This window comes from Burkholderia sp. FW306-1C-G01B, from assembly GCF_058781685.1.
Window position 1 is genome coordinate 794,532 of sequence record NZ_JBYSWZ010000001.1, and the last position, 57,671, is coordinate 852,202.

Consider the following 57,671-nt stretch of genomic DNA (forward strand, 5'->3'; position numbering starts at 1 on the left):
GAGCAGCGCGATGCGCTTGCTGACATAGGCGGGCGACACCGCGAGCTGCTCGGCGGCCGCGCTGAAGCTCGTCAGACGGACGACCAGGCTGAACACGCGCAGATCGTCGAGGTTCGGTGATTTATTCACGATTCGTGGAAAGTCGATTAACCTTTCGTGCGATTTTAATCCGAATGGAAATAAATAAAATGGCGTGACGTGCCACTGCATCCCCGGCAGCAGGCCGACCAGCCAAGGAGCTTTGCATGACCGACAGGACTTACAGAATTGCCGTGATCCCCGGCGACGGCATCGGCCGTGAAGTGATGCCCGAGGGCCTGCGCGCGCTCGACGCCGTGACTGCGCGCTTCGGCATCCGCTTCGATTTCGTGCAGATCGACTGGGCGAGCTGCGACTACTATGCGCAGCACGGCCAGATGATGCCGGACGACTGGAAGGCGCAACTGTCGGGCATGGACGCGATCCTGTTCGGCGCGGTCGGCTGGCCCGCAACGGTGCCCGATCACATTTCGCTGTGGGGCTCGCTGCTGAAATTCCGCCGCGAGTTCGACCAGTACATCAACCTGCGGCCCGCGCGCCTGTTCGACGGCGTACCGTCGCCGCTCGCCGGCCGCCGCCCGGGCGACATCGATTTCATGATCGTGCGCGAGAACACCGAGGGCGAATATTCGTCGGTCGGCGGCACGATGTTCGAAGGCACCGACCGCGAAGTCGTGATGCAGCAGTCGATCTTCACGCGTCACGGCACCGAGCGCGTGCTGAAATTCGCGTTCGAGCTCGCGCAGCGGCGCGCGAAGCGTCTCACCGTCGCGACGAAGAGCAACGGCATCGCGATCAGCATGCCGTGGTGGGACGCGCGCGCGGCCGAGATGGCCGAACGCTATCCCGAAATCGCCGTCGACAAGCAGCACATCGACATCCTGTGCGCGCGCTTCGTGCTGCAGCCGGACCGCTTCGACGTCGTCGTCGCATCGAACCTGTTCGGCGACATCCTGTCGGATCTCGGGCCGGCCTGTACGGGCACGATCGGCATCGCGCCGTCGGCGAACCTCAACCCCGACCGCACGTTTCCGTCGCTGTTCGAACCCGTGCACGGTTCCGCGCCCGACATCGCGGGGCAGTACATCGCAAATCCGGTCGCGATGATCTGGTCCGCGGCGATGATGCTCGACTTCCTCGGCAACGGCGCCGGCCGCGAACGCGAAGCGCACGATGCGATCCTCGCCGCGATCGAGGACGTACTGCGCGCCGGGCCGCATACGCGCGATCTCGGCGGCAGCGCGGGGACGCAGGAAGTGGGCGAGGCGATCGCCGCACGGATCGCAGGCTGACGGTCAGGCCCGGCGCGAGCGATCGCGCCTGGAAACGACTGCATGAATCAACTTGCGGTGAGCAACATACGATGCCGCTGCGCACCCGTGCAGGTTCCGATGCGTGCGCGGTGAATTCGAGCGGTGAGCAACGACACACCGCAGCGCGCACTGCTTGCATTGACTGTCGTCGAAATCGGTTCGATCGGTGAGTGGCACATCATGTTCACGCACACCGATCGCCAACCACCGTCGAAACAGTTCGATCGGTGAGATGCATCCCGTCGTGATGCACACCGTTGCGCGTCGATACGCGCATCAGGCGACATCGCCGTGAGCGACATGTCCGTTTTGCGCGGGGGTGATGCCGCATCGTTCCGCGCGAAGCACACAGTTCGACGCGACATGTCACGTGGTCCCGAAAAATCTCACCTTCAGCGCATCGGCTCCCGAATTTCCTCACCATCGGACTCAGATGATGCGTTCGCCGATCCGCTGAACAGGCGCGTCGAGAACTTCACAGCCCGAGATCGGACAACCCCGGATGATCGTCCGGACGGCGGCCGAGCGGCCAGTGATAGAGACGGTCCGCCTCGCGAATCGGCAGGTCGTTGATGCTCGCGTGACGATGCGCCATCAAGCCGTTTTCGTCGAACTCCCAGTTTTCGTTGCCGTACGAGCGGAACCAGTTGCCAGCGTCGTCATGCCATTCGTACGCAAAGCGCACCGCGATGCGATTGCCGCCGAACGCCCACAGCTCCTTGATCAACCGGTAGTCGAGCTCGCGCGTCCATTTCCGCTGCAGCAGCCCGACGATCTCGTCGCGGCCGGTCACGAATTCCGCGCGATTGCGCCATCGGCTTTGCGGCGTGTAGGCGAGCGACACGCGCTGCGGATCGCGCGTGTTCCACGCATCCTCGGCGGCACGCACCTTCTGGCGTGCCGATTCGAGCGTAAAGGGCGGAACGGGCGGACGGACTTCGGGAGAAGCGGACATGGATTTGCTCCTGTTCAGGGTTCTGGCCGCGGACACCCGCGGCCGGTTCGGATTCGCTGCATCGACTACCGCGAAACGGTGTCGAGCAGCAGTTCGGCCGTCGCGCGCGCATCGCGCGCGGCGTTGGCATCGCCGCTGACGAGCGCCACGCCGATCGCGCCGTCGATCAGCACGAGCCACTGACGCGCAAGGCGCGCGAGCCCGCGGCGCTCGATTCCCGTTGCGTCGGCATACGCGTCGAACCGCTCGCGCACGAATGCCAGCAGGCGCGCCTTGTGCATACGCGCGACGACGCGCACGGGATCGTCGGCATCGGGAATCTCGCCCGACGCGTTCAGGAAAGCGCAGCCATGAAAGTCGGGCTGCCCGAACCAGTCGCGCAGCACGTCGAACATGCCGAGCAACTGCGCGCGCGGCGCGTTGCCGCGCGCATGGGTTGCATCGACGAACCAGCGCATCCAGCGCTCGTCGCGGCGTTCGAGCGCGGCGACCACCAGCGCCTCTTTCGATTCGAACTGCGAATAAAAGCTCTTTCGTGCCGCGCCGGACCGCTTCACGATCGCGTCGACACCCGTTGCGTGGATGCCGCCCGAATAGATCAGCGCTTCGGCCGCATCGAGCAGCCGGTCGCGAACGCCCGGTTCGCCGGAAGTGTCGTGTCGTGTGTTCATGCGTTTACGGTAGAACGATCGTTCTCCGTCGTCAACTCCTGTGTGAAATAGCCATATCGGCGAAAGGGCTGAATCGCGGCCTGGCCGCGCGGCCGCCGTGCGACGCGGCCCGCCGCGTTTACGACATTTTTTCTTGAAGCGGATGCGTGACGCTCACTACACTTCGGTCACCCTGTCTGGGCGAAAGGACATCATGCAGCGACCGGAATCCGCGCGCCCCGCGCGCGCTTATGCGGCTTATGCCAAGCGGCTCGACGGCCGCGTCGTCGTGCGGCGCTTCGATCCGCGCAGCGATTCGTACGACGCGCTGACCGCGCTGCTGCATCGCGCGTTCGCGCCGCTCGGCGCGCTGGGCTTCAACTGCCCGTGCGTCGATCAGCCGGCATCGGCGACACGCGAACGCGTGCTCACCGGCGAGTGTTTCGTCGCGCTCGGCAACGCGCATCTGGTCGCGACGATGACGATGCATTCGCACGATCCCGATTCGCGCTGCGATCCGTATCGCAGCCGGCACGTCGCAACGCTCGGCCAGCTGGCCGTCGATCCCGTCTGGCAGCAACGCGGCATCGGCCGCTCGCTGCTCGCGTTCGCGCAACGGCGGGCGGCCGCGCGCGGCGCGACGCACCTCGCGCTCGACGCGCCGTACGCAGCGGTCCGGCTCATCGATTTCTATCGTCGCGAAGGATTTCAACCGGTCGACGTGATGCGTTTTCCGGGACACAACTACGACAGCGCGATCCTGTGCAAATCCGTCGGCGTCGCGGACGACCGCATGCGTGCCTGCGACATAGCGCAGATCGACGTTGCGCGGCAAGCCGGTGCGGCGTCATGAAACACGAAGTGCAGAAGCATGATGGCGATGGCGATCGTGCACAGCTCGCTGTCCGGCAGGCACGCGTGCGTGCGGCGCTGCGACTGCGCGGCGTGATGAAGCTGACGATCGTCACGATCGCGGCCGCGCATGCGCTGACGTTCGCGTTCGAAGGCCTACTCGTCGCGGCCGGTTTCGCGCCCGAAATCGCGACGTTGCTGCTGTTCCGCTTCGTGACCTGTGCGCTCGTCAGCTTCTGGCTGCAAGCCGATGCGTCGCGCGCCTGTCGGTATGCAGCGCAGCACGGGTTCGTCACGGTTTCCGGCACGCACGGCGATCTGATCGACGTTGCGCAGCAGTGCCCGAAGCGCTGGCTCGTCGTGTTGAATCTCCAGCTCGAACCGCGATGGTTGACGGGTGAACAGCGCAAGTAGCGGTCCGCGCACCGCTCGATGCAGATTGCGTTGCGTATGAGTGAGTCGTAACGAGGTTCACCGACTCACGGTTGACGTCCCGGTTCGGCACGGCATTGCATGCGGTGCGTAGGGAACAATCGCTCAACAAGCGAAGCAGGGAGGCGTGCGGAAGAAGAACAGGCACCGAATGGCGTGATGGGGTGAAGCGAGGCGGGGGGCTGACAGGTGAAGCGAACGCGCGATTGCGATTCACCGATGTGCGATCGCGTCGGGATTCGACGCGCAAACACAGCTCCCGAATAACCTCACCTCAAGCCCGGATTCGCGCGTTCCGATCTCGACGACACACGTGCAAACGAAAGCGGGGCAGGCGGCGAACGAGCCGCGCTGCCCCTTCGGCACTCAGGCCGTCCAGTCGAGAATCACCTTGCCGCTTTCGCCGGACAGCATCGCGGCGAAGCCTTTCTCGTAATCGTCGGCCGCAAAGCGATGCGTGATGATCGGCGACAGGTCGAGGCCGCTCTGCAGCATCGCGACCATCTTGTACCAGGTCTCGAACATCTCGCGGCCATAGATGCCCTTGATCTCGAGCCCCTTGAAGATCACCTGGTTCCAGTCGATCGCCGTCTGCGCGGGCGGGATGCCGAGCAGCGCAACCTTGCCGCCGTGGTTCATCGCCTCGAGCATGCTCGTGAACGCGCTCGGCACGCCCGACATCTCGAGGCCGACGTCGAAGCCTTCGGTCATGTGCAGGTCGGCCATCACGTCGCGCAGCGACTCGCGTGCGACGTTGACCGCGCGCGTCGCGCCCATCTTGCGCGCGAGTTCCAGCCGGTAGTCGTTGATGTCGGTGATGACGACGTTGCGCGCGCCGACGTGCTTCGCGATCGCGACGGCCATGATGCCGATCGGGCCCGCGCCGGTGATCAGTACATCCTCGCCGACGAGGTTGAACGACAGCGCCGTGTGCGTCGCGTTGCCGAACGGATCGAAGATCGACGCGAGATCGTCGGAGATCTCGGGCGGAATCTTGAACGCGTTGAACGCCGGAATCGCCAGATACTCGGCGAACGCGCCTTCGCGGTTCACGCCGACGCCGACCGTGTTGCGGCACAGATGCCGGCGCCCCGCGCGACAGTTGCGGCAGAAGCCGCACGTGATGTGGCCTTCGCCGGACACGCGATCGCCGATCGCGAAGCCGCGCACTTCCTGCCCCATCTCGACGATCTCGCCGACATATTCGTGACCGACGTGCATCGGCACGGGAATCGTCTTCTGCGCCCAGTCGTCCCACTTCCAGATATGGATGTCGGTGCCGCAGATCGCCGTACGGCGGATCTTGATCAGCACGTCGTTGTGGCCGACTTCGGGACGCTTCACGCGCGTGAGCGTGAGGCCGGGGCCGCGTTCGAGCTTTGCCAGTGCTTTCATGGTGGCGCCTCCGTCAAACGATGCCGAGCGACTTGCCGACGCGCACGAACGCGGCGACCGCCTGGTCGATCTGCTCGGGCGTATGCGCGGCGCTCATCTGCGTGCGGATGCGCGCGCGGCCGCGCGGCACGACGGGAAACGAGAAGCCGATCACGTAGACGCCTTCGCCGAGCAGCTGGTCGGCCATGTTCGTCGCGAGCTGTGCGTCGCCAAGCATCACCGGGATGATCGGATGCGCGCCGGGCACGAGCGTGAAGCCCGCTTCGGTCATCTGCTCGCGGAACCGCACGCCGTTCTCGCGCACGCGCTCGCGCAGCTTCGCGCCTTCGTCGCTGCCGAGCAGCTCCAGCACCTTCAGCGATGCCGCGGCAATGCTCGGCGTGAGCGTGTTCGAGAACAGGTACGGACGCGAGCGCTGGCGCAGCAGTTCGACGACCTCGCGGCGCGCGGCGACGTAGCCGCCCGATGCGCCGCCGAGCGCCTTGCCGAGCGTGCCCGTGATGATGTCGACGCGGCCTTCGACGCCGCAGTGCTCGGGCGTGCCGCGGCCGTGCGCGCCGATGAAGCCGACCGCGTGGGAATCGTCGACCATCACGAGCGCGCCGTAACGATCGGCGAGATCGCAGATGCCTTTCAGGTCGGCGATGATGCCGTCCATCGAGAACACGCCGTCGGTCGCGATCAGCTTGTGGCGCGCGCCCGCCGCATCGGCTTCCTTGAGCTTCGCCTCGAGATCGGACAGGTCGTTGTTCCGGTAGCGGAAGCGCTTCGCCTTGCACAGGCGGATGCCGTCGATGATGCTCGCGTGGTTCAGCTCGTCGCTGATCACCGCGTCGTTCTCGTCGAGCAGCGTCTCGAACAGCCCGCCGTTCGCATCGAAACAGCTCGAATAGAGGATGCTGTCCTCGGTGCCGAGAAACGCGGCCAGCGCGCTTTCCAGTTGCTTGTGCACGGTTTGCGTGCCGCAGATGAAGCGCACCGATGCCATGCCGAAGCCGTCCTGGTCGAGGCCGGCTTTCGCCGCGTCGATCAGGCGCGGATCGTTCGCCAGACCCAGATAGTTGTTCGCGCAGAAATTGAGCACGCCGGCACCGCCGGCAAGCCGCACGGCCGCCGCCTGGGGACTCGCGATCTCGCGCTCGGTCTTGTAAAAACCGTCCGCGCGGATCTGGTCGAGCGTCCCGCGCACCTGGGCGAGAAAGGCATCACGCATCGCAAAGCTCCTGACAGGGATTCGCATTCCGCGGCGCGCCGCTCGTGGCGGCGGCGCAACGGCCTGCTACTGTTATAGTCGGTCGTTCGGTTGACCGCATTTATCCGATATTCCGAACTAGAATTCGAAATACCGAACAACTCTAAGCGAACGGAATCCAAATGGCAAGTTCCTCCGGATCGCGGCGCCCGCCTGCCGGCGCCGCATCGCAGCCGCCGGCCGCCACGCCGCCGCGTGTCGGCGAGCAGATCCAGCGATTGCGCAACGAGCGCAAGCTGACGCTCGACGACCTGTCGCGCGCGGCCGGCGTATCGAAATCGATGCTCTCCGAGATCGAGCGCGACAAGGCCAACCCGACGATCGCCGTCGCCTGGCGGCTGACCAACGCGCTCGGCATCACGCTCGACGAGCTGTTCTCGCAGCCGAAGGCGCCGGAGACGATCCGTGTAGACGGCCCGCACGACATTCCGACGCTCGCCGGGCACGACGGCCGGTACCAGTTGCGTGTGTGGGGCCCGATCGATCTCGCCGGCAAGTTCGAGTGGTACGAGCTGACGCTGCCGGGCGGCGGCGCACTCGTATCGAACGCGCACGAACCCGGCACGCGCGAGCACCTCACCGTGCTGCAGGGCGCGATGGAAATCGAGGCCGCATCGGCCAGCCGACGCCTGAAGGCCGGCGACACCGCGCGCTACCCGGCCGACGAGCCGCACGCGATCCGCAATCCGGGCAAGGCCGACGCGCGGGCACTGCTAATCGTGATCCATCGCTGACGGCGCGTATAGCTGGCCAAAGAGCCAGTTGCGGAAAGTACTGTATGTTTGTACAGTATACGGACATTCCGCCATGCATGGGCCGGAGCCGGCGCACCGAGGCGCCCGCCCCGGTCGACAGGAGCCTGCGATGACAGAAGAACAAGATTTGGCCGCGCTCAGCTTCAAGGCTGCCGCACACGACCTCGAGCTGATCGTTCGCCATATTGCCGGGCGCTATATCCGTCAGCGCGTCCCGCTGACGTGGCGCCTGCTGCACGCGATCGAAGCCGAGGCACTCGCCGATCTCGGCTTTGCCAGCCGGCACGAGGCCGGTATGCGCCAATTGTTCGAACGACCGTCGGACATGGCGTTTCCCGAAACGGACGATCCGATCGACTTCGGGCGCTCGAATGCGCTGCCCGCCGTCTTTTCGTTCGCGGTTCTCGCATACGAAGCGGCGGCAACGTCGCATGACACGGCGCCCCGCGAGCGTGCTCACCGTCCGTCCAAGGCGTGGGGCGACTGACTGCCAACCCGGGCCGCCGCGCATGGCGGCCTGTCGAGCCTCTTGCTGCCCGAGACGTTGCGAAAAGGGCTACCATATACGCAACTAACGGAATAAATGACATGTCCCTTCCCGCCTCTCCCGACACTCCGGCACGCCCGGAAGAAAAGGATCTGTTCGACCGCGGCGCATCCGACTGGATCGTGTCGCCCGAAGCCGCATTCGATGCGTGGCTGGCCATGCAGGACTATCGCCGCTCATCGGCCGATGTCTATCGCACGCAATGGGGCGCGTTTCTCACGTGGATGCGCGCGCATCAGAAGAATCTGGCGACGGTCGATACGGCAACGATCGCGAATTTCGTCGGCGAATTGCCGATCCGGAAAACCCAGCGATTGCGCTATCTGCGGCTGATCGAGCGTGTACTCGACCACATCCGGCGCACAGAGTATGCGTCGACCAACCCGGCCCGTTTCATTGCTCAGGATGGCGAAGCGAACTGGCGCAAGGCGCGCGACAATGAGCCGACCGGTTTCCTGACGCCGGCCGAACGCGCGACGTTGCTCGCGTATCTGTTTTCGCCGATCGGCGTATCCGGTTCCGCGTACTGGAAAGAGCGGCGCGACCGCGCGCTCGTGGCCGCGTTTCTCGGTGCCGGCATTAAAACCGGCGAAGCGCGTGTGCTTACGATTAGTTGCGTCAATACGAGCGGAACATCGCTGCAGATCCAGTCGGCGCACCCGGCTTACGCACGCGAAACCCATCTGGCGTCATTCGCGATCGCGCTGCTCGAAGCGTGGCTCATGGAGCGCAAGCGCCAGGAAATTCCGGGCGAGCTCGTGTTCCCTGCGTCGCATGCCGGGCGGCCGATGCACAAGGCGACGATGCTGCGCGCCATCGATGCGATCGTCGAATCGGCCGGGCTCACGTCGTCGCGCACCGCGCGCGCGAGCCCGCAGACGCTGCGCAATACCTACGCGGCCGAACTGTTCGAAAACGACGTGCCGCCTGAACGGGTCGGCAAATGGCTGGGCTTCATGCGGCCGATCTCGTCGAACCGCCTGCATCGCGCATGGAAAAACTGGCGCGATGGCCTGACCGACAGCAACGGTGACGCATCCGACAGCGACGAAACTCACTGATCCGGAAACGGCTGCTCCCGCGACACGATCCGTGAGCAGCCTTGCACGGCGCAGCCTCACCGTTTCACAGCTCCCGAAAAACCTCACCTCAAGCGCCCCGGATCGTCTCACCTGTGCTGGTGCCGCCGATCTTCTGGTCAGGTGTGCGCAAAACGCGCGATAGCTTCGAATCGCGACGGCCATGCGCCCGAAGCGTGCTCGCATTCCGGGCACGCCACTTCAAAACCCTCGTCGCTCTGCGACAGCTCCGGTTCGCCGTCGCAACGCGGGCACTGGGCCGGCACCGGAATCTCTTGATCCAGCGACGTACCGATCGCGGCAAACGCTTCCGCATCCAGTTGCCCCGCATCGGCCAGGCGCCGGATCAGCGCGGCAATTTCCGGATTCATCCCGCGGCTCGCGCGCAACGAATTCGCGTCGCGCGTCGCACGTTCCAGTTCGTCGCTCTGGCTGCGCAACTGTTCTTCGAGCCGGTCGGCGCGTGCCTTGGCCGAGCTCAGTTGCTGAAGGAAATCGAATTCCTTGCGCTGGACGTCGCGCAAACCGCTCTGGTAGGTCGACGCCATGCTGCGCAGCGAGTCCAGCTCGACCAGCATCGGCTTGACGCGGCGTTCTGCTTCGGCCACCGCGTCCTTGATTTGCTGGGCGTAGTGCTCGGTGCGCTGCTGCAATTCGGCTTGCAGCGTATCGATGCGGTCGCGCAGCACGGCGTTTTGCGCCTGTTCGGCGTCGACGCGGCCTGCGGCGGCGGCCAATTCCTTCTCCAGTCGGGCGACTGTGGTGAGCAACGTCGCTTCGCTTGCCGAACCGTGCGTCGTCTGTGATGCGAGCTGAACCTCGAGTTCGGTCACGCGCGCCTGCAATTGCTCGTTCCGGGCTTCGCCGCGCGCGAGCGCGCTTTCGAGCGTCTCATGGCGGACGGTTGCATCGCGCAACCGCTGTTCGGCGTCGGCAATGCCGGCGCGAACCTGTTCGCGGTCGCCATCGAGACTGTCGCGTGCCGCTTTCAACGCTTCTTCATAGAGTGCACCGAGCAGTGCACCGGCCTTTTCCTCGACGGCCTTCGGAATTGCCGCACCGTCGAGCCGGATCTTCGACGCAGAACGGATGCGCTCCCAGAAATGATCGATGTCTTTCGGGATGTCGCTGGCGCTGCCGGTTTGGGTGAGATCGCGGACGTTGGCGGCCGACGGCCGGATACCGAGATCGAAGAACAGGCGCTTGCACGCGTGCAATGACAATTCCTGGCGCCGCGCACCGCTTGCACGCAGAGTTTCCAGTTCGTCCCGAATGACTTGGCGCATTTCGTCCAGGGTCATGGCAGAGCTCGTAGACATTGAGATGTGGTAATCATAACGAAATACGTATCTATTGATACCTGTTTCAGGTCGACGTTGCGAATTTACGTCGCTTCGCACAGAAATCGGGTCTGTGAGCTTATCTGGACGAACGTGGTCCAGAATTCCGTGAAACAAAGCGAAGAAAGTCAGCCAAGTCTTTGTAATGCAAGCGTTTTCCAGCAGATCCCGAAAATCGGCATTTGTTTCACATGACGGCGGATCCGATTCCCTGTGGGTGTTCAGGGTTTGGGGTCTCTGTGGAAAACTCGTCAGCCGATGTCTTGAGAGTATTAGAAGTAAACACCCTTGAACCCTTAGTTAAAAACGTTAACGCCATGGCGCAGCCTTATGTAGCAAGGCTTTCCGGCCGACAAGGTGAAGTTTTACGGGAGCCAAGGTGATCTTCTGCGGGAGCTGACGTGATGGGGTTCAGGGAGCTGCGTGAGCCGTTGCAGGAAGGGTCGTGAGCGGATTCGGGATCACAGTGAAACACGAGCTTTCCCAAAGGTGAGGGTTTTCGGGGCCTCACAGCCACAGAACCCGCGCTGTGCCTGACTGCACAGTTTTCTGCCTGTGCAGACATAGGTGAGAATTTGCGGGACCCTCTTCGCGCCCCGATTCTGCCCATCTTTTAGGCAATTTTGGCAAAAGGTGAGGTTTCACGGGACTCCACGGGAATTTGGTGTGAGGATTTCCGGGAAACGAATGCCATTTTGCACAGCAAAAGTGCTCTCCGGGGCCTGTGATGCACTAAAGGTGAGGCTTTTCGGGAGGGAAATCCGGGTTTTCCTGCCCCGATCACACTAAGGTGAGCTTTTTCGGGGCATGGATCACAGGCTGTGGTCGTGGTCACAGGTGAGCATTTTCGGGAACGGCATTTGCTCGAAAAATGGTCAAAGGTGAGGCTTTTCGGGACCAGTGAGTGGTCGGATTCGCGGAAAAGCCCGCCAGGACTGGAAGAAATCTCGTTTTTGCTGTGCCCCTTTTTGGCACAGGTGAGAATTTTCGGGGGCTGACATACGGTTGTCGTATGAAGGACTCCCGTCGAAAGGTGAGGCTTTTCGGGGGATGTCTGCCGGGCACAGCCAAATGCCTTCTGTGCATAAGTATCGGAAGGCATTGGAGTTTTTGATACCGCGACAGTTACGGTGAGGTTTTTCGGGAGCCGTTCCCGTGCCCGTTGCTGTGCCGCATTTTTTCAATGAGGTGAGCGTTTTCAGGAGGCTCCGGTAGCCAATCCCGCGTGTGCCGGACATTCGGCGGCATCGAGACGAAAGGACAAGCTGTGCTCAAGGTGAGTATTTTCGGGACCTGACTCGATTTGGGCGCTGTACAATGCGCGCCCGAGCCGGCAAAGCAGGCCCGATCGGGTGGCGCGGGCCGGTTTCGACGGCGCGTTTCCGGGTGCCGGATGCGATCACGATTTCCTGGGGAGCCGTGCCTGTACATGCATACAGCCCGAGGCGGCGCGATCCGGGACGTTCCGTGAGGTGCGATCGCGACCCTGTGGCGAACTCACGGACGTGCAGTCGCAAAATTGCGACAAATCGAAAGGTGAGCCGATACGGGAGCGAGTTTCGCACGTGTCATGCACAGGGGAAATTCTGTGAATCGGCGCATCCCGCGGCACGTCTGGACGAGTCTGGAGCGCCGCAATTCCGGACCGGTGAGCGTTTTCGGGAGCGGTTGGGGTGAGTGCCATTTAGCACGCGCGCTTCACCGGCTATGGTGAGCATGTCGTTCTGGACGCACATCACCGCAGGCGCTATCCTTCCGGAAAACTTCTCCTCCGACCCGACGTATGGCCACGACGAAGCGCGCCAAGAAAACCGATGTGGATGTGGTGAGTGCCAGTTCAGCCGAGTTGCGCAAGGCCGTCGAGGCGATCGCAATTCAGCCGAAGAGCGGCAAGATCACACTCCTGACCCGCAAGCTGTTCAACGTCCTGCTGGCCGTCGCGCAGCAGGCCGACGACTCGGGCGATACGTATCGCGCGCTGCTGTCGGATATCGTCGCAAACTCCGCCTTCGATTCGAACGACACCGCACTGGTGAAGGAACACCTGCGCCGCATGGTGTCGGTGCAGGTCGAATGGAGTACGGGGACGTCGAGCCAGAAGCCGGGCCGCAAGTGGGGGATCTCGACGCTGATCGCCGACGCGGAAATTCTCGAGGATCCGGCGACCCGCCGCGTGTGGGTCGAATTCTCGTTCGCGCCGAAGATCAAGAAAAAGCTGCTCGATCCGGTCCAGTATGCGCGCCTGAGCCTGCAGTTCCAGAGCCAGCTGCGCAGCAGCGCCGGCCTCGCGCTGTACGAGATCTGCGTGCGCTATCTGACGAATCCGAGCCACCTGACGATGCGCGAGCCGTGGGAATGGTGGCGGCCGATCCTGTCGGGCACGCCCGACACCGAAGCCGGCGACGAGGCGAAGCGCGAGTACAAGTACTTCAAGCGCGACTATCTGCGTCCGGCGATCGCGGAAGTCAACGCGGTCACCAACATCTTCGTCGAGCTGATCGAGCACCGCGAAGGGCGCCGGGTCGCGGAGATCCAGTTCCGCGTGACCGAGCGCAAGCAGCCGATGCTCGCGCTCGACGAACACCCGAACGTCTTCGACAGCACGCTGGTCGACCGGATGGTGAAACTCGGGATCCCGCTGAAGGAAGCGCAGACGCTCTACGCGGACAGCGAAGAGAACCGGATTCGCGCCGCACTGCAGATGACCGAGCAGCGGATGCGCAGCACGACGCTGCCGCCGGTGCGCAGCGCGCCGGCGCTGTTCAAGGACGCGCTGAAGAAGGGTTATGCGCCGCCGGTCGAGTCGGTCGACGCGCTGCCTGCCGGCACGCCGTCCGCGAAGGTTGCAGCGGCGCAGCCGGACGATCTGAAGGCGCGCCTGCTGAGCGAATTCTCGGCGTTCCGTCGCAAGGAAGCGAAGGTGCTGTACGAGGAGCAGGGAGACGCCGAACGCGAAGTGGCCCGCGAGTCGTTCGAGTCGGAGGCGCTGCCGACGATGGGCACGCATCTGCGCGACGACTGGCGCAAGCGCGGCCTCGATTCCAAGCTGGCCGAGACGGCCTTTTTCGACTGGCTGGCCCAGAAGACCTGGGGCGAGCCGACGGACGGCGACCTGCTGTCGTTCACGCTGAACCAGTCGCGGGCCGCCTGAGGCCCGCTCAGGCCCGCTGACGGGCCTGCCGCCGGCCGCCTGCCCGGCCGGGCGGGCCCGGCGTCTTCACCAGGCCTTGCCGGCCGCTTCCATCACTCCGACAACAGCATCCGCTCGAGCTGCTCGAGGATCGCGTCGCGCTTGTCCTTCGGGAGGCCGCGCAGGCGCAATTCGATGCGGTCTTCGCCATACGACTTCAGGTCGCCGACCGACTTGCCGCCGAGCTTGATCTCGAGACGCTGCGCGTAGCGCTGACGGCCCGCGGCCTTCGGCGTCTCCTGCGCGGCGACGCGGCCCTTGACGATGTCCGACACCTGGCGCGTGCTGAGATCGTCCGACACGATCTTGTTGATCAGCCGCAGCGTTGCCTCGGTGCCGCGCGCATTGTGATAGCGGCCGACCTGATACGCCATGTTCGAACCGAAGCGATCGGGACGCGCGACCATTTCCTGCATGATGGCTTCCGGCAACTTGCCGATCGACAGCGCGACGGCCACCGTCGACTCGTCGAGGCCGAGATGCTCGGAGAGTTCCTTCTGGCTCTGGAAATGCTTGTCGTCGAGGAAGCGGCGCCACACGACGGCATTGTCGAACACCGTCTGCGAATCGCGCTGGACGTTCAGATCGTAGCCGAGCTTGTAGCTCTGGATACCGATCGGCACGTCGATCACGATCGCCTTCACCGATTCCTTGTTTGCTTCCTTCAGCGCCCGCACGCGACGGCCACCGTCGCTGACGAAATACGTGCCCGGATTGTCGTAATCCGGAATCACGTGGATCGCCTGCTGCTGCCCCTGCTTCGCGAGGTTGACCGCGAGTTCGGCAATCGACGACTTCAGATAGAAGTGCCGCGGATTGAACGGGCTATGCTTGATCGCCTTCAGCGACAGCTCGATCACCTGCCCCGGGGCATAGCGGTTCTCGAGGCGCCATGCGCGATATTGCTGCGATTCGTCGATCGACGAATCGAGCGTGAGTTCGGAAGCGGGCGGCAGCGCGATGTCTTTCTTCGCGGATTTGGTCGGTGCCGCGGCGGGCGTCTCGGACTTGACGATGCCATCAATCGCATTGAGCCGATCGAGCGCCGTGCGTTTCTCGCTCGTCGTGATATCCGGGCGCGCTTGGAATCCTTTTGCAAATTGGGAAGGTTTCATGTGACTCCTTTGTGCGCATAAAGTCAGGGCAGCATGGCGACGATTTCGTCGGCACATGCGCGAATTTCGGCGGCGGCGAGCTTGCCGCCGCGATCGTTCATCTGCAGCACGGTCTGACCGAGCGCCATCGCCTGCTTGTACGCTTCCCGCGTCGGGATCTGCGTCTTCAGCAACGGGAAGCCGAGCTCTTCGAGCGCGCGCTTGAGCTCGCGGGTCAGCATGCGCTTCTCTTCGGTCTTGTTCAGCAGGAATACCGCGCGGAGGTCTTCGTTCATGACCTGCGCCTGCTGGATCAGCTTGACCAGCCCGACGCTCGACCAGTAATCGGCCGGCGACGACGAAGTCGGGATCACCGCAATCGATGCGGCCAGCAGGACTACGCCGGATACCTTCTCGGTGATCGACGGCGGACAGTCGACGACGATGATGTCGTAGTCGTTGATGAACTTCTTGATTTCGCGATGGATCTGGCCGTCGGCTTCGGCAAGGTTGACGACCGGAAACGGAATGCCGGTGTCGCTGTCGCCGGAGGCACTCGACCAGTGAACCAGGGTGTTTTGACGGTCTGCGTCGATGACGAGGATGCGCTTCCCTTTTTCATGGAACGCGGCGCCGAGGTGCATGGCAATCGTGCTTTTGCCTACGCCACCTTTTTGTTGAGTGACTGCAATGATTTCCGCGGCCAATTTTCACTCCTATTTTGGTCGTTGGAATTCTACAGGACGATATTTATATTTCAATGAAATTGTCGTTCGACAACTACACGTTAGCCATTCGGGCTATCGGTTTATGCGCATAAACGAACCGGCGATGATCGGTGGCGTGATCGGATGGCGTGGCTGATGTCCGCGGACGTCGATGAACCGCGCGATGGTTGCGTCGTCACGAAGTGCGTCGTCGGGACACGCAGCGGGTTGCCGGCGATATCGAAGTGGGCTGCCCTTTCAGGTGACGGTGGTGGATGGTCGCCTGCGGCCGGGCGAGTTTGTGCGCATAAACTCTGTCGCGACCGGGGAGGCCAACCATGCGGTAGGACGGTCGCTCATTGCCGAGCGCGGGCGTGATCCTATTCACCCAGGCCAGATATGCAGCGCGGTAGGCGCGCCATTGAGCCTATGGGCATCGACATCACGCCATACCGAGCCGCAACGTTTATGCGCATAAACCGCGGTCGATGGATGGCAAATGACGAACGACCATGTGCCGAGCCTGCATGAATTCGGCAAACGGCGATGCCCCGACACGGCAGAACATCGATGCGACGATCGCTTCGGTGCCGCGACTGTCGACGTTCGTCGGCGCGATGAAATCGCCCGGTATCCTGTCGAGCGATCGCAAGCTTTATGCGCATAAACCAATCGGCGTACCACGCTAGCGCCTGCGCTTTTCGCCACCCGAGACACGCGTCACGATGCGCAGGCTCAAGAATCCTTATCTTGCCGCACGACTTTATGCGCATAAACACATCAGTCCTTTGAAGCGTATCCCCTATAGATCGCCTCTCCCGTGACCCGTGACCCGTGACCCGTGACCCGTGACCCGTGACCCGTGACCCGTGTCGCTGGCGGCGTCTTCCCGTCAACCGGCCTCCCCAAAACACCGAATCCGCGCACGGCTACCCCATCGCCGCCCCCACCGAAACACCCGATCCAGACTGGCTACAATACAGCCCTCTCCCATCCAGGCCTGAATGATGATCACGATCTACCACAACCCCCGATGCTCGAAATCGCGCGAGACGCTTGCGTTGGTCGAGACGCTGAACACGACCGGCACGCCGGTGAACGTCGTCGAATACCTGAAGACGCCGCCGACGGTCGAGGAGCTGGAAGCGCTGCATCGGCAGCTCGGCCGCCCGGTTCGCGACATGCTGCGCGACGGCGAGGAGCCGTACAAGACACTGGATCTGGCACGCGCGGATTTGACCGATGCGCAAGCCTACGAGGCGATTGCCGCTCATCCGATTTTGCTGCAGCGTCCTATCGTCGTTTATCGCGGGAAGGCAGCCATCGGCCGGCCGCCCGAATCGGTGCAAGCGCTGTTCGAATAATTCTTGTCCGGCGTATTTTTCTTATTGCATCATCCCGGCGCGCACGCCAGCAATCGAAGCCGGCGCGATCGCCGGGCAGCGCACACCCACAGCCCGGACGATAGCGGCAACGCGGGCCGGGTCTAGCCCGCCCCGGGCGACGTGTCGTCATCGCCCGGTTCCCGCCCCGCCGCCGCTTTCGCGGCCGTCCGCAGCAGCGCAATCTGCCCGCGATAGGCTCTGCAGCCACTGCAGGTCGGCAGGTGCACGCGCACCTGCAGGCGCTCATGCAGGGTCAGATGCCGGTCCAGCGCATCCGACAGCAGTCGCGTCACGTCAGTACATTTCCCCGGCAGCATCTTCGGTCGTCAGTCCTTTTTCGCTCAGGCAGGTTCGCAGGCGCGTGCGCGCCCGATACAGCAGCACGCTGCAATGATTCGTCGTCAGCGTCAATTCGCTGCAGATGTCCGTCATCTCGACGTCGAGGAATTCGCGCATCATGAACACGCGCCCGATCTGCTCCGGAAGATGGTCGAGGCAGACCTGGAACAGCGTCCAGAACTGCTGCTGCTGCAACAGCGTTTCGGGGCGCGGCCACGGCCGCGGCTTCGCATGCGCGGCCCAGTGCCCGTTTTCCTTGAACAGCTCGCGATCGAGCACGGATTCGCCGTCGAGCTCGGCGTCGAGCGCGGACAGGCTCACCGTCCGCTGCCGCGCACGCAGCACGTCGATCAGCTTGTTGCGCAGGATGCCGAACACCCAGGTCTTGTGGGCCGACAGCCCCGCGAAATCGCCCGCGTGCGACCACGCGGCGGTCAGCGCTTCCTGCACGGCGTCTTCGGCCGCGTCGGCATCGCGGAGCTGGAGTCGCGCGAAGCGCAGCAGGTCGCGCCGCAGTTGCGCGAGATAAACGGGGTCGTCGTACGCGGACGGCATGTCAGGGTGGCAATGTCTCGAGGTGATCGCGCTTGCGTCACAGGGCGGGCGCATCGCGGTGCGAGCAGCTTACTGGGCGCGCTGCCGGCCTGCAACGTATGTTCCGTCACGAATTCACGAAACCGGCCGGCGCGCTGCGCTATGCTTGCCGAAACCCGTATCGCGCGCCGAAGGCGCCGCGCGGCGGGCAGTTTGTAACGTCAGAACATAACGGTCGAGTTATCCACAATTTCTGTGGAAAACCTTGTGGAAAGTCGGCCGGACGGCCCCGTCGGGCGGTTCGCGGGCTGGCTTGCCTATAAACAGACCTTTGTCACCTGTTCGGAAGCAATCGATCCGATTCCTCACTCACCGGAAGGAGAACGTCATGTCCTATCGTATTGCGGTCGTCGTCGGCAGCCTGCGCCGCGCTTCGTCAAACCGCGCACTCGCGCACGCGTTGATCTCGCTCGCCCCCGCCGATTTTTCGTTCGAGTTCGTCGAGATCGGCGAACTGCCGCTGTACAGCCAGGACTACGACGCGGATTTCCCGGAAGTCGCGAAGCGCTTCAAGCAGTCGATCGAAGCCGCCGATGCGCTGCTGTTCGTCACGCCCGAGTACAACCGGTCGATTCCGGGCGTGCTGAAGAATGCGCTCGACTGGGGCTCGCGCCCGTGGGGTTCCAACTCGTGGTCGGGCAAGCCGGGCGCGGTGCTCGGCACGTCGCCGGGCGCGACGGGCACGGCGCTCGCGCAGCAGCACCTGCGCAACGTGCTCGCGTACCTCGACGTGAAGACGCTCGGGCAGCCCGAGATGTTCATCAAGCACGACCCGGCGCGCATCGACGAGCAGGGCCAGATCGTCAGCGAGGACACCCGCAAGTTCCTGCAAGGCTTCGTCGATCGCTACGCGGGCTGGGTGCGCCTGCTGAAGGCGGCCTGACGACTTCGGCCTGATCGCGCCGGCCCGCACGCAGCGGGTTACGTGCCGGTGTGCCGCGCGTCGCGCGCTTCGCGGATGCCCAGCAGGATCTCGTCGAGCAGCGCGATGTCGAACGGCTTCGACAGCACGCGGACGTTGACGGTGCGCGTGCGGTCGAGCTCCTCCGCATAACCCGTGACGAGAATCACGGGCAGCTTCCCCGGCCGCTTCTCGACCGCTTCGGCGAGGTCGATGCCGTTCAGGTGGCCCGGCATGTGGATATCCGAAATCACGAGGTCGAACGCGTCGTTCGCGGCCGCGCCTTCGATCAGACGCAACGCGTCGTCGGCGGTGGGTGCATAGGTCACGCGGTGCCCGAGCAGCGAAAGCAGCGCTTCGGTGCCGGCCGCGACTTCGCTGTTGTCCTCGACGAGCAGCACGTGCAGCCCGGCGAGCGCGCTTGCGTCTTGCACGACGGCCTGCGGCCGCACGACGACGTCCTCGGCACGCGCGCGCGGCAGGTAGAGGCGCACCGACGTGCCGGCGCCGACCGCGCTGTCGATCGTCGCGAGGCCGCCCGAGCGTTCGCAGAACGCGAACACCTGCGGCAGCCCGAGCCCCGTCCCCATCCCCTGCGCCTTCGTCGTGAACAGCGGTTCGAACGCGCGCGCAAGCACGTCGGGCGCCATGCCCGAACCCGTATCGTCGAGCGAGATCTGCACGAAATCGCCGGTCAGCGGAAAGCCGTCCTCGCGGCGCAGCGTCACGTTGCGCGCGCCGACCGTGAAGCGGCCGCCGGTTGCCATCGCGTCGCGCGCATTGACCGCGAGGTTGATCACCGCGAGCTCGAGTTCCGCAACGTCGACGCGAATCGGCCAGACGCCGGGCTCGATCGCGACGACCAGCGACGATTTCGAACCGAGCGACGTCTTCAGCAGTTCGCGGCACGTGCCGACCCATTGCCCGATGTCGATCGTCTCGTTGTGCAGCGGCTGCTTGCGCGCGACGCCGAGGAGCTGGCGCGTGAGCGACTGCCCGTTCTTCAGCGCGCGTTCGATCGCGCCGAGTTCCTTGTCGAGATGCTGGACGCCGCGCCGCCGCGCGATCTGCACGTTGCTCGAGATGATCATCAGCAGGTTGTTGAAGTCGTGCGCGACGCTGCCGACGAGGTTGCCGAGCGCCTGCATCTTGCGCGACTGCCGGTACGCCGATTCGATCGAGCGCCGCATCGACGCCTCCGCCTGCCAGCGGTCCCACGCCTCCTCTTCCGCCTTCAGCCGCTTGAGCGACAGCCAGATCACGGACCACAGCGCGATCGACGGCGCGAACATCGAGATGAACAGCACGCTCAGGTGTTCGTACCATTCATGCCAGATCGCCGACGTGCGGTACGCGCACGACACATAGACGGGATAGCTGCCGACCTGGCGGTACGCGACGATCTCGCTGCTTGCGCCGTCGTGGCGCACGCGCACGACGCCCGCGCGCGGATCGTTGCGCGCGTCGCCGAACGTGGCCGTGCGATCGGTATGCGCGAGCGACGGCGGCGGCGGATACGATGCGATCACCGCGCCGTCCGAGCGCGCGAGCGCCATCGTCATCGGCGTGCTCGCGCCGCCGAGCAGGTCGCGGTAGAACGCGTTGAAATACGACGATTTCAGCGCGATCGACACCATCCCGGCGAACGAGCCGTCGCTATGGCGCCGCGCGACGCCCGTGTTGAATACGGGAATGTTCTCGAGCTTGAGCGGCCCCATCATCAGCCGCGAGATGTGTTCGATGACCTTGCCGTCGCGGATGCCGGCGAAGTCGTCGCGGTTCGCGATCGACGCATAGGGCGCCGGATAGTAGAGGCTGTTGGCGAGCAGCATCCCGCTCGCGCCGAAGATCGACACGGCGGCCACCTGCGGGTAGCCGCCGCCGATCGTGTTCAGCGCTTCGTGGATGTCGGATTCCCTGTTGCGTACGGTCGCGTCGTCCATGTCCTGCACGAGATCGACGATGCGCGCATCGAGGGTTTCGCTCAGGTCGAACACCTTGAGCGCGTGCTCTTCGGCGACGCGTACGGTGCGCATCGTCACGTCGCTCGCGGCGGCCTCGCGCGCCTTCAGGTCGTTGTACGCCATCACCACCACGTAGATGCACGGCAGCACGATCGCCGCGACGAGCAGCACGATCAGCGTCACGCGGCGGACCGCGAAATCGTGCTCGGGCGCACCGGACGCATAGGTGCCGTCGTCCTGCCAGTCGTCGGCGGGAGCGGAGGCGGGGGCGTGGGAGTCGGCAGGCCGGTCGGACGTCATTAAAGCAGCGGGCGAGGCAGAGGTGCCTGCCATCATAAACGAGTTGCGACGGCCCGCCGCACCGCGCCGTACGAGCACGATCCCGTCGATTTCGACAGGGGGAAATTGTCGAATTGAAAACGCGACGAATCCGGCAGCGCAAACGTACACAAGGAAAAATTTTGCGTACTTATCTCGAAAATAGTCGCGGCTGTTTTCGGAATGACGCGCGATCGGATCGATTTTGTTCGAAATGGTGAAAATGGCGAGTTGCACCGACTTCGGTTTACTCCGAGAATCGCGCCTTGCTTTCCCTATGACAGATCTATGCGCCCGCCGGCGTTCGCCGCGCGGTGCGTCGCGCGCACCTGCGTCGCGGCGCCCGCGCACGGCCGCCAGGCGGTTGCCTGCGCCCGAACGCATGGCGCCTCAAGAAGTGCGCCGCGCGGCCGTTAACGCGAGAGAGACCACTCCGTATACCGCATCGCCCCATGCCTTTGCCGATTGTAATTGCCGACGATTCGCTGCTCGCTCGCAAACTTCTGACAAAGGCGTTGCCGGGAGACTGGGACGTTGACGTCGCGTATGCAGCGAATGGTCGCGAGGCCGTGGCGCTCTATCGTGACGGCAAAGCTTCCGTGATGTTTCTGGACCTGACGATGCCCGACATGAGCGGATATCAGGTTCTGGAAACACTGCGCCACGAAGATCTGAACACGTTCGTGATCGTGGTATCCGCCGATATCCAGCCGCAGGCGCAAGCACGCGTGCGCGAATTGGGCGCGATCGCATTCGTTGCCAAGCCCGTGACGTCGGACGCATTGCTGCCCATTCTCAAGGAGTATGGGTTGTATGCCTGAATCGGTGTTCACGGCGGAGCAACGCGACGCGTTGCAGGAGATCGCCAACCTTGCAATGGGCCGCGCCGCCGCGCGGCTTGCGTTGCTGCTCGGGCGCTTCATCGAGCTGTCGGTGCCGCGCGTGCGCGTCGTGAAAGCGGCCGACGCGGGCGACGCGCTGCGCGAGATGACGGGCATTCACGACAACGTGACCGCGGTGCGCCAGGGCTTCCGTTCCGACATCAAGGGCGAGGCGATCGTGCTGTGCCGCAGCGCGGGCGTCGCGCGGCTCATGACGATCGTCGACCGCACGTTCGGCGACGGCGTGTACGGCGGGATGGCGACGCCGGACGAGCTCATGTTCGACGTCGCGAACGTGCTGATGGGCGCATGCGTCGCGTCGATCCTCGACGAGCTCGGCCGCAAGCCCGTGTTCTTTCCGCCGGGGCTGCTCGGTTCGAACGTGTCGTTCGACGACGTATTCCAGCCGCCCGAGCTCGCGTGGAGCGTCGCGCTGCTGCTCGAGGTGAACTTCGGACTCGAGGATCATGCGTTCCGTGCCCACTTCGTGATGTTGATGGCCGAGGATTCGATCCGGCTGATGGGCGACGCGCTCGACGCGTTGCTGTCCGCGCTATGACGGCCGCCGCGCCGTCGCTGAGCGACCTCGTGATCGAGCGGGTGGGCTTCGGCCTGTTCGTGCTCGACCGTTCGATGAGCGTGCTGATGTGGAATCGCTTCATGCAGGACCACAGCGGCATCCCGGCCGCCGACGTGATCGGCCGCAACCTGTTCGACTGCTTTCCGGACCTGCCGCGCGCATGGCTGTCGCGCAAGCTCGAGAGCGTGTTCCAGCTCGGCAGCTTCGCGTTCAGCTCGTGGGAGCAGCGGCCCTACCTGTTCCGCTTCGAGCACGACCGGCCGATCACCGGCGGCGTCGACTACATGCAGCAGGACTGCACGTTCATGCCGCTCACGCGCGGCCGCGAGGTCGAGGCCGTGTGCGTGACGATCTCCGACGTCACGCATGTGAGCGTGATGCAGCGCGAGCGCGAGGAAGCGGTCGCGAAGCTGCGCGAACACGCGAATCGCGACGGTCTGACCGGCATCGCGAACCGGCGCTTCTTCGAGGCGCGGCTCGGCGACGAATTCGCGCGCTGGCAGCGCTACGGCGGCGACATGTCGGTGCTGCTGTTCGACCTCGACCACTTCAAGACGATCAACGACCGCTTCGGGCATGCGGCCGGCGACGCCGTGCTGCGCGAGACGGCGCGCCGCGTCGCGTCGATCGTGCGCGCGCAGGATACGTTCGGCCGTTTCGGCGGCGAGGAATTCGCGCTGCTGCTGCCGTGCACGAATCTCGACGAGGCGATGCTGGTGGCCGACAAGGTGCGCGACGCGATCGGCAGCTCGCCGGTCGATGCCGAGGGCGTCAGCGTGCCGGTGACGGCGAGCGTCGGCGGCGCGTGCGCGAAAACGGGCGCGCCGACCTGCGACGTGCTCGTCAGCGAGGCCGACGCCGCGCTCTATCGCGCGAAGCGGCTCGGGCGCGATCGTTCGGTCGCCTACGCGTAGGCGCGCCCGCCCCGCATCGCGCGAAGCGGCTTCGCCCCGCGCGTGCCGCGCTCAGCTTTTCGCGATGTCGGCCAGCACGCCAGCCAGCACGGCCGGCTCCGACACGAACGGCGAATGGCTGCTGTCGAGCTGGTGCACGTGGGTCGGGTTGCCGGGCGCGAACGTGTCGGCTTCATCGATGAAGCGCTGCTGCAGCGCGGGCAGGATCACGCGATCCTGCAGGCACTTGATGTAGTGACGGTCGATCGCGCCCCAGCGCGCGGCGGTCGTCGGGATCGCGGTCGCGAACGGCGCGGCCGGCACGTCGCAGGTCATCAGGTTCGCGACGGCCTCGAAGTCGGCCTGCGGTGCGTCGTCGTACAGCGCGCGCTTCATCGTGTCGCGATACGCGGCGTCGCCGCTGCGCGGATCGATGCGCAGCGCACCGGCGACGCGCGGGCTCGCGAGCATCAGCGCGCCGAGCATCTCGCCCTTGTTCTCGGGCGCGCGCACGTAGTCGAGGCCCGGCACGCCCGAGGCCGGCATGAACGCCGCGAGATAGACGATCTTCGCGATCTTTTCCGGCGCGCGTTCGGCGGCCGCCGTGATCGCGAGGCCGCCCATGCTGTGCCCGACCAGCACGACCTTGCCGCGGCCGAGCGCATACGCGTCGTCGACGGCCTGCATCACCTGCGTCGCGTAATCGTCGAGCGTCGTGTTCGCGACCGGCGACGGCTCGGCGCCGAACGCGTCCTTGTCGAGCGGCCGTGCGAGGTAAGACGCGGGAAAGCGGGCGTTGATGCCGTGCGCAGGCAGGTCGCGCGCGATCGACAGGTAGCCGCGCGCGGCCAGCGCGGCAGCGACGTGCGCGTAGCACCACGCGCCGTGCCAGGCGCCATGCACGAGCACGAACACGGGATGGTCGGCCTGCTGGGGGGCGGTTATGTTCGTCTCCATGGTGTTCGTGTTTTTTCGGGAAAGCTGTCATCTTAGACGAACCCGTGCGTATCCAAGCGCGAACGCATGGCACGATTGCGCGGTGACCGGTGATCCGTCCCTCTTGTCTCGTGCAGGCCACATTTCGTCCGGATCCGATATGAATTTGAGCCGAAGCGCGCTAATTTGTTGCTTTGCCCGCGATTGCGCCCCATGAACGTCGACTATCTCTTCTACCGGAAGCCGGACAAACCCGGCCCCTATTCGCTCGACGACCTGGGCGACATCGCGCCGCCGATCGGCCAGGGCGACCTGGTGCGCGCGGGGATCGCGCGCGTGTTCGAGCAGATCGACTGGCAGGAGTCGCCCGACGTGCCGGGCGCGTGGTTCGGGACGGGCGGCGCGGTATTCCAGTTCACCGCGGAGCCCGACGGCCGCGTGACGAGCTTCATGGGCTCGCGCCTCGAACGCCGCTCGATGCTGCAGCTCACCCGCGAAATGGGGCTCATTGCGCTCGACCTGCAGCGCGATATCGTTTACGGCTGACGGGCCGCCGGCGCCCGCTGGTGCCTGCTGGTGCCATATGTGGCGCCCGTTCCCGCCGAGGCCGGCCGCGCCGGCCTGCCAACGGCTCCCGGCGTCCCGCCGGGCATGGCGCGTGTCCGCCATCGAACTTCAAAGATTGCTATACTTTCGCCCAATTCCGGCTTCCGGCCGGTAATTTGTGCCTGTCTGCGTCGATCGTTCGCATATCTCGCACGCATTGACACCCTGACCATCCCAGCCGGGCATGGCTTCTTCAATCGCCCCGCGTGGGTGTCTCCGTGGAGCTTGTCTTGGCCGTTTCCAATTCCGTCGTGGACGAACAAGAAACCGACGCCGCTGCCGTCACATCGGGCAGTTCTTTCTATCTTGCGATGCGCATCCTGCCGGCCGTGCAGCGCGATGCGATGTTCCAGGTCTACGCGTTCTGCCGCGCGGTCGACGACATCGCCGACAGCGACCTGCCGCGCGCCGAGCGTACCGCGGGCCTCGATCGCTGGCGTGCGGACATCGACGCGTGCTTCGCGGGCCGCCCGCCGCGCCATCTGGCCGCGCTTGACCGCGAGATCCGCGCATTCAACCTGCAGCGCGACGACTTCCACGCGATGATCGACGGAATGGCGATGGACGCGGTAGAAGACATCTGCGCGCCCGACGAGCCGACGCTCGACCTCTTTTGCGATCGCGTGGCGAGCGCGGCCGGCCGGCTGTCGGTGAGGATTTTCGGGATGCCGGAAGCCGAAGGGATCGAGCTGTCGCACCACCTCGGCCGCGCGCTGCAACTGACGAACATCCTGCGCGACATCGACGACGACGCGGCGATCAACCGCTGCTACCTGCCGCGCGAGCTGCTTGCGCGCGAAGGCATCGCGATCGCCGATCCGGCGACGATCGTGCGCGATCCGGCGCTGCCGCGCGTGTGCGCGACGCTCGTCGAGCGCGCGCTCGAGCACTTCCGCCAGGCCGACGCGGTGATGGATACCTGCCCGCGTGCGCAGGTGAAGGCGCCGCGCATCATGTCGGGCGCGTATCGCTGCATTCTCGAAGCCGCGATCGCACGCGGCTTTGCCGCCCCGCGCGCCCCGCTGCGCAAGCCGAAAGCGCGCATGCTGATGATCGCCGCGCGCTACGCGCTGTTCTGAGTCGACCGAGTCGATGCCCAGAACCGTCCACGTGATCGGTGCCGGACTCGCGGGCCTGTCGGCCGCGGTCGAGCTGCAACGCCGCGGGCGGCACATCGTGCTGCACGATGCGCACGCGCACGCGGGCGGCCGCTGCCGATCGTGGTTCGACGGCACGCTGAACACGACGCTCGACAGCGGGCTGCACGTGGTATTCGCGGGGCAGGCGGCAACGCAGCGCTACCTGCGCGCGATCGGCGCGGCCGATCAGCTGGTCGGGCCCGCGCTGCCTGAATTCCCGGTCGTCGACGTCGCGTCGCAGCAGCGCTGGACGCTGCGCTTCGGCAACGGGCGCTGGCCGTCGTGGCTGTTCGACGCCGCGTCGCGCGCGCCGGGCACGACGCCGCTCGACTACCTCGCGCTCGCCCCGCTCGCGTTCGCGCGCACGGGCCGCTCGCTCGCACAGACGATGCGATGCGACGGCGTGCTGTGGGATCGTTGGCTGCGGCCGTATTGGCTCGGGGTACTGAACGTCGAGCCGCGCCACGCGAGTGCCGAGCTCGCGCGCGCGGTGCTGTGCAGCACGTTTGCCGCGGGCGGCCCCGGCTGCCGTCCGCTCGTCGCGCGCCACGGGCTCGGCAGCGCATTCGTCGAACCGGCGCTGCGGATGCTGCAGCACGGCGGCGCGCAGATCCGGCTGAACTCGCGGCTCGACGCATTCGAGTTCGGCGCGCACGGCAATGCGATCGATGCGGTCGCGATCGGCGGCGAGCGCGTCGATCTCGCGCCGGGCGACGCGGTCGTGCTGGCCGTGCCGCCCGAGGTCGCGTTGCCGCTCGTACCCGAACTCACCGCGCCGGATACATTCAGCGCGGTCGTGACCGCGTATTTCGCGATCGAGCCGCCGGCCGGCAGCCCGCTGCAGACGACCGTCGTCAACGGCGTCGTCGATGCGGTGCGCGCCGGCGGCGGCCAGCTCGCGGCGACGATCCGCGATGCGGGCCGCTGGCTCGACATGCCCCACGACACGCTCGCGCGGCGGATCTGGGAAGACGTCGCGCGCGTGACCGGCGCGAAGCCGGAAACCATCCCCGCGTGGCAGCTCGTCGTCGAGCCGCGCGCGGGCTTTGCGGCGGTGCCGTCGCAGGAAATGAAACGTCCGGCCGTGCGTACGCGCTGGACCAATCTTGTGCTGGCGGGCGACTGGATTGCCACCGGCTTGCCCGCCACGATCGAGGGCGCGATCCGTTCCGGCCAATTGGCCGCGGACGTGCTCCAGACACAATAAGAGAGGGACCGATGAACGATCTCACCGAAATGGCTACCCTGTCCGCCGGCATCGCGCCGGCCGGCGTCGACGCGGCCGTCGCGCGTGCGACCGACGCGCTGCTGGCCGCGCAGAACGCGGACGGACACTGGGTCTACGAACTCGAAGCCGATTCGACGATTCCCGCCGAATACGTGCTGCTCGTCCACTATCTCGGCGAGACGCCGAACCTCGAGCTCGAACAGAAGATCGGCCGGTATCTGCGCCGCATTCAGCAGGCGGACGGCGGCTGGCCGCTGTTCACCGACGGCGCGCCGAACATCAGCGCGAGCGTGAAGGCGTATTTCGCGCTGAAGGTGATCGGCGACGACGAGAACGCCGAGCACATGCAGCGCGCGCGCAAGGCGATCCACGCGATGGGCGGCGCCGAGATGTCGAACGTGTTCACGCGCATCCAGCTCGCGCTGTACGGCGCGATTCCGTGGCGCGCGGTGCCGATGATGCCGGTCGAGATCATGCTGCTGCCGCAATGGTTCCCGTTCCACCTGTCGAAGGTATCGTACTGGGCGCGTACCGTGATCGTGCCGCTGCTCGTGCTGAACGCGAAGCGCCCGCTCGCGAAGAACCCGCGCGGCGTGCGCATCGACGAGCTGTTCGTCGATCCGCCCGTCAACGCCGGGCTGCTGCCGCGCCAGGGTCACCAGAGCGCCGGCTGGTTCGCGTTCTTCCGTGTGGTCGACCATGCGCTGCGCGCGGTCGACGGCCTGTTCCCGAGCTATACGCGCGAACGCGCGATCCGTCAGGCCGTGTCGTTCGTCGACGAGCGCCTGAACGGCGAGGACGGCCTCGGCGCGATCTATCCGGCGATGGCCAACGCGGTGATGATGTACGACGTGCTCGGCTACGCGGAGGATCATCCGAACCGCGCGATCGCGCGCAAGGCGCTCGACAAGCTGCTCGTCGTGCAGGAGGACGAAGCGTATTGCCAGCCGTGCCTGTCGCCGGTGTGGGACACGTCGCTTGCGGCGCACGCGCTGCTCGAAACCGGCGATGCGCGCGCCGAGGAAGCCGTGCTGCGCGGCCTCGACTGGCTGCGTCCGCTGCAGATCCTCGACGTGCGCGGCGACTGGATCTCGCGCCGCCCGAACGTGCGGCCCGGCGGCTGGGCGTTCCAGTACGCGAACGCGCACTACCCGGACGTCGACGATACGGCCGTGGTCGTGATGGCGATGGACCGCGCGCAGAAGCTCAGGCAATCGGATGCGTACCGCGAATCGATGGCGCGCGCACGCGAATGGGTCGTCGGCATGCAGAGCAGCGACGGCGGTTGGGGCGCGTTCGAGCCGGAAAACACGCAGTACTACCTGAACAACATCCCGTTCTCCGATCACGGCGCGCTGCTCGATCCGCCGACCTCCGACGTGTCGGGCCGCTGCCTGTCGATGCTGTCGCAGCTCGGCGAGACGGCCGCGAACAGCGAGCCGGCCCGCCGCGCGCTCGACTACATGCTGAAGGAGCAGGAACCGGACGGCAGCTGGTACGGCCGCTGGGGGATGAACTACGTGTACGGCACGTGGACCGCGCTGTGCTCGCTGAACGCGGCCGGCCTCGGGCCTGAAGACCCGCGCATGAAGCGCGGCGCGCAGTGGCTGCTGTCGATCCAGAACAAGGACGGCGGCTGGGGCGAGGACGGCGACAGCTACAAGCTGAACTACCGCGGTTTCGAGCAGGCGCCGAGCACGGCGTCGCAGACGGCCTGGGCGCTGCTTGGCCTGATGGCGGCCGGCGAGGTGAACAACCCGGCCGTTGCGCGCGGCGTCGATTACCTGATCGCCGAGCAGAACGAAGAGGGTCTGTGGGACGAGACGCGCTTCACGGCGACGGGCTTCCCGCGCGTGTTCTACCTGCGCTACCACGGCTATCGCAAGTTCTTCCCGCTGTGGGCGCTCGCGCGCTACCGCAACCTGAAGCGCGACAACGCGACGCGCGTCACGGTCGGGATGTAACGCGTGGGCGCATCACGGCACAACGGCGCATTGCCCGTCATCGCGGTGACGGGGATGGCGTTCGAGGCACGCATCGCGCGCGGCGACGGCGTCGAGGCCGTGTTCGCCGCGCGGGCCGACCGGCTCGAGCGCGCGCTGGCCGACGCGACCGCGCACGGTTGTGCGGGCATCGTGAGCTTCGGCACGGCGGGCGGGCTTGCGCCCGACCTGGAACCCGGCGCGCTCGTGATCGCGAACGCGATCGACGGGCCGTTCGGCCGCGTCGAGACCGATACGGGCTGGAGCGCGCGGCTCGTCGCCGCGCTGCACGACACGCCGGTATGGGCGCGGGTCACGCGCGGCACGATTGCGGCCGTCGGCGCGCCGGTCGTCAGCGAACAGGAAAAGGCGTCGCTGCACCACGCGAAGGGCGCGCTCGCCGTCGACATGGAGTCGCACATCGCGGCGGCCTTCGCGGCCGCGCGCGGCGTGCCGTTCGCGGTGTGCCGCGCGATCGTCGATCCGGCGTGGCGCACGCTGCCGCGCGCGGCGACAGCCGGTTTGCGCGACGACGGCAGTACGGCGATCCTGCCGATCCTGCGCGAGCTGCTGAAGCAGCCGTCGCAGCTCGGCCCGCTGCTGCAGGTGGCAAGCGACGCGCGCGCGGCGCGCACGACGCTGATCCAGGCGCGGCACGCGTTCGAGCGTGCGGGTGCGATGCGGATCGTCTGAGCGGCACGCGCCGCTGCGCATTCCCCTCCTCCGCCCTCTTCTTCGCACTCGCAAGAAAACCGCTGCATGACGCGGCACTCTTGACCGTTTCCGGCCATTGCAATCGGCACAACGGTATGGAGAACGAGACTTGCGAGGTTTCATGAGCAACGAGCGTCAGCGCAGAATTGCAGCGGTGGATCACGTTAAAAATAGTCAGGATGCCGGCTCATATCTCAAAATTAGGCTCTCAGCTCCAGTATCAAAGCCTGACCTCTCAATTCTGTCAGGTATTTATCGAGATGGTTTTTGAGGCTAGCATCCAACGCATTGCTGACAGCGATGCTGTCGAATTCTCTGTGTGGAATCCGAATTTGCGCTTGCCATGAACCCTCATCTCCTTGATGCCTACAATCGGGAATTGCTCTATTTCAACGAGTTGATGGAAGAGTTCGCTCAGGCGCATCCAAAAATTGCGCGTCGGCTGGGCATGCATGCCGGTGAGATTGCCGACTCCTTTGTGGAGCGTCTGGTGCAGGCGGCGAGTTTTACAACCGCTCGGCTGCAATTGAAACTGGATGCCGAATTCCCGCTGCTGACCAGTCGGCTCCTGGAAACTGTCTATCCGAATTACGTCGCCCCGACGCCCTCGATTGCGGTAGCTCGCCTCTATCCTGATGAGCAGGAAGGCAATTTGCTCGAGGGGTTTTGCGTACCGCGTGGCACGGAGTTCACGAGCCGCGTGCCGGATGGCGAACGCACGTCCTGCACGTTTCGTAGCGGTCTGGATGTGATGTTGTATCCGTTGGAGATTGTTTCGGCGAGGCTGACAGGGGTTCCACCGGACATCCCGTCGATAGAGCGTTATAGCGCTGCAGATAAGCCAGTTCGCGGTGCGCTGCGCCTCAGGCTCCGTACCACGGGCGAAGCGCTATTCGATGAGTTGCGCGGCCTGGATCAGTTGCCCGTGTATCTGGCAGGTGACGAGCGCGTCGCGTCGCGGCTGTTCGAACTGATCCACGCTGGCGCCGTGGTATCCGTGACTGGGGTGCCGAACCGCTTCGCTGACCCGAATCAATCGCTCGGAATTGTTTCCGATCAGGCGATCGAACACGCGGGTCTGGCTACCGACGAGAGTTTGCTGCCGCTGGCCCGATCGAAGTTTCACGGCCATAACCTGCTGCACGAATATGCGGCGTGTCCCGCGCGCTTCTGGTTTTTCACGCTGGCCGGCCTGAGTGCGGGATTGCGACACGTGACCGGTCGTGAAGCCGAAATCGTCATACTGCTGGATCGCTTCGACAGTGCATTGGTCGAGCACGTCGACGCATCCCGCTTTGTACTCTTCTGTACACCGGTCATCAACCTGTTTCGTCGTAAGACCGATCCCGCCGAGATCCCGCACATGGGTGCTGAAATTCCGCTGAGACCCGACAGGCAGAACGGCTCGGACTACGAGGTATTCGCGGTAGAAGCATTGCATGGTTTTGTGAGCAAAGGCGTGGCGTCGCTCGAGTTTCGGCCGCTGTACCAGGCGCTGCTGAACGATGAAGCCAATCACGGACGCTACTTCACGACGCGCCGCGAGCATGGAGTGGCGAAGACGTCATATCGTCGCTATGGTGCGCGTGCCACGTACGCAGGTATGGATGTTTTCGCTTCGTTGGTCGATCAAAATGAGCAGTCCTATCCACATCCCATGAAATATCTGTCGGTGGACGCCTGGTTGACGAACTGCGATCTGCCGAGCTTGTTGGAACCCGATGGCATGACGGATCTGACTGTCGGGATCAGTGCGCCGGTAAGGAGCGCGGGACTCATTCGTGCGCCGAGCCCTGCACGTGCGCCGTTTGCCCAACGGGACGCTGCCTGGCGGTTGATCGGCCAGCTGAATCTCGGATACAGCACCTTGGAGGCTCAGGACGGGAGCGGGCTACGCGACATTCTGGCTTTGTTCGCTGCTGCCGATGATGTGCGCTTCCAACGACAGGTCGACAGTCTGCTCCATGTTGATGCGCGCCCCGTGACGAAGAAACTGCCCGGCCAGAGCCAGTTGCGATTCGGTCGAGGTATCGAATGCGTGCTGACCGTGGATGAAACCGGATTTGATGGAATGAGCCCTTATCTCTTTGGGGTGATCCTCGAGCATTACGTGGCACGTCACGTTTCGACACATTCTTTTACTCAGTCTGTGTTGCGCTCGCCGCAGCGCGGCGAGTTGATGCGCTGGCCGGTTCGAACGGGGACGCGCAGCGCACTCTGACTCACGGAGGAAAGCGGTTCATGCAGTCGGTGACACAGAACAACAATCGAGCGCACGAGGGCCAGCACGCATGTTGAGTTTCAAGACGAACCGAACGTTTTCGGTCAGCGGCCCGGCGCTGCCGGAGCTGGAAGGCATCGCGTCGGTGCTGCACCTGAGCGCGATCCGGGGCACCGAGCAGCTCTCCACGCTGTATGCATACGAACTGTGGCTGACGACGCCCGCCGATCCGCTGCTGCCGGTCGACCTGCTGGCCAACCTCGATCTCAGGGCGATGCTCGGCAAGGAGCTGACCGTCACGATCCAGCTGGACGGGATGGGAAGCTTTGTCGCGGGGATGGCTGGGCGAGCGGGCGCAGCCAATCTGGGGGCCGGCACGCGAGAAATCAGCGGCGTCGTGACGGCGGCCAGCTACGTGGACCAACTGAATCGGCAGTCGCGTTACCGGGTCGTGCTGGAACCGTGGTTTGCACTGGCGCGGGAGCGCACCGACTACCGCATCTTCCAGCGCAAGAGCGTGCTGGACATTCTGCGCGAGGTGTTCGGTCCGTACCTGTACTCGTTCGAAATGCGGGTCGGCCGGACCTACAAGCATTTGCGCTATCAAGTCCAGTACGGCGAGTCGGATTTCGCGTTTGCCCAGCGGTTGATGGAAGAACACGGCATCACGTGGTTCTTCGAGCATTCGCAAGGTGTGCATCGCTTGGTGCTGGTCGACGGTCCTGGCGCTCACCGGATGGTGGAAAGCGTCGCGTACCAAACGCTCGCGTACTACCCACCGGGCCAGAAGATCGACCGGGAACACGTCGACCGCTTCGAAGCAACGGAGTGTCTGCAGTCGGGCGTCTGGACCACCGACGATTTCGACTTCGAGAAACCGGGCGCGATGCTGACCGCGCAGAACAGCCAGCCGCGCGACACGGCGCACAACCAGCTCGAACGTTACGAGTGGCCTGGCGACTATACCGAAACGGATGACGGTCACGCATTCGCACGCGTGCGAATGGAAGAGATTCACGCACAGGGCGAGCGGGCGAAAGGCGAAGGCAACTTGCGCAACGTGGTGTGCGGCACCACGTTTGCGCTGGCAGGCCATCCGATGGCGAGCGCCAATCGCGAATATCTGGTGATCGCGTCGGAACTCGATGTGAAGGAAACCGGGGAAACGACCGGGTTCTCGGCCTACGCGATTCGCAGCAAGTTTATTGTCCAGCCCTCGACCACGGTATTCCGCCCGCCGCGTACGATCACGAAACCCCGCACGCGCGGCCCGCAGACGGCGATCGTGACCGGTCCGGCAGGCGCGGAGATCTGGACCAACAAGAACGGCGAGGTGACGCTCAAGTTCCACTGGGACCGCTCCGACGTGAAGGACCAGAACTCGTCCTGCTGGGTGCGGGTGTCGTATCCGTGGGCTGGCAGCAACGTCGGTGGCATCCATATTCCGCGGGTGGGCACCGAGGTCATCGTCGATTTCGAGAACGGGGATCCGGATCGACCAATCGTGACGGGGCGCGTCTATAACGCGATGACGATGCCACCGTGGACGCTGCCGGCCCACGCGACGCAAAGCGGGATCCTGACGCGCTCGACCAAAGGCGGCGGATATGGCAACGCCAATGCGATCCGCTTCGAGGACAAGAAAGGCGCGGAGCAGGTCTGGATCCAGGCCGAGCGCAATCTGGATGCGGTGATCGAAGCCGATGAAACCCTCGCGGTGGGACATGACCGGACGAAGCAGATCGGCCACGATGAAACCGACCAGATCGGACGTCACTGGACACTGTCGACCGGCGGCTACAAGTTCGAGACGGTGACGCTCGCGTCGGTGAAGAGCGTGGGCATGGGGGCGATGCTCAACGTCGGGATGGCCTACAACGTGAACGTCGGCGGGCTGTACCTGCGCAACGTCGGACTGCACATGGCCAGTACGGTCGGCCAGAGCCGGACCGACCGCGTCGTGCAGGACTGGACGACGGATGTCGGGCACACCTACACGGTGACCGTGCGCGGCAAGGCGGTGGGCGATGCGGTGAGCGCGGATCAGGCGAACCCGATCGAACTGTCGCCCGACTTCGCGCCGCAACTGCCCGCGCCGGTATCGAGTTCGAACGCCAACCAGTTGCGCATCGCGGATACGGGTGAAAGCAGTCTGTCAGGTGCGAAGCAGGCGCAACTGACGGGCCCGGGCGGGACGGTAACGATCGACGAGTCCGGCATTCACCTGAAAGGCACGGCCATTTACCTGCAGGCGCCGACGATCAGCATGACGCAAGGCGATGCAGGTGGCCTTGCACCGGTAACCGAAGCCGATTGTGCGGAATGCGCGAAGAAGACCGTCAGCGCGAATCCGGTCGATCTGGCGACGGGGCAGAAAGTGCTGTCGCACACGGACTTTACGTTGCCGGGCCGGGTATCGATTCACTGGAGCCGGAGCTACCGCAGCGCGGACCAGCGTCAAGGCAGTTTGGGTGTCGCATGGAAGCTGCCGTATGCGACCGAAGTGCGTATGAGTTCGGCTGGACTGATCTACTTTGATGCGGACGGGCGGCAGTTGCAGTTTCCGGCGCTGAACCCCGGTGACGAGCACTTCCATCCGATTGAGAAGTTCACGCTGGCGCGTAGTGACGACAACGCTTCGGGCGCGACCTACGTGCTGCGCTTCGGCAACGGTGTCGAAGAACACTATGGTCGTCATCCCGTCGACGAGATCCGGTGGCAGTTGCAGTGCGTCACGACACGCGATGAGCAGAGTCTGACGCTCGGCTATACGGCACAGGGTTGGCTGGAAACGGTTCGCAACAATCGGCATACCGTGCGCTGTGAACTGGACGAGACTGGCCGGATCACGAGCGTATTGCTCGACCAGGGTTTCGGGAATTCGCCGCTGCACCTGACAAGCTATGTCTACGACGAATACGGCGACCTGATCGAAGCCACCGACCGCGAGAACCTGACGTGGCGCTACGGCTACGACCACCATCTGCTGACAACGTACCGCACGCCGGCGGGCGCAACGCACGTCTCGGAGTGGAGCGACGACACGCCGAACGCGTACTGCCTGCGGACCTACGCGTATACCGAAACCGCTGATGGGCAGCGCGCCATCACGCGCGAGACACGCTTCGATTACCTGCCGTCACTGCGTGTGACACGGGTGACGGATGGATTAGGACATACGACCGAATACCACTACAACGGCTTGTGGGCGGTCGAGAAGATCGTGCATCCGGACGGCAGCGTCGAGCAGACGCATTTCGACGAAACAGGGAGCGTGGCGGGCTACACGGATGGCTTGGGCCGCACGACGCGGATGGTGAACGACGCGCGCGGCAACCCGACGTCGATCATCGACCCGGCCGGTCAGATCACGCGCATCGGCTACACCGACCAGAACCTACCGGAACAGATCACCGACCCGGTCGGGCAGGTCTGGCAGCGCGGCTACGATGTGCAAGGCCACCTGACGAGCGAAACCGATCCACTCGGGAATGTGACGGGTTATGCCTACGAGAACGGCTTGCCGGTTGCCCGCACCGATGCGCTGGGCAATGTAACGAAGATGCGATGGGACGACGCGGGGCAACTCGTGGAGCGCACCGATTGCTCCGGGCACACGACGACCTATCAATACGATCAGTTCGGCCAGTTGACCGAGACCACGGACGCGCTGGGCCAGGTCAGCCGCCACAGCGGCAGCCTGTCGGCTCGTATGACGGCGGTGCAGCCGGCCGGCATGGGCTGGTGGAAGGTCGACTACGACGACGCAGGCAGGGCGATCGCGCATACGGATCCGCTCAAGCGCGTGACGCGGGTGGACTGGGACGGATACGGGCAGCGAACGCAAATCGTCGACCCAGCGGAGGGCACGCAGCAGTTCCGCTATGACGCCATTGGCCGCCTGACGAAGCTGACCAATGCGAACCGGGAGGCGACGACGTTCCGCTACGACAGCCGAAACCGGTTGATCGAACAGACCGGCTTCGATGGCCGTCGGCAAAGCTACCGATACAACCCAGTGGGGGAACTGGTCGAGCGCATCGATCACGGCCAGGATGGGCAGATCACTACGCACGTGACGTACGACGTGCTCGGCCGACCGGTGGAGCGACGATCGAGCGACGGCAGTCAAGCCAGCTATCGTTATGACGCGCGCGGGCTGCTCACGCAGGCACAGGCGGTCTCGCCGGGGCGAGCCCCGGTGCAGGTGACTTACGAATACGACGCGGCTGGGCGCCGCACGGCAGAGGTGCAGGCGCATCACGGACGCGTCTGGCGGCTGACGCATGGGGTGGATGCGATCGGGAATCGCGACTGGACGAACGTACCGGACGTCGGTTCGCTGGTGTGGCAGCGCTACGGCTCGGGACATGTGCATGGTGTCCTGCTGGATGAGCATCCACTGGCGAGCTTCGAGCGGGATGGACTGCATCGCGAGATCAAGCGCACGCAAGGCCCTGCATCACATCACTTCGGGTATGGCGCGAACGGCTTACTGGCGGCGCATCGCTGGCAGAACCTCGATGAACAGGGGCGGTCGCTGGAGAGGCCACGGCCGTGGCGGGCGTGGGCGTACGACGCGGCAGGCCAGCTGACGACACTGGACGACGCGTGGCGGGACAAGAAGACCTATCGCTATGACGCACTATCCCGGTTGACGCACGTCACGGCGGCAAGCGGCGCGGAAGCATTCCATTACGACCCAGCGGGGAACCTGCTGGGTGCTGCGCCAAGCCTGGACGGCATACAAGCGTGGAAGGCGAGCGGGGATCGCTTGCTGCGGTTTGCGTCGCAGGCGAGGCCGGATCGTCCGGTGGATTTTACGTACGACGGACACGGCAACCGGATCGCGCGGACGGTGCCGCTGCCGCCGAAGCCGGAACTGACGGCGGCGGAGCAGCGTAGCCAGCGCGGGACGGACAACCTGCTGCGCGTGATGGAGGTGCTGACGGGGACGCCGAAGTACGAGGAGCCGACAGAAGAGCCGGAGGTGACGCGGTATCGATACGACGGCAGCCATCAACTCGTGGCAATCGATCACGCGGACGGAGGGAGAAACGAGTACGAATACGACGCGCTCGGTCGGCGGGTAGCAAAGCATCACACGCAGGCAAGCGGCGCGCGGCAGACGACGCTGTTTATGTGGGACGGCGACTGGATGATGCAGGAGGTGCGGACGGGGCGGACGTCACATGAGGACAACGCCGTGACGTACGTGCCGCATCCGGATCACGCAGGGCCGCTGACGCGGCTGGCGGATGGGCAGGCGTGGCATTACGTGACGGATCACCTGGGAACGCCACAGGAACTGTATGACGAACAGCGCGAGGTGGTGTGGGCAGCGGATTTGAGTGCGTATGGGCGGACTGCCCGGAGGCTGGCACATGCCGTTGACAATCCGATACGGTTTCCGGGGCAGTACTACGATCAGGAGTCGGGGCTGCACTACAACCGATTTCGGTACTACGATCCTCAGGTGGGGAGGTACATCAATCAGGATCCGATTGGACTCGCGGGCGGTTCCAATAACTACATCTACTCGGACAATCGGACGCCGTATTCGATGGATCCGTTCGGGCTCGAAGCGATCACGATGGGTGCAATGGGTGGCGGGGCAGTAGCCGGACCGCCGGGTGCGCTTGTTGGGGCTGCACTGGGTGGTTTGGTGTTGTTGACGGTCGGTGTGGTTGCTTGGATGTTGTCGTCGACAACTACCGACAAGGCGGGGAATAAGGTGAGTCCGATCGCAGATACGATGCAACCCCCAGGCACTTGCTCACCGGGCGAACACCGAAGGCTTCAAGACGAGGTTGATCGGGCTTGTAAAGGGGAAAAGAGATCTTGTAGAGCCAATATGGATAACGCAACTATTCTGATGATGAGGCAGCGTAATGTGCGGTGCGCTATAGCTAGAGATTTAATGAATGGTAAATGTTTTGCTGGTGGCGATGCGATTCATCGAAATGAAGCAATAAAGGCTTGGGAGAGTGTGGCTAAATGTGACGGGTTATTGAAATGAAGATTGATTTTTCGGTATTTGATAATGTTATTTTTCCTATTGATGAGCCAATTGGTTATGGGGGCGGAATTGAGGCGCAGGACGTCGAGACCTTCTTTAGGGGTCGGCGAAGATTTGATGTGAGTCTTCGTGATTTGGATAATGTTTACGAGCACGATCCATCTGCCTGTTTGGGATTTATGTTGCCGAAAGCATTTGCGTTTTTTTTGCCGATTTTCATGAAAATATCGATCGTCGATTATGATGATGCTGATGTAATTCCTGATACGGTTGTCTATAGAATGTGTGATATGGCAGAAGGGCGCGCGGATGATAATTTGTCAGCTATTTTGTCAAGTTACACGCGTGAACAGTTAGGTCTGGTTCTGGATTTTTTGGGGGAAATGAGTCGAATCGAATGGAGGCATCACAATCTCGATTTGGCTTCCGAAGCCGCGAGGTTGCTTCGGGAGAAGTTTTGATATGCAAACTCCAATTACCTCCTTGGGGGCACCTGTCACCCGTGCTGGCGAAGTTCCGTCGCCCCTCATTCCATGAATTTGCTGGGTGCTGCGTCGAGCCTGAACGATGTGCAGGCGTGGAAGGCGAGCGGCGATTGCTGCGGTTTGCGTCGCAGGCGAGGCCGGATCGTCCGGTGGATTTTACGTACGACGGACACGGCAACCGGATCGCGCGGACGGTGCCGCTGCCGCCGAAGCCGGAACTGACGGCGGCGGAGCAGCGTAGCCAGCGCGGGACGGACAACCTGCTGCGCGTGATGGAGGTGCTGACGGGGACGCCGAAGTACGAGGAGCCGACAGAAGAGCCGGAGGTGACGCGGTATCGATACGACGGCAGCCATCAACTCGTGGCAATCGATCACGCGGACGGAGGGAGAAGCGAGTACGAATACGACGCGCTCGGTCGGCGGGTAGCGAAGCACCACACACCGGCAGGCGGCCCGGGACAGACGACGCTGTTCATGTGGGACGGTGACTGGATGATGCAGGAGGTGCGGACGGGGCGAACGTCACATGAGGACAACGCCGTGACATACGTGCCGCATCCGGATCATGAAGGCCCGTTGACGCGGCTGGCGGAGGGGCAGGCGTGGCATTACGTGACGGATCACCTGGGGACGCCGCAGGAACTGTACGACGAACAGCGCGAAGTGGTGTGGGCAGCGGATCTGAGCGCGTATGGACGGACGGCCCGGAGGCTGGCGCATGTCGTTGACAATCCGATACGGTTTCCGGGGCAGTACTACGATAAGGAATCAGGGCTGCACTACAACCGGTTCCGGTACTACGATCCTCTGGTGGGGCGGTATATCAATCAGGATCTGATTGGGTTTGATGGTGGGATCAATTTTTACAGTTATGCATACAACGCACCTAACATTGCTTACGACCCAAAAGGCCTATTTGTTCCCTTGATTGCTGCTGCGGCATTTTTGGGAAGAGGCGTGCTGGGTGGGGTTGTGGAAATTAGCATGCAGGGGGCGAAACAAATATTTTGGCAAATGAAAGGCAATTGGGTTGATGGGCGTCTATTGACCGATATTGACTGGGATTGCGTAAAGATTGATTGGTCTGGTGTAGGTGTTTCGGCTGCGGTCGGGACAGTGGCGCTTGGTTTAGGCGCAACCAGAAAGAGTGTGACTGGATCCGTAAAGGCTATCAAAAATCTATCGGGTCAGGCGGCTAATACAGCAAATCGTGCTGCAAAATTGAAATCTCGAATAGATATAAAAAAGGCGTCAATCAAGCGAGAATTGATTGTGCAGAGGGCGTGGCAGGGAGTGAAGCAAGGTGGGAAGTGTGTTTTTGGTGAGGAGAAAAAGTGCGAAGAGTAGATAGGACTTGGCTTTACATTTTATTCTTTATTCCGCTTGCGTTATTTTATGAGCCATTGAAGAAATATCTGGGCGGAGGCGTGTTATTTTTTGTGTGCTCCGTGATTTATCTGTGTGTCTGTTCTGCTTTGGCTATTTTTTTTGGAAAACCCCGAGGGGGCAAATAGTGTCATGCTTTTCAAGATGTGAAATTGGAAAACTATTTTTGAGGTGTCCCTGAATGCCAGCTTCCGTCGCAACTCTCGGAACATTGACCACCCATGGCGGCGTAGTCACGTCAGCCAGCGCGGGCGTCGCGATCAACGGACGTCCCGCAGCATGCGTAGGCGATTCCGTGTCGTGTCCATTGCATGGCCCGGGTGTCATTACCAAAGGCGGTTTCGGCACGATCAACGGCCGTCAAATTGCTCATCATGGCAGTGACACGAGTTGCGGTGGAACGCTGATCGTGTCCGATGGTGGTCCTACGGTTTGACCTTATTTATGTTGAGCGTGATGAGTCGAATTTTGAATTCACCCGAGCATGACCCAGTCCAGTAGCCCGCCCAAGACCGTATCGGCTCGACGCGTGCCCACACCACCGCGACGACCGAACAGCACCTTTCTCTCTGGCAAGAACACGAGGCAGCTATCCAACTCGCGCCACAGTCGTCCATTGGGATCGATTTCGCCGCCTGAAGACGAGCAGACGAGACTGGCTGCGGTACGTGGTCACCGCAATGCCTTGCTGGAGGCGAGCAGAGTGCTGCTTCGAGCGTTTGTGGATATGCCCGCGTTAATCGGCCTCGGCCATGACGAACGCTTGCGCGACCTGCTGATGGACGAAGTTCGCGTATTCGAGCGCCTGTGTGTGCGGGCCAATATCCGCGACGAACATGTGATCGGTGCACGATATTGCCTATGTACCGCGCTGGACGAAGTTGCAATGCGCGAACTTGTCGCGCGAGGCGACACGTCCGGGAGTGTCGCATGGGCTTCCGGTGCGTTAACCCAACGCATTGGGGAGGACAACCAGGGCGGCTCGAAGATCTACGCGTTGTCGCTGCGCTTGTTGAAAGACGAAGCTGACCACTGGCCGTTGCTCGAAGTGATCTACCGGATTTTCAGCTTGGGGTTTGAAGGTCGGTATCCGCATGGCAAGACGTTCGGCGTGCACGACCGGGTACGAGAGCGGATTTGCAACGCGATTGCCGTGCACCTCCCACCTATTCCTGATGCCCTTTCGCCCCACGCGCAATCTACCGCAACGGCTCGCCGGACATTCCATTTCGAAATCCCGGTCTGGATGTCGGTGGCCTTGCTGTCAGTGGCGCTCTGCGCGCTGTATGCCTTTTGCCGCGCCGAGTTGGACGCGCAAGCGGACGATGTGCATCGACAGCTCTCCAACATTGCGCGTGTAGCTTCAGGCAGTGCGATCGACCCGGCCGTGGTCAGCCCGGCACGGTAGTGCCAGTGGGACGCCATTCCCCGTACACATGAAGAAGATTCTCTCGTTTCTGCGTTCGCGCCATCTGTGGGCCATTGTGACGGTGATTGCCGCTATGGCCGTGATCTGGTTTGCCGGCCCGCTGGTGAGTTTCGGTGGGCTGCACCCACTCGCGTCGGTCGGCATTCGGCTGCCCTTGATCGCGTTGGTCCTGTCCGCATGGATCTTGTGGCTGATCGATTGGTCGACGAGCATCGTAATCGTCGCGCTGCTCTGTCTCGCGATCTGGCATACCTTCCCGCTTCTGACGTTGGCCGGCAAACCGCTGTTTGCGTCGGTGATGGTCCGCGTTCTGGCAATGGCCGGCGTTGTGCTCGTATATGCCGTGTCGATGTCGCTCAGATGGTGGGGGCGCATGCGCCGGCATCCGAGCGAACTCAGACGTTTGCTTCGACTCGGCAAGCGCGGCGCTCGGCCGTTGGCCGCATCGCGCCTGACGACGATCGAAGACATGGCCCGTGCAGCGATCACGCAGTTGAAAGCCCGGCGCGGTGGTACCCATGGTTTGGCGCGGCTGTTTCAATGGCCTGTGTATCTCTACGATGTGCCGTGGTATGTCGTGCTGGGTTCGAAGGGCTCAGGCAAGACCACGGCGCTGCTTAATGCGGGTCTGGTATTCCCGCTCGATGCGCAACTTCAGCATTCGCTTGCGCCCGATGACGCCCGGGCTTTGCCGGGTTGGCGGTTGACCAATGAGGCGGTGCTGATCGATACAGCGGGCCATTACGTACAGCACGGCACGTCGCGCTACTCGCTAACAGCGGAGCCGCCAGAAGCATCGAATGACGGGCAACCGGAAAAGCGGCCGACCGACAGCGGCGGGCTTCGCAGAGACTCCGACGCTGCAGAGTGGAAGGGATTTCTCCGGCTACTTCGCCGTATCCGCCCTCGCCTGCCGCTGAATGGCGTGCTGTTGACGATCGATGTCGCCGCGTTGACGCACACGGACCTCGACGTGCGTACGGCAGAGAGCCGTGCATTGCGGGCACGTCTCGAAGAGATGGAAACGGAGTTCGGGATCGGATTCCCCGTCTGGCTCATTGTCACGAAAATGGACCGGCTTCCGGGCTTCACCGGCTATTTCGCTTCGCTTGGCGAGCGGCAGCGTGCGCAGATATGGGGCGTGACATTGCAGTTCGACCCGGAGGCGCGGACGGACGATGTGACCAGGACTGAATTGAACCTGCTGGCAACGCGTCTTGCTGATGGTGTGAGTGGTCTGCTTCGCAACGAAACCGACCTGGCTCGTCGTCGCCAGTTGGCGATGCTGCCAGAGGCATTCACGGCACTGACGGAGCCGCTGGCCGATCTGATCGGGCAAGTGTTTGCCGCAGCCGACGACGGTGCGCAAACAGTACCGCATGCGCTGTTCCGAGGTGTTTACCTGACGAGCGCGGGCCAGACCGGCCAGCCGGTCGCTGCGGAGCATCAAACGCTGTTGCAACGCATGACGGGCGCATCCGGCTCGCAATGGCCCCGCCCGCGAGGAGAGCGTAGTGAAACCAGCTATTTCCTGCGCGATTTGTTGCCCGGGATCGTATTTCGAGAGGGGCATCTCGCCCGCCCGAATCGGAACCGGGAGCATCGTGTGCGCTTACAGCGGTGGCTGGGGCATTCCCTCGTGTGGGTGATCGCCGCAGGGTTGTGCACGAGTCTTTGGAACAGCTTTGTTGCGGAACGTGCGTCCCTGGGCACACTAGCGCACAAGACACGTACGCTGGCAGCCTTGCTGGCACGAAGTGACCTTTCCGCCAATCCTGAGCGTGTGCCGATGATGCTGGACAGTGCAAACGCACTGTTGCGCGACACAACGCATCTTGCCAACGATTCCGAGGTCGCGTTTCGCCTCGGAACGGACCGCCTCAATATGATCGAGTCCGACAGCCGCCATGTGTACGAGGCGCTGTCGGAGCAGGTTGTGTTGCCGCAAATCGTTCGCCGGATGGAGGAGATGATCAAAAGTGCCGCGGCGAGCGGTGATGCCAAGGCCGCTTACGACGCATTGCGCGTGTACTTGATGCTACACGACCGGGCAAGATTCAACGCGAACGACGTCAGGATGTGGGTGCTGGATGATTGGGCGCGGCACGACAGTGCAGCGATGTTCGGTGGGCGCGCGACAATGATCGGCCACGTACAGCGACTGTTTTCCGAAGAACATGTCGTGCAGTCGCCACTGTCCCGCAACGAAGGAATGATCCAGCGGGCGCGCGCATTTCTCGACGGCAGCAATCCGACCGATCGTCTTTATCAGCGCGCCATGGCGTCGATGTCGAAAGACGCACCCCGCGAATTTTCGCTGCTGCATGTCGTCGGGCCACAAGCAGGTGCGGTATTTACGCGCGCCAGTGGAGCGCCGTTATCCAGCGGTGTGCCGGGAATCTATACGCTGGAGGGGTATCGGGCGGTATTCAGCAAACGCCTGCCAGAATTCCTTCAGGTGGCAAGCGAAGACGATGCCTGGGTAATGGGGCGCCGGACGCTCGATGATTTCGCAAAAAATCCAGTTGGCGCGTCAAACGTATCGAACCGGAATGGCGACGCGCTGTTGACCGTGATCACGCGTCAATACCTGAGCGAATACGCTCAACAATGGGACGCGTTTCTTGACGACATTCGCGTCGTGAGCGGAACGAGTCTTGCCTTCAACTTGACGGTACTGCGAGCCCTCGCTGCGCCCGATTCGCCGCTGACTCGTCTAGCGCGGGCGGCGGCAAACGAAACGACGCTGACGCGTCCGATGGCGAAACCGGACGGCTCCTTTCTGGAAAAAGCGACCGAGGCTGTCAACCAACAGGCCGAGAGGATACTGGGGCCGCGTGCATCGGAGCAGGTTGAGCGCGAGTTGGTAGATAACCGCTTCGCGGCATTGCGTGAAGTGGTGACGGGCCATGCCGATGCGCGATCGGAGACGCAGTTGGCCGGGGCGTCGGTGAGCAAAACGGGCCTGGACGGCGTTACCGGTCTGTTGAACGACTACTACAACACGCTCACGATTTCCGACAATGCGCTGTTGAACAACAGCATGCCTCCGGTGAGTGAGAACGCTGCGAAGCTCAAGATGACGGCTGACACGATGCCTGCGCCGGTTCGAGCAGTCTTGCATCAACTTGCTGTCGATGGCTCGCGTGGGGTGAACCAGGGTATCGGCCAACTACTGTCGCGCCAGATGCAGGCAGCCGTTGCAGACACCTGTCGCATGACGATCGAAGGCAATTATCCGTTTGCGCCTGATAGCACGCGTGACGTCGGTATCGACGATTTCACGCGCATGTTCGCGCAGGGCGGCGTGATCGATGACTTTTTCATGAAGACGCTCGCACCGTTCGTCGACACTGCTGCGAAGCCGTGGCGCTACCGGACGCTGCCGGGCGCGACCGAACCCGTTCAGGGCCCGGACCTCGAGCCATTTGAGCATGCGAAGGCGATCCGCGACATTTTCTTCTCCGATCCTGATCGTAAGAATCCGAGTTGGAAGGCTGATATCCGATTCCCTGAGCTCGACCCAACGATCATGAGCCTGTCGCTCGACATCGACGGACAGGTGACGCTCTATCGACATGGTCCGGTCACGCCATTCACGGTTACATGGCCGGGACCGCGTGGCGGCTTCCGTGCTCAGATCTCGGCGAGTCTGCGCATCCGGCCGGACACTTCCACGATCGCGGCGGACGGGCCGTGGGCGCTGATGCGGTTGCTCCGGAAAGGTCATGTGGTCGAGGCTGCCACACCGGGCCGCACGCGAGTTGCGTTCAGTTTTGATGGTCGTCAGGCAGTACTCGACATTGCGAGCGCGGGAACTGTTGCGAACCCGCTGACAAGCGATGTGCTGACGACGTTCCGGTGTCCTGGGACGATGGCGGTGTTCAACCTGCCAGATAGCGGCCCGCCGCCGGGATTGCCCCGGGGCGGGCTACCGGTAGCAAACAAGGGCGGGCTTTGAGCGAACGATGAGCAGCCTGAAACCGATTCGCCGACGTTGTTCCGGTTGAAGTCGTCGGCCCGATCCTGGACGGCTGGCGTGTTGCCCCTCGGATCAGAGGCTGCCGCCGTTACTGCGCGGCCGGACTGCTCGCCGGCACGGTCGGTATCGCCGGGGCGATCGGCGCACCGTTGGCGGCCGGCGCCGTCGTGGCGCCTGCCGATGCTGCCGCCGGCGCACTCGCCGGCATCGCATTGTCCGCACCCGGATCGTCGTACTGCGGCAGCCCCGGCGCGGCCGGCGCGTTGTTCGGCGCGGCGCCCGATGCGCCATCCGATGCGCCCGGATCCTCGTAGTTCGGCAGCCCCGGCACGGCCGGCGTCGCGGCCGGCACGGCGCCCGATTCGCCCGGCTCGCTGTAGTTCGGCAGCGTGGCCGACGACGACTGGCTGCGATACGTCAGCGACTTGCGCTGCTGCAGGTACGCGTCGCGCACGAACGAATACGGATCGAGCGCGGCCTGCTTGAGCAGGTCGGTCGCGCCGAGCAGGTCCGAACGTGCGCTGATGAACTGCGCGATGTACATCGGGTTGCGCGCGGCCGGCTCGATGTAGTTGAGCAGGTTGAAGCGCACGTCCACCGCACGGCCGACGCCGTCGCGGATCGTGCTCGGCCCGAACACGGGCAGCACGAGATACGGGCCGGACGGCACGCCCCAGCGCGCGAGCGTCAGGCCGAAATCCTGGTGATGCTTCGGCAGCCCGGCCGGCGTCGCGATGTCGATCAGGCCGGCGACGCCGAACAGCGAGTTCATCGCCACGCGCATCAGATCCTGCGTCGCATCGGTGATGCGCAACTGCAGCAGGTTGTTCGCCATGTTGCCGAGATCGCCGAGGTTCGAGAAGAAGTTGCTGATCGCGGTGCGCACGGGCGTCGGTGTGATCTTCTGGTAACCCTTCGCGATCGGCACGGCGATGTTCGAATCGACGGCGTCGTTGATCTTGTACATCGTCCGATTCATCGGCTCGAGCGGGTCGTTGGGATTGCGGTTCGGTCCCGTCGCGCAGCCGGTCAGCATCGCGCTGGCGGCGACGGTCGCCGCGATGATTCGCACCTTATTCATTGATTCCTTGCAATTGGTTCTTGGCGCGTTTGACGCGCGGTTTGCCCATCAGGACGGGCTGGAACACCACGGCGCCGATCAGCGTGCAGGTCAGTGCCAGCGCGAGCAGCTTGCCCATGCTCGACGTGCCCGGGTGGTGCGACAGCCACAGGCTGCCGAATGCGGTCGCCGTCGTCGCGGCGCTGAACAGCACCGCGTGCGTGAGGCTCGAATGCAGCAACCCCGTCTGCCCCGCGCGCCACGCCATCACGAAATACACCTTGAATGCGACGCCGACGCCGAGCATCAGCGGCAGCGCGATGATGTTCGCGAAGTTGAGCGGCATGCCGAGCACGACGCACATCTCGAGCGTCACGACACCCGACACGAGCAGCGGCACCAGCGTGCGCAGCACGTCGCCGAAGCGGCGCAGCGTGACCCACAGCAGGATTGTGATCGAAATGATCGACCACAGCCCCGCATGCAGGAACGCGTTGATGATCGTGTCGGCCGAATGCAGGATCGAGATCGGGCCGCCGGTCGCGCCCGGTTCCGCGGCCTTCACGGTCTGCGCGAAACGGCGCAGCATCGTGTCGTCGTTCGGGTCGACGCCCTTCGGCACCTTCGGCGAGATCTGCACGAGCGCGTGGCCGTCCGGCGCGACCCAGTCGCGCACGAGCGGCGGCGGCAGCGATGCGCGCGTGATGTCCTGCGGCTGCAGCAGCGCGGTGAGCTGGTTCAGCGCGATGCGCAGCGTATCGGAGAACGCGCGCTCGGCGCGGTCGCGCGTCGCGCTGTCGGCGGCGGCAAGCTTCGCGAGCGACGCGGACAGGTGTTGCGCGGCGGCCGCGCCCGGGCCCGGGTGATCTTCCGCCGCGTAGCCGAGCAGATCCGACACGCGCTTGAGTGCGGCGACGCGCTGCGCGTCGGTCGCGGGCGGCGCGGCCGGCTGCGTCAGCGCGGGCAGCAGGTCGCTCGCGGCCGCGGCGATCGCCGCGCGCTTGGCCGGCTGGTCGGCGGGGATGAAGGTCGACAGGGTGGTCGTGCGGCCGACTTCGGGCAGCGCGTCGAGACGCTTCGCGGCCGCATCGGCTTCGGCGAGCGACGGCGCGAGCAGCGTGACGTCGTTGACGGCCGCTTCGGGCGAATCCTTCAGCGCGAGCAGCGTCGCCATCGATTCGCTGTTCGGATCCTTCAGGTGCAGCGGGTTGAAGTCGAAGCGCAGGAACGCGAGCAGCGGCAGCGCGCCGATCACGACCGCGAGCGTGCCGATCAGGATCGGCTTGCGATGGCGATCGAGGAAATCGTCGACCGGCGCGAGCCACGGGAAGCCCGGCGTCTTCGATTCGCCCGGCGGCGCGAACAGGCGCAGCAGCGCGGGCAGCAGCGTGAGCGTGGTCAGCAGTGCGACGAACATCCCGACGCCCGCGATCAGGCCGAGTTCGGACACGCCGCGATAGGCGGTGGGGATGAACGAGAAGAAGCTCGCCGCGACGGCCGCCGTGGCCAGCGCGAGCGGCATGCCCATCGAGTGCGCGGCGCCGATCAGCGCGTGATCGATGCGCTGGTCGCGAAAGCGTTCCTCGCGATACTTCACGCCGTACTGGATCGAGAAATCGACGCCGAGGCCGACGAACAGCACCATGAACGCGACCGAGATCATGTTCAGCGAGCCGACCATCGCGAGGCCGAGCGCGGCGGTCACGACGAGGCCGACGAACAGCGTGACGAGCACCGAGCCGATCATCCGCTTCGAGCGCAGCGCAAGCCACAGGATGACGAGCACGGCGAGCAGCGTGAGCGCGCCGTTGAGCGCCGCGCCGTCCTCGACCGATGCGAATTCGTCGTCGGCGAGCGGCTGTTCGCCGGTCAGGCGCACGGCCGCGCCGTAGCGCTTTTCGAGGTCGAGCGAACGGGCAGCGTCGCGGATCACCTGGCTGGTTTCCGCGCCGGCCTTCAGCGCGCCGTAGTTGACCACGGGCTGCACGGTGACGAATGCGCGCGCGGGCTGCCGCGTGGCATCGCTGTCGACCAGCGCGCGCCACGAGAACGCGGCCGGCTTGCCGGCCAGCACGTCGTCGACCGTCGCGGCGCTGCGCGCGAGCAGCTTCGCCATCGCGGGCAGTTTCACCTGGCCGGTCAGGAGCGGCTGGCCGAGCGTGGTGGCCAGCGTCGTCGCGAGCCCGGTCAGGCTCGGGTTCTTCGCGAGTTCGTTGACGAGCGGGCGCGCGCTCGCGAGCTGCGACGTCGTATCGGAGACTTCCTGCGGCGACAGGAACAGCAGCCCGTTGTGCTCGAAGAACGGCCCGCCGCCGGGCTCGGCGACCTGGCCGATGCGACCGGCTTCGGCCTGCTTCTGCAGCGCTTCGGTCAGCGCATGCGCGGCGGCATTCGCGAATTCGGGCGCGGGCGCCTCGACGACCGCGAGGATCGTGCCGTTGCGTTGCGGGAACGCTTTATCGACGGCCTGGCCGAGCGCAGCCCATTGCGGTTCCGCATCGACGAGCTTGCTGATGTCGGTATTGATCTTGAAATGCTGCGCGACGTAGACACCGCTGAGGGCAGCGATGACGAGCGACAGGACGACGACCCAGACGGGACGGCGCACCGACCACGCAACGAGTCGGACGATGAGAGATGTCACCATGTGGCGGTGGGGAGCGGCTGGCAAGGGCAAAGTAGCCAAGTATACCGGCGCGGCGTGGCGACTGACGTGACGTTGCGGGTTTCGGGGCGGGAAGGAGATTTGTTCGCGGCGGCGGAATCGGTACTGGTGGCCGGCTGTTTTGTAAGGGGATATTTACATAATCGGCGCCGTGGCGTCTCGCCGTGCCGTCGCCCGCGCCTGTGACAAATGCAGCTGAAAGGTAACAGTCGGTCACGGCGCGGCAGCCGGGCGTCAGGCCCGGTATACTTTGCTGCACCGGCCGCTGCAAGGAGCCGGTCGTTTTTTCCCATCGAGTGCGAATAATCGTATGAAACGTCATCTGTTTGCTTTCGTCGCGGCTGCCGCCGTGTCGGTTTCCGCTTTCGCGCAGAGCGCGCCGGTCGATATCGTCCGCAATGCGGTCGAGGGCACCGTCACCGCGATGAAGGCCGATCCGGCCGCACGCGGCGGCGACATGGCGAAGGTCACGCAGGTCGTCGAGCAGCGCTTCCTGCCCGCGACCAACTTCGAGCGCACGACCCGCATCGCCGTCGGCGACGCGTGGAAACAGGCGACGCCGGAACAGCAGCAGGAGCTGTACAAGCAGTTCAGGCTGCTGATGACGCGCACCTACGCCGCGTCGCTCGCGCAGCTCGGCGGCCAGGACGCGAAGTTCTCGTTCAAGGCCGGCGGTGCGTCGGGCGCCGACGCGCTCGTGCAGTCGACGGTGACGACGCCGGGCGACAGCCAGTCGGTCGGCTATCGTCTCGGCAAGGTCGGCAACGACTGGAAGATCTACGACATCGACATGTCGGGCGCGTGGCTGATCCAGGTCTACCAGGGCCAGTTCAAGAGCCAGCTCGCGTCGGGCGGGATCGCCGGGCTGATCGCGTATCTGCAGAAGCACAATTCGCGGACGAACTGACGGCCGCGGCGCGGCTCGCAGTCCGGATGCATGAAGGGCGCCACGGGCGCCCTTTTTCGTTGCGGATCGCGGTGTCGCGCTACCCTACCGCCGCCGATGCTCGACCGCGAACTTGATCAGCTCGGCCTGCCCTTCGATCTCGAGCTTGCGCTTCAGATTGAGCCGGTGCGTTTCGACCGTGCGCACCGACAGCCCCGTCTGCTGCGCGATCTGCTTGCTCGACAACCCCTCGGCCAGCGCATCGAGAATGTCGCGTTCGCGCGGCGTCAGGCGATCGAGCGGCGACGCGGTCGCGCTCGCGTGGATCATTCGCGCGGCGAGCCCTTCGCTGAAGAACGTCTGCCCGGCCAGCACCGCGCCGATCGCGCGGACGATCTCGCTCGCGGGCGAATCTTTCAGCAGGTAGCCGCTCGCGCCGGCACGCACGGCCTGCGTCACGTATTCGAGGTTGTCGTGCATCGACAGCATCAGCACGCGGATGCCGGGGAAACGCTCGTGGAACACGCCCGCGAGCGTGATGCCGTTCATCCCGTTCATGCCGACGTCCATCAGCGCGAGATCGGGTTCGAGCGACGCGGCGAGCGCGAGCGCCTCGTCGGCGTTGCCGGCCTCGCCGACCACGGACAGGTCGGCCGCTTCGAGCCGCATCCGCAAGCCGTCGCGCACGAGCGGGTGATCGTCGACGAGCAGCAGTCGGGCGGCGGGCCGGGCGGTGTCGGGGGCGCTCATGCGTCAAAGGTCTCCTGTTATGGGGCGTGTCTTCACGCGGCGCTGCGCAGCGGCACGCGCGCGGCGACGATCGTGTGGCCGACCTGCGACGTGATCGTCAGCATGCCGCCGAGCGCGTCGAGGCGTTCGCGCATGTTGCGCAGGCCGATGCCGCGGCGCGCGTCGGCCTGCGAGCGTTCGGCGTCGAAGCCGCAGCCGTTGTCGGCGATGGTCAGCGTGACGGATTGGGCGCCGATGTCGAGCGTGACGGCCGCGCGCGACGCCTGCGCATGATGCACGATGTTGCTGAGCGCTTCCTGCGCGATCCGGAACAGCGCGGTGTTGACGGCCTCGGGCAGCGGCCGCATGCCGCTGTGCGCGACCTGCGTATAGCCGATGTCGATGCCGCTTTCGGCGCCGAGTTCGCGGACCAGCTGCTCGAGCGCGGCCGCGAGGCCGAGATCGTCGAGCATCGATGGACGCAGCGCATGCGAGATGCGCCGTACTTCGCGCAGCGTATCGCCGAGCCGCCCGACGCCCGATACGAGCGCCTGCTCGGCCTCGGGCACGCGCGACGTGCCGCGTTCGAAGCGCGCGAGCGCGGATTCGAGCATCAGCTTCGCGGACACCATCATCTGGCTGATCCCGTCGTGCAGTTCGCGCGACAGCCGCGCGCGTTCCTGCTCCTGCGATTCGACGACGCGCTGCGCGAGCAGCTTGAGCTTCGCGTCGGCGCTGCGCGACTCGCTGACGTTCAGCACCAGCGCGCACACGGCGATCGCCGCCGCGCCGGTGAGCGCGATCGCGGTGAGCCAGCTCATCGTGCGCTCGATGTTCGCGGACGCGCGCGCGTCGATGCGCTGCAGCGCGGTGTCGACGTCGTCGAGATAGATGCCCGTGCCGACCATCCAGCCCCAGCGTTCGAGCGCGACGACGTAGCCGAGCTTCGGCGCGACGCGGCCCGTCGACGGCCGCTGCCATGCGTAGCGCACGTAGCCGCCGCCGTGCGACGCCGCGCCGATCAGCTCCTGGATCGTCAGCGCGCCCTGCGGGTCGCGCATCGACCAGAAGTTGTGACCGACGCGCTCGGGCTCGCGCGGATGCATCAGCGAATTGCCGTGCAGGTCGTACACGAAGAAATAGCCGTCGGGCCCGAAATCCATCTTCTGCAGCATCGCGAGCGCTTGCGTGCGCAGCAGCGCGTCGTCGCGCGCATTGCGGCCGCTCGCGTCGTAGAGCGGCATGATCGCGCTCGTCGCGAGCTCGACGTAGTGCTTCAGCTCGACTTCCTTGCTCGACAGGTACGCGGCCTGGATCGTCGCGTGCTGCGTGCGCGCGAGCGACGTCGCCTGCTGGCGCACGCCGAAGCCGATGCCGGCGATCGCGAGCAGGAACGGCACGATGGCCAGAAGGAAGATCTTTGCCTTGAGTCTCATGGTGGTGCGAAGCGGCCGTGAACCGGTGCGGCCGGCTAGGTGCGGCCGGCCAGCCGTGGGCCGGCCGGGCGCGTCAGCCGCGCGGCGGCGTATCGAGCCGACATTGTCGGCGATTTTGCACGTGGGCGGCTGCGACCAGGCGGCTGCCCCGCCGCGGCTCGGGTGCCCGGGCGCTCAGGCCCGCCGCGACTCGAGATTGTCGGGAGATGCGGCCGTCAGTACGACGATGCGGTTGCGCCCGCCTTCCTTCGCGCGATACAGCGCATCGTCGGCGAGCTTCAGCGCGGCCTGCATGTCGTCGTCGAGTTCGGGATAGCTCGTCGTCACGCCGATGCTGACCGTCAGGCGGCCGGCCGTGCCGGCGTCGTGCCGGATGCCGAGATCGAGGATGCCCGTGCGGATCGTCTCGGCGATCGTCACCGCGCCGTCGGTGTCGACGTCGGGCAGCACCACGACGAACTCCTCGCCGCCGTAGCGCGCCGCATAGTCGGCCGGGCGGCGCAGGCAGCCGCCGATGCAATGGCCGACCGCGGCGAGCGCGTCGTCGCCGGCCTGGTGGCCCTGCGTGTCGTTGTAGCGCTTGAAGTAATCGACGTCGATGAACAGCAGCGACAGCGCATGCTGCGAGCGCGCGGCGCGGCGCCATTCGCGCGCGAGCGTGACGTCGAGCATCCGGCGGTTGTCGAGGCCGGTGAGGCCATCGGTGCGCGCGAGCGCCTGCAGCTCGGTTTCCGCGCGATGGCGCTTGCGCAGCTGCACGTCGAGCAGCAGCGACAGGCCGACGAAGCCGATCGCGAGCGCGACCATCGCGGAGCCGATCGGAATCGCACGGTCGTACCACGCGGCGTAGGTGTCCGCTTCCGAGCGCGCGACCATGACGATGAGCGGCAGGTGATCGAGGTGCCGGAACACGTACAGGCGCCGCACGCCGTCGATCGTCGCGGTGTCGGCGAAGCTGCCTTCGCTGGCGGTCATGAAATGCCGGAACGTGCTGGCGCGGCTGATGTCGCGGCCGACGATCTTCGGGTCGTACGGTTCGCGCGCGAGCATCAGGCCGCGCGTGTTGATCAGCGCGACCGAGCCGCGGTCGCCGAGCGACAGGCGCGAGAACAGGTTCTGGAAATATTCGAGCCGGATCGACATCACCGCGACGCCGCCGAACGACCCGTCGGGCTTCGTGATCCGCCGGCTGAGCGCGATGCTCGGCGAGCCGTCGCGCAGCCGCGAATGGTACGGGGGGCTGACGTACAGGCCGACGTCGGGCCGGTCGCGATGCACGGTGAAGTACGGCTCGTTGCCGAAGTTGGCCTTGCGCGGCACGTCGCCCTTGCCGTCGACCGCGATGTCGCCCTTTGCGTCGAGCACGTAGATGCCGCCGAGGTACTTGGCCGTCGTCGCGCGGTCGAACAGCACCTGGCGGCGCAGCGGCATCGGCAGCGCGATGACCGCGGGGTCGTTCGCGCCTTCGACGACGGCCTGCAGCGACAGCGAATAGATCTCGATGTTGCGCTCGATGTCCCACGACGCCATCAGCGCGAGGTTCTGCTGCATCGTGCGCGAGCGGTCGCGCGCGTCGATGCGGCCTTCGTACAGCACGATTCCGCACAGGAACAGAAGGAGCAGCGCGATCAGCAGCCCCGTATAGAAGATCAGGTGCGGCAGCAGGAACCGGCGCAGATGAGCGGCGACACGGCTTGTCCGGCCGGATTCGCTGGGCATTGCGTAGTCGGTTTCTGCCATGGTCCGTGGATCGATGGGCATCGTCGCCAGGCGGCGGGCCGATGCGATTGTTCGTATGACGTGTCGGCAGCGATCCGGTGCGCGGCCCTCTTCCGGCGCCTTCTTCCCGCCCGGTGGAGAAAATGGACACCGATTATCGGTAATCGCGACCAGATATACCGGTAAATCACGCATTCATCGGCGGCATCTGCCGCGATTCGACGATCCGACGAATCGGGCGGCGCGGATTCAACGGAGTATAACGCGCGCATTCGCGTGCGCGGAAAATGTTGCGACCCGTTGATCGGGGTCAAATTACCGTGCAATCCCGGGCTTGCAAATATCGGGCAGAGCGTTACTGCGCAAGGTTTTGCCGCGTGGCGGGCGCAGTGTGCCGCGTACGGCCGCCGATTCAGACGGATTAACGGCCGGCGCACGCGAAACTTGAAAGCGCGCGATATGTTCCGATTATCGGTTTCAACATACGGTTTCAACGGCCGCGCGAACGTAAAAATGAAAACGGGCGGCGATGAGGGCCGCCCGTTTCGCGGAGCCGGCATGCGGGGCGGGCCCGCATGCGCATGCTCAGGCGCCGTGCTGTTGCGCCTTGAACGCGAGCCGGAACCGGTGCAGCAGCGGCTCGGTATAGCCGCTAGGCTGCGACGTGCCCTGCAGCGCGAGCGCGCACGCGGCCTTGAACGCGGTCGACTGGTCGTAGCCGGGCGCCATCGGGCGATAGTTCGGGTCGCCGGCGTTCTGCTGGTCGACGACGCGCGCCATCCGCTTGAACACGTCGAGCAAGAAGGCCTCGGTGATCACGCCGTGGCGCAGCCAGTTCGCGATGTGCTGGCTCGAAATGCGCAGCGTCGCGCGGTCTTCCATCAGGCCGACGTTGTGGATGTCGGGCACCTTCGAGCAGCCGACGCCCTGTTCGACCCAGCGCACGACGTAGCCGAGGATGCCCTGCGCATTGTTCTCGACCTCGCTCAGGATCTCGTCTTCGCTCCATTCGGCGCGCTCGACGACCGGCACGGTCAGCAGGCCTTCGAGCAGCGCGTCGCGCTCGCTCGCGTACGGCGTCTTTTCGAGCTCCTGCTGGACGGCCTGCACGTCGACGAGGTGGTAGTGCAGCGCGTGCAGCGTCGCGGCGGTCGGCGACGGCACCCACGCAGTGTTCGCACCCGCGCGCGGATGCGCGATCTTCTGCTCGAGCATCGCGTGCATCAGATCCGGCATCGCCCACATGCCCTTGCCGATCTGCGCGCGGCCGCGCAGGCCGGCCGACAGGCCCGCGAGCACGTTGTTGCGCTCGTACGACGTGATCCAGGCCGACGACTTCATGTCGCCCTTGCGGATCATCGGGCCTGCTTCCATCGCGGTGTGCATCTCGTCGCCGGTGCGGTCGAGGAAGCCGGTGTTGATGAACGCGACCCGCGCGGCGGCGGCCGCGATGCACGCGGCGAGGTTCACGCTGGTGCGGCGCTCCTCGTCCATGATGCCCATCTTCAGCGTGTTGCGCGGCAGGCCGTACAGATCCTCGATGCGCGCGAACAGCGTATCGGCGAACGCGACTTCGACCGGGCCGTGCATCTTCGGCTTCACGATGTAGATCGAGCCCGTGCGCGAGTTGCGCTTCGCCTTCAGGTCGTGCAGCGCGCACAGCGTCGTGACGACGCCGTCGAGGATTCCTTCCGGAATCTCGTTGCCGTCGCGGTCGAGCACCGCGCCGTTGGTCATCAGGTGGCCGACGTTGCGCACGAACAGCAGCGAGCGGCCGTGCAGCGACAGCGTGCCGCCGTCGGGCGTCGTGTAGTCGCGGTCGGCGTTCAGGCGGCGCGTGAAGCTTTTGCCGCCCTTCGCGACTTCCTCGACCAGCGTGCCCTGCATCAGGCCGAGCCAGTTGCGGTAGAGCTGGACCTTGTCGTCGGCGTCGACCGCCGCGACCGAATCCTCGCAGTCGATGATCGTGCTGACCGCCGCTTCGAGCACGACGTCCTTCACGTTCGCGAGATCGGCGCGGCCGATCGGCGTCGACGCATCGATCTGGATCTCGATGTGCAGGCCGTTGTGCTTCAGCAGGATCGCGGACGGCGCGTCGGCCGTGCCCTGATAGCCGGCGAACAGCGCCGGCTGCGCGAGATGCACGACACCCTTCGCGGTTTCGACGGCGAGCTGGCCGTCCTGCACGCGGTAGCGCAGCGCCTCGCGGTGCGAGCCGCTCGCGAGCGGCGCCGCGTTGTCGAGCACGTTGCGCGCGTAGTCGATCACGCGCTGGCCGCGCGTCGGGTTGTAGGTCGCGGTGCGTTCGGCGCCGCCGTCCTCGGGCAGCGCGTCGGTGCCGTACAGCGCGTCGTACAGGCTGCCCCAGCGGGCGTTCGCGGCGTTCAGCGCATAACGCGCGTTCGACAGCGGCACGACGAGTTGCGGGCCGGCCTGCGTGGCGATCTCGCTGTCGACGTTCGCGGTGGCTGCCGCGACGTTCGACGGGACCGGTACGAGGTAGCCGATTTTTTCGAGGAACGCGCGATAAGCGGCGTGGTCGCGCACGGGGCCGGGGTGCGCGCGGTGCCAGGTGTCGAGTTCCTGCTGCAGACGGTCGCGTTCCGCGAGCAGTTCGCGGTTGCGCGGCGCCAGATCGTGCACCAGGGCCGAGAAACCGCTCCAGAATGCGGCCTTGTCGATGCCGGTGCCCGGCAGCGCTTCGTTTTCAATGAACTGGCTCAGCGCTGGCGCGACTTGCAGTCCTGCTTGGTCGATCATCGTTATCCTCCCGGGGAAAAATGCGCGCGCGCGGCTAGAGGGCCTGTTCACGCTAATAACGGGCTTGCGAACGAGCCTTGCCGGCCGCAGTGCAAGGAGCAAGGAGCGCCGTTTGGCCGAGCCAAACAAGCGACGCGCGACGCCGCAATGCGGCCGGCAAGGCTCGTTCCCCTGATCGGAAAAAATCATTTGTGGGGCTGGCCACCAGAAGGGCCGATCGCTGCGTCGTGCTCCTTGCGAATACGTCGAGTATTCGCTTCGTCGCAATCCTTGCGCTCGGCCCTTCTGGTGGCCAGCGCAAGCCCGTTATTAGCGTGAACAGGCCCTCCTATGTCGCGACGCTTTGTGTGCCGGCGCGGGCGATCTGCGCGTCCTGCTCGGACTTTACGCCAGACACGCCGATCGCGCCCGCAATCCGGCCGCCGACCGTGACCGGCACGCCGCCTTCGAGCAACCCCGTCAGCGGGGCGCTGAGAAACGCGGTGCGGCCACCGTTGATCATATCCTCATAAGCCTTCGTCTCGCGACGGCCGAGCGCCGCCGCGCGCGCCTTGTCCTGCGCGATGGTCGAGCTGGCCGGCGATGCGCCGTTCAGCCGCGCGAACGCGAGCAGGTGGCCGCCGTCGTCGACGACGGCGATCGACACCGCCCAGCCGTGGCGCTCCGCTTCCGCGCGCGCGGCGGCGAGCATGCGGTCGGCATCGGCGAGTTCGAGTTCGGGTTTCGTCTGCATGGATGTCCTCCGGAACCAGGTCAGTTGATCAGTCGGTTGTCGACGAGCTCGATCCAGTGACGCACGGGGGTGCGGCCCGCGCCGTTCAGGTGAGTCTGG

Annotated in this window: 45 protein-coding genes and 1 pseudogene (2 of these 46 cut by a window edge); 25 read left to right on the forward strand and 21 right to left on the reverse strand. The window is 64.6% G+C overall.

The window, feature by feature from the left end; all coding sequences use genetic code 11:
- Positions 1–129: the beginning of a LysR substrate-binding domain-containing protein gene (locus AC3WLY_RS03715; protein WP_204422162.1), read on the reverse strand. It extends 795 nt beyond the left edge of the window; the window shows 129 of its 924 coding nt (coding positions 1–129); its start codon is at positions 127–129; the stop codon falls past the left edge of the window.
- Between the two features lie 116 nt (positions 130–245).
- On the opposite strand from AC3WLY_RS03715, the gene AC3WLY_RS03720 reads away from it, so the two are divergent.
- Complete coding sequence (locus tag AC3WLY_RS03720; protein WP_492309134.1) at positions 246–1,331, forward strand: tartrate dehydrogenase; 1,086 nt, start codon at positions 246–248, stop codon at positions 1,329–1,331.
- Positions 1,332–1,827: 496 nt separating this feature from the next.
- Here AC3WLY_RS03720 and AC3WLY_RS03725 read toward each other — a convergent pair whose 3' ends face one another.
- Both AC3WLY_RS03725 and AC3WLY_RS03730 read right to left on the reverse strand, forming a co-directional pair.
- Entirely contained in the window at positions 1,828–2,307 is a 480-nt protein-coding gene (locus tag AC3WLY_RS03725) for a nuclear transport factor 2 family protein (RefSeq protein ID WP_175959864.1), read from the reverse strand.
- A gap of 65 nt (positions 2,308–2,372) precedes the next feature.
- Positions 2,373–2,978, reverse strand: a complete 606-nt coding sequence (locus AC3WLY_RS03730; protein WP_072444980.1) for a TetR/AcrR family transcriptional regulator — start codon at positions 2,976–2,978, stop codon at positions 2,373–2,375.
- 193 nt (positions 2,979–3,171) lie between these two features.
- On the opposite strand from AC3WLY_RS03730, the gene AC3WLY_RS03735 reads away from it, so the two are divergent.
- Positions 3,172–3,810, forward strand: coding sequence for a GNAT family N-acetyltransferase (locus tag AC3WLY_RS03735; RefSeq protein ID WP_492309133.1), 639 nt, complete (start codon positions 3,172–3,174; stop codon positions 3,808–3,810).
- Positions 3,807–4,223, forward strand: coding sequence for a hypothetical protein (locus tag AC3WLY_RS03740; RefSeq protein WP_492309132.1), 417 nt, complete (start codon positions 3,807–3,809; stop codon positions 4,221–4,223). The genes AC3WLY_RS03735 and AC3WLY_RS03740 overlap by 4 nt, the downstream gene beginning before the upstream one ends.
- Positions 4,224–4,607: 384 nt before the next feature.
- Here AC3WLY_RS03740 and tdh read toward each other — a convergent pair whose 3' ends face one another.
- Both tdh and AC3WLY_RS03750 read right to left on the reverse strand, forming a co-directional pair.
- The gene (tdh, locus tag AC3WLY_RS03745; RefSeq protein ID WP_047902093.1) at positions 4,608–5,636 is read right to left on the reverse strand and encodes an L-threonine 3-dehydrogenase; all 1,029 of its coding nucleotides are present in this window, start codon (positions 5,634–5,636) and stop codon (positions 4,608–4,610) included.
- A 13-nt stretch (positions 5,637–5,649) separates the two neighbouring features.
- Positions 5,650–6,849, reverse strand: coding sequence for a glycine C-acetyltransferase (locus tag AC3WLY_RS03750; RefSeq protein ID WP_175959867.1), 1,200 nt, complete (start codon positions 6,847–6,849; stop codon positions 5,650–5,652).
- 161 nt (positions 6,850–7,010) lie between these two features.
- Here AC3WLY_RS03750 and AC3WLY_RS03755 point away from each other — a divergent pair, with 161 nt between their 5' ends.
- The 3 genes from AC3WLY_RS03755 (at position 7,011) to AC3WLY_RS03765 (ending at position 9,251) form a co-directional block, all read left to right on the forward strand.
- Positions 7,011–7,622, forward strand: a complete 612-nt coding sequence (locus AC3WLY_RS03755) for a helix-turn-helix domain-containing protein (RefSeq protein ID WP_175959868.1) — start codon at positions 7,011–7,013, stop codon at positions 7,620–7,622.
- Positions 7,623–7,752: 130 nt separating this feature from the next.
- Positions 7,753–8,130: a DUF2471 family protein gene (locus AC3WLY_RS03760; protein WP_034181502.1), complete on the forward strand. Its 378-nt coding sequence runs from the start codon at positions 7,753–7,755 to the stop codon at positions 8,128–8,130.
- 101 nt (positions 8,131–8,231) lie between these two features.
- On the forward strand, positions 8,232–9,251 hold the full coding sequence (locus tag AC3WLY_RS03765) for a tyrosine-type recombinase/integrase (protein ID WP_492309131.1): 1,020 nt from the start codon (positions 8,232–8,234) through the stop codon (positions 9,249–9,251).
- 137 nt (positions 9,252–9,388) lie between these two features.
- Here the strand turns inward: AC3WLY_RS03765 and AC3WLY_RS03770 are convergent, their stop codons facing one another.
- Positions 9,389–10,570 (reverse strand): DNA-binding protein, encoded by a 1,182-nt coding sequence (locus AC3WLY_RS03770; RefSeq protein ID WP_492309130.1) that lies wholly within the window; start codon positions 10,568–10,570, stop codon positions 9,389–9,391.
- A gap of 1,822 nt (positions 10,571–12,392) precedes the next feature.
- Between AC3WLY_RS03770 and AC3WLY_RS03775 the strand changes: the two genes are divergently transcribed.
- The gene (locus AC3WLY_RS03775) at positions 12,393–13,760 is read left to right on the forward strand and encodes a replication initiation protein (protein WP_072444964.1); all 1,368 of its coding nucleotides are present in this window, start codon (positions 12,393–12,395) and stop codon (positions 13,758–13,760) included.
- A 92-nt stretch (positions 13,761–13,852) separates the two neighbouring features.
- Here the strand turns inward: AC3WLY_RS03775 and AC3WLY_RS03780 are convergent, their stop codons facing one another.
- The 3 genes from AC3WLY_RS03780 to AC3WLY_RS03790 all read right to left on the reverse strand — a co-directional run bounded on the left by AC3WLY_RS03780 (position 13,853) and on the right by AC3WLY_RS03790 (position 16,252).
- Positions 13,853–14,914, reverse strand: coding sequence for a ParB/RepB/Spo0J family partition protein (locus AC3WLY_RS03780; protein WP_175959869.1), 1,062 nt, complete (start codon positions 14,912–14,914; stop codon positions 13,853–13,855).
- A gap of 23 nt (positions 14,915–14,937) precedes the next feature.
- Positions 14,938–15,600 (reverse strand): ParA family partition ATPase, encoded by a 663-nt coding sequence (gene parA / locus AC3WLY_RS03785; RefSeq protein WP_034181507.1) that lies wholly within the window; start codon positions 15,598–15,600, stop codon positions 14,938–14,940.
- Between the two features lie 466 nt (positions 15,601–16,066).
- Complete coding sequence (locus tag AC3WLY_RS03790) at positions 16,067–16,252, reverse strand: hypothetical protein (protein ID WP_175959870.1); 186 nt, start codon at positions 16,250–16,252, stop codon at positions 16,067–16,069.
- A gap of 352 nt (positions 16,253–16,604) precedes the next feature.
- Here AC3WLY_RS03790 and arsC point away from each other — a divergent pair, with 352 nt between their 5' ends.
- The gene (gene arsC, locus AC3WLY_RS03795) at positions 16,605–16,964 is read left to right on the forward strand and encodes an arsenate reductase (glutaredoxin) (RefSeq protein ID WP_492309129.1); all 360 of its coding nucleotides are present in this window, start codon (positions 16,605–16,607) and stop codon (positions 16,962–16,964) included.
- 122 nt (positions 16,965–17,086) lie between these two features.
- On the opposite strand, the gene AC3WLY_RS03800 is transcribed toward arsC, so the two are convergent.
- Together AC3WLY_RS03800 and AC3WLY_RS03805 are read right to left on the reverse strand one after the other, a co-directional pair.
- A complete protein-coding gene (locus AC3WLY_RS03800; RefSeq protein WP_047902101.1) occupies positions 17,087–17,302 on the reverse strand; it encodes a zf-HC2 domain-containing protein in 216 nt (71 codons plus the stop codon).
- Positions 17,280–17,879: an RNA polymerase factor sigma-70 gene (locus tag AC3WLY_RS03805; protein ID WP_072444958.1), complete on the reverse strand. Its 600-nt coding sequence runs from the start codon at positions 17,877–17,879 to the stop codon at positions 17,280–17,282. The genes AC3WLY_RS03800 and AC3WLY_RS03805 overlap by 23 nt, the downstream gene beginning before the upstream one ends.
- Positions 17,880–18,246: 367 nt before the next feature.
- Here AC3WLY_RS03805 and AC3WLY_RS03810 point away from each other — a divergent pair, with 367 nt between their 5' ends.
- Positions 18,247–18,801 (forward strand): NADPH-dependent FMN reductase, encoded by a 555-nt coding sequence (locus tag AC3WLY_RS03810; protein ID WP_072444956.1) that lies wholly within the window; start codon positions 18,247–18,249, stop codon positions 18,799–18,801.
- A gap of 38 nt (positions 18,802–18,839) precedes the next feature.
- On the opposite strand, the gene AC3WLY_RS03815 is transcribed toward AC3WLY_RS03810, so the two are convergent.
- Entirely contained in the window at positions 18,840–21,083 is a 2,244-nt protein-coding gene (locus AC3WLY_RS03815) for a hybrid sensor histidine kinase/response regulator (RefSeq protein ID WP_492309128.1), read from the reverse strand.
- Positions 21,084–21,553: 470 nt separating this feature from the next.
- On the opposite strand from AC3WLY_RS03815, the gene AC3WLY_RS03820 reads away from it, so the two are divergent.
- The 3 genes from AC3WLY_RS03820 to AC3WLY_RS03830 are packed head-to-tail and all read left to right on the forward strand — an operon-like array spanning position 21,554 to position 23,476.
- On the forward strand, positions 21,554–21,922 hold the full coding sequence (locus AC3WLY_RS03820; RefSeq protein ID WP_175959873.1) for a response regulator: 369 nt from the start codon (positions 21,554–21,556) through the stop codon (positions 21,920–21,922).
- Entirely contained in the window at positions 21,915–22,541 is a 627-nt protein-coding gene (locus AC3WLY_RS03825) for a chemotaxis protein CheC (protein ID WP_034181514.1), read from the forward strand. Before AC3WLY_RS03820 ends, AC3WLY_RS03825 begins: the two co-directional genes overlap by 8 nt.
- Positions 22,538–23,476, forward strand: a complete 939-nt coding sequence (locus AC3WLY_RS03830; RefSeq protein WP_175959875.1) for a GGDEF domain-containing protein — start codon at positions 22,538–22,540, stop codon at positions 23,474–23,476. Before AC3WLY_RS03825 ends, AC3WLY_RS03830 begins: the two co-directional genes overlap by 4 nt.
- 51 nt (positions 23,477–23,527) lie before the next feature.
- On the opposite strand, the gene AC3WLY_RS03835 is transcribed toward AC3WLY_RS03830, so the two are convergent.
- A complete protein-coding gene (locus AC3WLY_RS03835) occupies positions 23,528–24,412 on the reverse strand; it encodes an alpha/beta fold hydrolase (protein ID WP_492309127.1) in 885 nt (294 codons plus the stop codon).
- A 192-nt stretch (positions 24,413–24,604) separates the two neighbouring features.
- Between AC3WLY_RS03835 and AC3WLY_RS03840 the strand changes: the two genes are divergently transcribed.
- The 12 genes from AC3WLY_RS03840 (at position 24,605) to tssM (ending at position 45,563) form a co-directional block, all read left to right on the forward strand.
- Positions 24,605–24,937: a hypothetical protein gene (locus AC3WLY_RS03840; RefSeq protein WP_175959877.1), complete on the forward strand. Its 333-nt coding sequence runs from the start codon at positions 24,605–24,607 to the stop codon at positions 24,935–24,937.
- A 290-nt stretch (positions 24,938–25,227) separates the two neighbouring features.
- Entirely contained in the window at positions 25,228–26,076 is an 849-nt protein-coding gene (gene hpnD / locus AC3WLY_RS03845) for a presqualene diphosphate synthase HpnD (RefSeq protein ID WP_105391294.1), read from the forward strand.
- 13 nt (positions 26,077–26,089) lie between these two features.
- Positions 26,090–27,343, forward strand: coding sequence for a hydroxysqualene dehydroxylase HpnE (gene hpnE, locus AC3WLY_RS03850; RefSeq protein WP_175959878.1), 1,254 nt, complete (start codon positions 26,090–26,092; stop codon positions 27,341–27,343).
- Positions 27,344–27,354: 11 nt separating this feature from the next.
- Complete coding sequence (gene shc / locus AC3WLY_RS03855) at positions 27,355–29,328, forward strand: squalene--hopene cyclase (protein WP_175959879.1); 1,974 nt, start codon at positions 27,355–27,357, stop codon at positions 29,326–29,328.
- A gap of 54 nt (positions 29,329–29,382) precedes the next feature.
- A complete protein-coding gene (locus AC3WLY_RS03860; protein ID WP_371287138.1) occupies positions 29,383–30,039 on the forward strand; it encodes a phosphorylase in 657 nt (218 codons plus the stop codon).
- Positions 30,040–30,403: 364 nt separating this feature from the next.
- Positions 30,404–32,281, forward strand: coding sequence for a type VI secretion system baseplate subunit TssF (gene tssF, locus AC3WLY_RS03865; RefSeq protein WP_310136847.1), 1,878 nt, complete (start codon positions 30,404–30,406; stop codon positions 32,279–32,281).
- A gap of 70 nt (positions 32,282–32,351) precedes the next feature.
- Positions 32,352–38,300 (forward strand): type VI secretion system tip protein TssI/VgrG, encoded by a 5,949-nt coding sequence (tssI, locus tag AC3WLY_RS03870; RefSeq protein ID WP_492309126.1) that lies wholly within the window; start codon positions 32,352–32,354, stop codon positions 38,298–38,300.
- Positions 38,297–38,761 carry a DUF6714 family protein gene (locus AC3WLY_RS03875; RefSeq protein WP_175959742.1) on the forward strand — a complete coding sequence of 155 codons (465 nt, stop codon included), beginning with the start codon at positions 38,297–38,299 and terminating at the stop codon, positions 38,759–38,761. Before tssI ends, AC3WLY_RS03875 begins: the two co-directional genes overlap by 4 nt.
- Positions 38,762–38,934: 173 nt before the next feature.
- A complete protein-coding gene (locus tag AC3WLY_RS03880; protein ID WP_492309125.1) occupies positions 38,935–40,134 on the forward strand; it encodes an RHS repeat domain-containing protein in 1,200 nt (399 codons plus the stop codon).
- A gap of 220 nt (positions 40,135–40,354) precedes the next feature.
- Positions 40,355–40,609 carry a PAAR domain-containing protein gene (locus tag AC3WLY_RS03885; protein WP_175959881.1) on the forward strand — a complete coding sequence of 85 codons (255 nt, stop codon included), beginning with the start codon at positions 40,355–40,357 and terminating at the stop codon, positions 40,607–40,609.
- Positions 40,610–40,657: 48 nt separating this feature from the next.
- The gene (gene icmH / locus AC3WLY_RS03890; protein WP_492309124.1) at positions 40,658–41,581 is read left to right on the forward strand and encodes a type IVB secretion system protein IcmH/DotU; all 924 of its coding nucleotides are present in this window, start codon (positions 40,658–40,660) and stop codon (positions 41,579–41,581) included.
- 28 nt (positions 41,582–41,609) lie between these two features.
- A complete protein-coding gene (gene tssM, locus AC3WLY_RS03895) occupies positions 41,610–45,563 on the forward strand; it encodes a type VI secretion system membrane subunit TssM (RefSeq protein ID WP_175959883.1) in 3,954 nt (1,317 codons plus the stop codon).
- A 109-nt stretch (positions 45,564–45,672) separates the two neighbouring features.
- Here tssM and AC3WLY_RS03900 read toward each other — a convergent pair whose 3' ends face one another.
- Together AC3WLY_RS03900 and hpnN are read right to left on the reverse strand one after the other, a co-directional pair.
- Positions 45,673–46,665, reverse strand: a complete 993-nt coding sequence (locus AC3WLY_RS03900; RefSeq protein WP_492309123.1) for an MlaA family lipoprotein — start codon at positions 46,663–46,665, stop codon at positions 45,673–45,675.
- Complete coding sequence (gene hpnN / locus AC3WLY_RS03905; RefSeq protein WP_492309122.1) at positions 46,658–49,291, reverse strand: hopanoid transporter HpnN; 2,634 nt, start codon at positions 49,289–49,291, stop codon at positions 46,658–46,660. Before hpnN ends, AC3WLY_RS03900 begins: the two co-directional genes overlap by 8 nt.
- Positions 49,292–49,619: 328 nt before the next feature.
- Here hpnN and AC3WLY_RS03910 point away from each other — a divergent pair, with 328 nt between their 5' ends.
- A complete protein-coding gene (locus tag AC3WLY_RS03910) occupies positions 49,620–50,216 on the forward strand; it encodes an MlaC/ttg2D family ABC transporter substrate-binding protein (RefSeq protein ID WP_096473192.1) in 597 nt (198 codons plus the stop codon).
- An 84-nt stretch (positions 50,217–50,300) separates the two neighbouring features.
- Here AC3WLY_RS03910 and AC3WLY_RS03915 read toward each other — a convergent pair whose 3' ends face one another.
- From AC3WLY_RS03915 to glcF, 6 genes and pseudogenes are all read right to left on the reverse strand, one after another.
- Positions 50,301–50,945, reverse strand: a complete 645-nt coding sequence (locus tag AC3WLY_RS03915) for a response regulator (protein WP_034181525.1) — start codon at positions 50,943–50,945, stop codon at positions 50,301–50,303.
- Positions 50,946–50,977: 32 nt separating this feature from the next.
- Positions 50,978–52,360 carry a cache domain-containing protein gene (locus AC3WLY_RS03920; protein WP_310136792.1) on the reverse strand — a complete coding sequence of 461 codons (1,383 nt, stop codon included), beginning with the start codon at positions 52,358–52,360 and terminating at the stop codon, positions 50,978–50,980.
- A gap of 174 nt (positions 52,361–52,534) precedes the next feature.
- On the reverse strand, positions 52,535–54,100 hold the full coding sequence (locus AC3WLY_RS03925) for a sensor domain-containing diguanylate cyclase (protein WP_425133154.1): 1,566 nt from the start codon (positions 54,098–54,100) through the stop codon (positions 52,535–52,537).
- A gap of 564 nt (positions 54,101–54,664) precedes the next feature.
- Complete coding sequence (locus AC3WLY_RS03930) at positions 54,665–56,839, reverse strand: malate synthase G (protein ID WP_492309121.1); 2,175 nt, start codon at positions 56,837–56,839, stop codon at positions 54,665–54,667.
- A 328-nt stretch (positions 56,840–57,167) separates the two neighbouring features.
- Positions 57,168–57,572: a GlcG/HbpS family heme-binding protein gene (locus AC3WLY_RS03935; protein WP_492309120.1), complete on the reverse strand. Its 405-nt coding sequence runs from the start codon at positions 57,570–57,572 to the stop codon at positions 57,168–57,170.
- A gap of 20 nt (positions 57,573–57,592) precedes the next feature.
- Positions 57,593–57,671, reverse strand: a pseudogene (glcF, locus tag AC3WLY_RS03940) (glycolate oxidase subunit GlcF) (its annotated part continues 824 nt past the right edge of the window); the annotation flags it as partial.

Bases quoted from the DNA above. Each gene is read 5' to 3' on its own strand.
- AC3WLY_RS03720 (WP_492309134.1), top strand. From the start codon at position 246: ATGACCGACAGGACTTACAGAATTGCCGTGATCCCCGGCGACGGCATC.
- AC3WLY_RS03725 (WP_175959864.1), bottom strand. From the start codon at position 2,307: ATGTCCGCTTCTCCCGAAGTCCGTCCGCCCGTTCCGCCCTTTACGCTC.
- AC3WLY_RS03730 (WP_072444980.1), bottom strand. From the start codon at position 2,978: ATGAACACACGACACGACACTTCCGGCGAACCGGGCGTTCGCGACCGG.
- AC3WLY_RS03735 (WP_492309133.1), top strand. From the start codon at position 3,172: ATGCAGCGACCGGAATCCGCGCGCCCCGCGCGCGCTTATGCGGCTTAT.
- AC3WLY_RS03740 (WP_492309132.1), top strand. From the start codon at position 3,807: ATGAAACACGAAGTGCAGAAGCATGATGGCGATGGCGATCGTGCACAG.
- tdh (WP_047902093.1), bottom strand. From the start codon at position 5,636: ATGAAAGCACTGGCAAAGCTCGAACGCGGCCCCGGCCTCACGCTCACG.
- AC3WLY_RS03750 (WP_175959867.1), bottom strand. From the start codon at position 6,849: ATGCGTGATGCCTTTCTCGCCCAGGTGCGCGGGACGCTCGACCAGATC.
- AC3WLY_RS03755 (WP_175959868.1), top strand. From the start codon at position 7,011: ATGGCAAGTTCCTCCGGATCGCGGCGCCCGCCTGCCGGCGCCGCATCG.
- AC3WLY_RS03760 (WP_034181502.1), top strand. From the start codon at position 7,753: ATGACAGAAGAACAAGATTTGGCCGCGCTCAGCTTCAAGGCTGCCGCA.
- AC3WLY_RS03765 (WP_492309131.1), top strand. From the start codon at position 8,232: ATGTCCCTTCCCGCCTCTCCCGACACTCCGGCACGCCCGGAAGAAAAG.
- AC3WLY_RS03770 (WP_492309130.1), bottom strand. From the start codon at position 10,570: ATGACCCTGGACGAAATGCGCCAAGTCATTCGGGACGAACTGGAAACT.
- AC3WLY_RS03775 (WP_072444964.1), top strand. From the start codon at position 12,393: ATGGCCACGACGAAGCGCGCCAAGAAAACCGATGTGGATGTGGTGAGT.
- AC3WLY_RS03780 (WP_175959869.1), bottom strand. From the start codon at position 14,914: ATGAAACCTTCCCAATTTGCAAAAGGATTCCAAGCGCGCCCGGATATC.
- arsC (WP_492309129.1), top strand. From the start codon at position 16,605: ATGATGATCACGATCTACCACAACCCCCGATGCTCGAAATCGCGCGAG.
- AC3WLY_RS03800 (WP_047902101.1), bottom strand. From the start codon at position 17,302: ATGCTGCCGGGGAAATGTACTGACGTGACGCGACTGCTGTCGGATGCG.
- AC3WLY_RS03805 (WP_072444958.1), bottom strand. From the start codon at position 17,879: ATGCCGTCCGCGTACGACGACCCCGTTTATCTCGCGCAACTGCGGCGC.
- AC3WLY_RS03810 (WP_072444956.1), top strand. From the start codon at position 18,247: ATGTCCTATCGTATTGCGGTCGTCGTCGGCAGCCTGCGCCGCGCTTCG.
- AC3WLY_RS03815 (WP_492309128.1), bottom strand. From the start codon at position 21,083: ATGACGTCCGACCGGCCTGCCGACTCCCACGCCCCCGCCTCCGCTCCC.
- AC3WLY_RS03820 (WP_175959873.1), top strand. From the start codon at position 21,554: ATGCCTTTGCCGATTGTAATTGCCGACGATTCGCTGCTCGCTCGCAAA.
- AC3WLY_RS03825 (WP_034181514.1), top strand. From the start codon at position 21,915: ATGCCTGAATCGGTGTTCACGGCGGAGCAACGCGACGCGTTGCAGGAG.
- AC3WLY_RS03830 (WP_175959875.1), top strand. From the start codon at position 22,538: ATGACGGCCGCCGCGCCGTCGCTGAGCGACCTCGTGATCGAGCGGGTG.
- AC3WLY_RS03835 (WP_492309127.1), bottom strand. From the start codon at position 24,412: ATGGAGACGAACATAACCGCCCCCCAGCAGGCCGACCATCCCGTGTTC.
- AC3WLY_RS03840 (WP_175959877.1), top strand. From the start codon at position 24,605: ATGAACGTCGACTATCTCTTCTACCGGAAGCCGGACAAACCCGGCCCC.
- hpnE (WP_175959878.1), top strand. From the start codon at position 26,090: ATGCCCAGAACCGTCCACGTGATCGGTGCCGGACTCGCGGGCCTGTCG.
- shc (WP_175959879.1), top strand. From the start codon at position 27,355: ATGAACGATCTCACCGAAATGGCTACCCTGTCCGCCGGCATCGCGCCG.
- AC3WLY_RS03860 (WP_371287138.1), top strand. From the start codon at position 29,383: ATGGCGTTCGAGGCACGCATCGCGCGCGGCGACGGCGTCGAGGCCGTG.
- tssF (WP_310136847.1), top strand. From the start codon at position 30,404: ATGAACCCTCATCTCCTTGATGCCTACAATCGGGAATTGCTCTATTTC.
- tssI (WP_492309126.1), top strand. From the start codon at position 32,352: ATGTTGAGTTTCAAGACGAACCGAACGTTTTCGGTCAGCGGCCCGGCG.
- AC3WLY_RS03875 (WP_175959742.1), top strand. From the start codon at position 38,297: ATGAAGATTGATTTTTCGGTATTTGATAATGTTATTTTTCCTATTGAT.
- AC3WLY_RS03885 (WP_175959881.1), top strand. From the start codon at position 40,355: ATGCCAGCTTCCGTCGCAACTCTCGGAACATTGACCACCCATGGCGGC.
- icmH (WP_492309124.1), top strand. From the start codon at position 40,658: ATGACCCAGTCCAGTAGCCCGCCCAAGACCGTATCGGCTCGACGCGTG.
- tssM (WP_175959883.1), top strand. From the start codon at position 41,610: ATGAAGAAGATTCTCTCGTTTCTGCGTTCGCGCCATCTGTGGGCCATT.
- AC3WLY_RS03900 (WP_492309123.1), bottom strand. From the start codon at position 46,665: ATGAATAAGGTGCGAATCATCGCGGCGACCGTCGCCGCCAGCGCGATG.
- hpnN (WP_492309122.1), bottom strand. From the start codon at position 49,291: ATGGTGACATCTCTCATCGTCCGACTCGTTGCGTGGTCGGTGCGCCGT.
- AC3WLY_RS03910 (WP_096473192.1), top strand. From the start codon at position 49,620: ATGAAACGTCATCTGTTTGCTTTCGTCGCGGCTGCCGCCGTGTCGGTT.
- AC3WLY_RS03915 (WP_034181525.1), bottom strand. From the start codon at position 50,945: ATGAGCGCCCCCGACACCGCCCGGCCCGCCGCCCGACTGCTGCTCGTC.
- AC3WLY_RS03920 (WP_310136792.1), bottom strand. From the start codon at position 52,360: ATGAGACTCAAGGCAAAGATCTTCCTTCTGGCCATCGTGCCGTTCCTG.
- AC3WLY_RS03925 (WP_425133154.1), bottom strand. From the start codon at position 54,100: ATGGCAGAAACCGACTACGCAATGCCCAGCGAATCCGGCCGGACAAGC.
- AC3WLY_RS03930 (WP_492309121.1), bottom strand. From the start codon at position 56,839: ATGATCGACCAAGCAGGACTGCAAGTCGCGCCAGCGCTGAGCCAGTTC.
- AC3WLY_RS03935 (WP_492309120.1), bottom strand. From the start codon at position 57,572: ATGCAGACGAAACCCGAACTCGAACTCGCCGATGCCGACCGCATGCTC.